Raw genomic sequence first — 56,797 nt, 5'->3', positions numbered from 1 at the left:
AATCCCGAAACCGGCACGCCCTGGGGTCTGGACTTTCCCATGGTCACCGTGCGCGACTGGGTGCAGACCCAGGCCCAACTGGCCGATCACCTGGGCATCGACTGCTGGGCGGCGGTGGTGGGCGGCAGCCTGGGGGGCATGCAGGTCATGCAGTGGGCCATGGACCTGCCCGATCGCTTGCGCCATGCCGTGGTCATCGCGGCGGCGCCGCGCCTCACCGCGCAAAACATCGCCTTCAACGAAGTGGCCCGCCAAGCCATCATGACCGATCCCGACTTTCACGGCGGGCGGTATTATGCCCAGAACACCAAGCCGCGCCGGGGCCTGGCGCTGGCGCGCATGATCGGCCACATCACCTATCTCTCCGACGATGCCATGCGCAAGAAGTTCGGCCGCGATACCCGGGGCGGAAAGGCCTTTTCCTTTGGCTTCGATGTGGATTTCGAGGTGGAAAGCTATTTGCGCCACCAGGGTTCCAGCTTTGTCGAGCGCTTTGACGCCAACAGCTACCTCTATATCACCAAGGCCCTGGACTACTTCGACCCCGCAGCCGCCCATGAGGGGAATCTGGCGGCGGCCTTTGCCCCGGCTACGGCCCAATTCCTGGTGATCTCCTTCACCTCGGACTGGCGCTTTTCGCCGGCGCGCTCCCGGGAGATCGTCCAAGCCCTGTATACCCGAAATCTGCAGGTGACCTATGCGGAGATCGCGTCCCATCAGGGCCACGACTCATTCCTGTTGCCCATCCCCCAATATGTCGAAGTGCTGGGGACCTATCTGGCACGGGTAGCCGACGAGGTCGATGCATGAGCGCGCTACGCCCGGATCTGGCCATCATCGCCGGGTGGATCCGGCCCGGCAGCCGGATTCTCGACCTCGGTTGCGGCGAGGGCGACCTGCTGGCCTACCTGCGCGCCGAACATGGGGTGAGCGGCTACGGGGTGGAGATCGACGAGGCGCGGGTGGTGGCGGCCATTCGCCGCGGGGTGCCGGTCATCCAGCAGGATCTGGACGGCGGGCTGGGCAATTTCGGTGACCAGAGCGTGGATACCGTAGTCCTTTCCCTCACCCTGCAGGCCAGCAAATTCCCCCTGGATCTCCTGCTGGAGATGCTGCGCGTGGGCCGCGAGGTGATCGTGACCTTCCCCAATATGGGCCATTGGCACGCCCGCTGGCAGTTGGCCGTGCAAGGGCGCATGCCGGTCACAGACGCGCTGCCCCATGCGTGGTACAATACGCCCAACATTCATCTGTGCACCATTCGCGATTTTGAATCCTTGTGCCGGGAAAATGGCGTGGCCGTGCATCAGCGGGTGGTGCTCAATGATCAGCGTCGGCAGACCTGGCTCAATCGCCTCCTGCCCAATCTCTTTGGGGAAGTGGCCCTCTACCGCTGCGCCCGCGTCGCGGCCAGCCCCCTACGGGAGGAATGATATGCGCTTGGAACTCATCAGTTTCCCCCTCTGCCCCTTCGTGCAGCGCTCGGTGATTACCCTCCTGCACAAGCAGGTACCCTTCACCCTCACGCACATCGACCTCTACCACAAGCCCGAGTGGTTCGTGGCCATTGCCCCCCTGGGCAAGGTGCCGTGCCTGCGGCTGGATGACGACGTGGTCCTTTTTGAATCCACCGTCATCAACGAATATCTCGACGAAACCTTTCTCCCCACCCTGCACCCCAGCGAAGCGCTCCCCCGCGCGCTGCATCGCGCCTGGATTGCCTTCGGCGCCGACGCCATCCTGGATCAGTACCAGATGATGACGGCCCAGGGCGACGAGCGCTTTGCGGCGGCCAGCCGCCAGCTCTTCGAGAAACTGGAACGCCTGGAACACGCTTTGGGAGGAGCGGCCCTGCAGGAGAAAGCCCAGAGGGACGGCCCCTTCTTTGCCGGCGAAAAATTCAGCCTGGTGGATGCCGCCCTGGCGCCATTGTTCATGCGCATGGAGATCCTCCATGCCCTGCGGCCATTGCCACGCTGGGAGGCCTTGGGCAAACTGCGCCGTTGGGCAGCCCAATTGCTCGAACTCCCCGAGGTGGCGGGATCCGTAATGCCCGATTTTCCAGAGCATCTGCAACGTTATCTGAGCGAGAAAGGGAGCCTGCTCCTGCGCTCCGCCTAAACCGCCCGGATCCGGGCAGAGCCACAGACACAGCGACCGCATCATCGGCACAGCGAGGAAGTTCCATGAACGAAAACCCAACAGAAGAACAGTCAGGCGCCCTGACGCCGACCACCCATTTCGGCTATCAAGAAGTGCCGGAAAACCGGAAGGAAGACCTGGTCAGGGGCGTTTTCAGCAATGTGGCGGCCAAGTACGACCTGATGAACGACATGATGTCCCTAGGCGTGCATCGCCTGTGGAAGCGCTTTACCGTGGACCTGGCGCGGGCCCGGCCGGGGCAGCGGTTGCTGGACCTGGCCGGCGGCACCGGCGATCTGGCCGCCGCCCTCTATCCCAAGATCCGCCCCACCGGTTCCATCGTCGTCTCCGACATCAACCCGGACATGCTGGAGGTGGGGCGCAGGCGCCTGGCCGACAAGGGCATCCTGGACGGCGTGGAGTTCGTCGAGGCCAATGCCGAAGCCCTGCCCTTTGCCGACGGTGAATTCGACCTGGTGACCTTGGCCTTTGGCATCCGCAACATGACCCATCCGGAGCGGGCCCTGCGGGAAATCCACCGGGTGCTCAAGACGGGCGGCCGGGTCCTGATCCTGGAGTTTTCCCACCCGCGCTGGCCCGGCCTGCAGTCCATTTATGACCTCTACTCCTTCAACCTGCTGCCGCGGCTGGGCGAATGGATTGCCAAGGACCGCGAGAGCTATCAGTATCTGGTGGAGTCCATCCGCCGCTTTCCCGACCAGGAAACCTTCAAGGCGATGATGGAGAATGCCGGGCTGGCGCGGGTGGAGGTCTTCAACCTTTCCGGCGGCATCGTCGCCGTCCATCGCGGCTATCGTCTGGATTGATGATCCTGAAACGGCCGTGGGCAGAGGGTTTTTTTGCTCCGGCGGCCCGCGCCTGTTGTTCTACGGCTCATCCCGCTGGCAGGCGAAAACTCGCCCTGCGGGCTCAAACAGTTCGCCTGCCGGGCGCGGGATTTCGCCTAGAACAACGACGGCTTGGGCCGAAGTCGCGGCAAAACCCCCTCTGCCCACGGCCGAAGTTCGGATTGATGAATTCCATTCATCCGGCGATGCAAAAATCCCCCTTGAGCGCCGGGCTGCGACGGGGCATGATCACCCCTATTTTCCTGTAAGGAGCACTATCCATGACGGTTGTCCATAATCTCGGCTTTCCCCGCATCGGCCACAAGCGCGAGTTGAAAAAGGCTTTGGAGAGTTTCTGGTCCAAGGAGATCGACGAGAAGGAACTGCAGTCGCGGGCGGCCCTGCTGCGCGAGCGCCACTGGCGCATCCAGCAGACCTGCGGCGTGGACATCGTCCCCGTAGGCGATTTCAGTCTCTACGACCACATGCTGGATATGAGCTGCACCCTGGGCGCCATCCCCCCTCGCTACGGCTTTTCCGGCGATCGCGTCGATATGGGCACCTTCTTCGCCATGGCCCGCGGCTCCGCCACCCAGCCCGCCATGGAGATGACCAAGTGGTTCGACACCAATTACCACTATATCGTCCCCGAGTTCCACGAGGGCATGGACTTCCGCCTGGCCAGTGACCGGATCTTCAACGAACTGCGCGAAGCCCGCGCCCTCGGTCTGAATGCCAAGCCCGTCCTGGTGGGCCCCATCACCTATCTCTGGCTGGGCAAGGAGAAGGACCCGGCGGCCCAGGCCCATCATGAAATCCAGCATCACCATGACGACAGCGCCTGCCATGGCCACGGCGCGCCGGTCAGCGACGGCTGCTTCGACCGCCTCACGCTGCTGCCCAAGCTCCTGCCGGTCTACGCCGAACTCCTCGCCGGACTGGCGGCCGAAGGGGTGGAATGGGTGCAGCTCGACGAACCCGCCCTCGCCCTCGACCTGCCGGGCAACTGGATCGCCGCCTTCGACGGCGCCTACAAGACACTGAGCCGGGGGAAGGCCCCCAAGATCCTGCTGGCCACCTATTTCGAGTCGGTGGCGGCCCATGCCGGCCTGCTCAAAGCCCTGCCCGTGGCCGGCATCCATCTCGACCTGCGCCGGGCGCCACAGCAGTTGAACGCCTTCCTGCAAGGCTACCCCGCCGACAAGGTCCTTTCCCTGGGCGTGGTGGACGGCCGCAATGTGTGGCGCAGCGACCTGGATGGGGCGCTCGCCCTCCTGCACCCGGCCCACGACCAACTCGGCGATCGCCTGTGGCTGGCTCCTTCCTGCAGCCTGCTGCACAGTCCGGTGGATCTCCAGCAGGAGACGGAGCTGGACGCCGAACTCAAGTCCTGGCTGGCCTTTGCCGTGCAGAAGCTCGACGAGGTGGCCGTGCTGGCCCGCGCCATGGACAAGGGTGCCGATCACGCCGGGCCCGAACTGGCCGCTGCCCGCGCCGCCGTGGCCTCGCGCAAAAGTTCGCCACGCATCCACAACGCCGCCGTGGCCGCCCGTCTGGAGACCCTCGGTCAGGATGACGGCCAGCGCGCCAGCCCCTTCCCGGTGCGGCAGGCCGCCCAGCGCAAGCGTTTCAAGCTGCCGCTCTTTCCCACCACCACCATCGGCAGCTTTCCCCAGACCCCGGAGATCCGTCAGGCCCGCCTCAAGCACCGCAAGGGCGAGTTGAGCGATGCGGACTACCAGAAGGCCATGGAGGCGGAGATCGCCCACGTGGTCAAGGAGCAGGAGCGGCTGGACATCGACGTCCTGGTCCATGGCGAGCCGGAACGCAACGACATGGTGGAATACTTTGGCGAGCAACTGGCGGGCTTCGCCTTCACCCGCCACGGCTGGGTGCAGAGCTACGGCTCCCGCTACGTCAAGCCGCCACTGATCTTCGGCGACGTTTCCCGGCCCACCCCCATGACCGTGGCCTGGAGCAAGTACGCCCAGTCCCTCACCCAGCGGCCCATGAAGGGGATGCTCACCGGCCCCGTCACCATCCTCCAGTGGTCCTTCGTGCGCGACGACCAGCCCCGGGAGCGCACCGCCTTGCAGATCGCCCTGGCCATCCGCGACGAGCTGGCGGACCTCATCCAGGCCGGCATCGGCATCATCCAGATCGACGAGCCCGCCTACCGCGAGGGCCTGCCTCTCAAGCGCGCCGACTGGGACGCCTACCTGAACTGGGCCTCCCGCGCCTTCCGCATCTCCGCCCAGGTGGCGGCCGAGGACGTGCAGATCCACACCCACATGTGCTACTCGGAGTTCAACGACATCCTGCCGGCCATCGCCGCCATGGACGCCGACGTCATCACCATCGAGACCTCGCGCTCGCAAATGGAGTTGCTGGACGCCTTCGCCACCTTCAACTACCCCAACGAGATCGGACCCGGCGTCTATGACATCCATTCGCCCCGGGTACCCAGCGTGGAAGAAATGGTGGACCTCATGGAAAAGGCCGTGAAGGTGGTCCCCGCCGACCGCCTCTGGGTCAACCCCGACTGCGGCCTGAAGACCCGCAAATGGCCCGAGGTCTTGCCCGCGCTGGAGCACATGGTGGAGGCGGCCCGCCGCATCCGCGCCCGCCATGGCGGCTGATCCGGCGACCGGATCAACGGCATAGGCAAGCCAAGGCCTCCCCGCAGGGAGGCCTTTTTTGCATGATCATGGCTGCGGCATGCTGGTCATTAAAATATTCGCGTATCGATTGAACTTCTGTATGTCTACCCGGTCCATATTTTTGGTTTTCAATCCAATAATGAGGGAGCTATGAATCACATCGATGAACTGATTGCCGGATTTTCCCGTTTTCGCAGCCAGTATTACGAGTCCGAACCGCAGCTTTTCCGGGATCTGGTGAGCAAGGGTCAGCGTCCCAAGACCTTGATGATCGCCTGCTCCGACTCGCGGGTCACCCCTGCGTCCACCTTTGACTCCGGTCCCGGGGAGATCTTCATGGTGCGCAACGTCGCCAACCTGGTCCCCCCCAGCGAAATGGACGGGCATCTGCATGGCACCAGCGCGGCCATCGAGTTTGCCGTGGAAAACCTCCAGGTGGAAAACATCATCATCAATGGCCATTCCCACTGCGGCGGCATCAAGTCGCTCATGAGCGGCGATGGCGGCACCTACATCGGCCCGTGGATGGATATCGCCAGGGACGCCCGCGCGGACGTCCTCCGCGAGTACGCCGGGGCCAGCCCCGCGGAGCAGACCCGCGCCCTGGAAAAGGCGGCGATGGTGGTATCCCTGGAAAACCTCCTCACCTTCTCCAGCGTGCGCCACCGCGTGGTGCGCGGCGAGCTGCAACTGCACGCCTGGTATTTCGATCTGGATGAGGGGCGCCTTTACGGCTATCAACTGGACAATCGCCGCTTTGAGCCCCTGGGCTGAGGAAAGATCCATGAGCGCAGCGCAGCATAGTACCGTGGACCTGTCCCCTCTCAAGAACCTCCGCTATGACATCCCCGCCGGCTTGGTGGTGGCGCTGGTGGCCATACCGCTCTGCCTGGGGGTGGCCCTGGCCTCGGGGGCGCCGCTCTTCGCCGGGATCATCTCCGGCATCATCGGCGGCCTCGTCGTCCCCTTCTTCAGCCGTTCCGCACTCTCCGTGAGCGGCCCGGCGGCGGGCCTCACCGCCATCGTCCTGGTGGCCATTACCGAAATGCACTCCTTTTCCATCTTTGTCCTTGCCGTCTTTCTCGCCGGGTTGATACAGATAACCCTGGGCTTTTTGCGGGCCGGGGCCATCGCCTATTTCTTCCCGGCGGCGGTGATCGAGGGCATGCTGGCTGCCATCGGCCTGATCCTCATCCTCAAGCAGTTGCCCTATGCCCTGGGGGTGGATATCGGCCAGTTCGGCTCCCAGGCCTTTGCCAGCGGCGGCGAGAACACCTTCAGCGGGGTGCTCACCGCCCTCTCCGGCGTAGAGTGGGGGGCGCTCCTCATCAGCCTCGTGGCGCTGGCCATTCTCATCGTCTGGGAGCGCACCCCGGCGCTGAAAAGGCAGACCTGGTTTTCCGGCCCCCTCGTGGCGGTGCTGGCCGGAACGCTGGTCAATCTGCTCCTGCTGCGGGTGGCGCCGGGGCTCGCCCTGGGCACCGAACACCTGGTGCAATTGCCCATGATTCACAGCCCCCGGGATCTGCTCGCCAGCCTCACCTTCCCCGACTGGCACGCCATCACCAACCGGGCCGTCTGGGTCACCGCGGCCACCATCGCCATCGTCGCCAGCCTGGAGAGCCTCCTGTCCATCGAGGCAGGAGACAAGCTGGACCCCTTCAAACGCCGCACGCCCCTGGATGGGGAACTGGTATCCCAAGGCGTGGCCAACAGCGTCAGCGGGCTCATCGGCGGCCTGCCGGTGACGGCGGTCATCGTGCGCACCTCCGCCAACGTGGCCGCGGGCGGGCGCACCCAGGCCAGCGCCTTTCTCCACGGCGTCTTCCTGCTGCTGGCGGTGGTGTTCCTGAGCACCCTGCTCAACCAGGTGCCCCTGGCCACCCTGGCGGCCATTTTGCTGATGGTCGGCTACAAACTGGCCAAACCCGGCCTGGTCCACAAGATGTGGCGGCTGGGACGCACGCAGTTCCTCCCCTTCGCGGTAACCGTCCTCACCGTGCTCTTCACCGATCTCCTCATCGGGGTGGGAATCGGTCTGCTGGTGGGCGTCTTCTTCGTCCTCAAGAACAACTTCCATGCGGCCGTCAAAATACGCAAGGAAGGCCCCGCGTATGTGATTGACTTTCACCGTGACGTCACCTTCGTCAACAAGGCCACGGTCTCCCACCTCCTGGAGCATCTGCCGCCCAAGGCGACGGTCATCCTGGACGGCAGCCGGGTGGAGTTCATCGACCACGATATCCTGGAGATCATCCGCGACTTCGAGCAGTCGGCCAAGCTGCGCGACATCGACATCCAGGAGCGCGGCTTTGACCGCCCGATCTTGCAGGTCGCCGTCTAGGCGTCAGCACGGGGCGCAAAAAGCGGCGCAACACCGGGCCCACGGAGGAATTCACCCCTCCGTGGGCAATTTTTGTTCATTTACCCTAACGGACATGCGTTCGGTGTACCCCGTTCATGAAACGGTCCTCACCGCCGGTGGTCGCGGCCATGGGCCGCTCCTATTTGCCGGGTGAATGATCCGACGGCGGCGGGATGCCGTCCTCGTCATCGCCGCCACCGGTGTCCATGCCCAGTTCCTTGAGCTTGCGCGTGAGGGTGTTGCGTCCCCAGCCGAGCTTGTGGGCGGCATCCTGCTTGTGGCCCTGGGTATGCTGCAGGGCCGCTTCGAGGAGGGTGCGCTCAAAAAGAGGGAGCAGATCGTTGAGGATCCCTTCCTCACCGGCCGTCAGGCGCTGGGCGGCCAGCCGCGCGAGGCGCTCGCGCCAGTCGCCGCCCTCGTACTCCGGCGCACTGGGCCGGCGCTCCATGCCCGTCATTTCGGCGGGGAGATCCGTCACCTGCACCTCTGCCGTCGGGGCCATGACCGTGAGCCAGCGGCAGACGTTTTCCAGTTGGCGCACATTGCCGGGCCAGTTCCAGGCGCTAAAGACGGCCTCGGCGGCGGGACTCAGGATCTTGCGCTCCACCTCCAGCTTGATGGCGCTTTCCAGCAAAAAGTGGCGGGCGAGGCGCGGAATGTCCTCGCGGCGCTCGCGCAGGGGCGGCAGGTGCAGGCGGATGACGTTGAGGCGATGAAAGAGGTCTTCGCGAAAGCTGCCCTCCCGCACCTTGGCCTCCAGGTCCTGATGGGTAGCGGCGAGGACGCGCACATCGGCGCGCTGGGGGGCGTGGCCGCCTACCCGGTAGAAGGTGCCGTCGGAGAGCACGCGCAGGAGGCGGGTCTGCAGGGCCGCCGGCATGTCGCCGATCTCGTCGAGGAAGAGCGTCCCCCCGGCCGCCTGTTCAAAACGCCCCAGGCGGCTGCTCACCGCACCGGTGAAAGCGCCCTTTTCATGGCCAAAGAGTTCGGATTCCAGCAATTCCGCAGGGATGGCGGCGGTATTGATGGCAATGAACGGTCCCCCCGCCCGCGGGCTATGGCGGTGCAGGGCCTGGGCGATGAGCTCCTTGCCGGAACCGGACTCGCCGGTGATGAGGACGTTGATCTGCGACCGGGAGAGGCGGCCGATGGCGCGAAACACCTCCTGCATGGCCGGGGCCTCGCCGATGATCTCGGCCTGCTCGCGCTCGGCACCCGGCGCATTCGCCACGGCCTCCCCGCCGCTGGCGAGGGCCCGCCGCACCAGGCCCACCGCTTCGTCCACGTCAAAGGGCTTGGGCAGATACTCGAAGGCACCGCTCTGGAAGGCGGCAACGGCATTATCCAGGTCGGAATGGGCGGTGATGACGATGACCGGCAGGCGCGGCCATTGCGCCTGGACTTCGCGGAGGAAGGCCAAGCCGTCGAGGCCGGGCATGCGCAGATCCGTGATCATGGCGCCGGGCTGCTCCCGAGCGAGGGCATGGAGGGCGGCGTCGGCGTCGGCAAAGCTGCGCGCCGGGATCTGCGCATTGCCCAGGGCCTTTTCCAGCACCCAGCGAATGGAGGGGTCGTCATCGATGATCCATACGGCACTCATGGGTGAATTCCTATCCGTTCGGGTTTGGGGAAAGGGGCAAATAGACCGAGAATACCGTTTCTCCCAGGTGGGATCGGCAATGGATGCTGCCCCCGTGACCGCGCACCAGTCCTTGGGCAATGGCCAGCCCCATGCCCATGCCCTCGGCGCGGCTGGTGACCAGGGGCAGGAAGATGCGGGAGAGCATTTCCGCGGGGATGCCCGGGCCGTCGTCCTCCACATCCACCCGCAGCACCAGGCGGTGGCGCTGATGATGCAGCGTCACATAACGCTCCACCCGGGTGCGCACCAGGATCTGGCCGCTGCGATTGAGGGCCTGCCGCGCATTGCGCAGGAGATTCAGAAAGACCTGGACGAGCTGTTCCTGATCGGCGGGAAAGTCTGGAATGGAAGGATCATAGTCGAAGCGCAGGGTGATGCCCGTAGGCAGTTCCGCAAGCACCAGCCGGCGCACGTATTCCAGCACCTGATGGATATTGGCCATGGCCATTTGCGGCTTGCTGCGCGGTCCCTGCAGACGGTCCACCAAATGATGGAGGCGGTCCACCTCATGCAGAATGATCTGCGTGTATTCACGCAATTCCGGTCGCTCCAGCTCCCGCTCCAAAAGCTGGGTGGCGCCGCGCAGCCCGCCCAGGGGGTTTTTGATCTCATGGGCCAGCCCGCGCAGGATCTCCTGCGCCGCGCTGTAGTTGCGCTCCTGCATTTCTTCCTCGGCGTGGCGGGCCGGCAGCTCCATGGGACGCATCTCCACCACGAGCTGATCGCCAAAAGGCGTAACCACCAGATCGACGACCATGCTTCCCCCTTCGGGCAGAAACAATTCGCTGCTCCGGCGCAGGATGGCCCCCTCCGCCGTGCGCGCCTCTTCAAGGAGGGGCGGCAGGCCGCCTTCCGCCTTGAGCTGACACAATGCCGCCAACGGCTGCCCCAGGGCATGGCGGCTGCTCACCTGCAGCAGGTTTTCCGCCGCCGGGTTGAGATAGCCAATGCTACCCCCGGCATCCAGCAGCATGACGGCGGATTCCAGGGCGTCGATCACCCCCTGCATGCGTGGAGGCTGAATTGCGGTGGCAAGCTGGGCCATGCGCCGTTCTCCATGATTTGCGTTGCAGACACTGCAGCAAAAAGCGGGCCACGCCCTTGCCGCAAAGGTTTTTGGGGAGGGCGACATCCATATGATCGCAGACCAGCCACGATATTTTCCGCTGGATCTCCTCAATGCTTCCCATACTGCACCATTTTAGTGCAAATAAACAGCCATGCCCCAATATCGATCGGGATGAGGAATTGAAAATGCCCATGAAGGGCGCTGGGAAAAAGGCGAGCATCCCCAGCAAGGGGGCCGTCGCGCCATCCGCTCCCGCCGGCTTCCATGCCAATGCGGCATTGATATTGCTTGGCTACCCCTGCATGCACAGGCACGGGATGCGCGGATCGCCCCGCTCCCGGATGGTTTCCTTCGCTGGGATTGGGGGGCTACACTGAGCGTTCATTTGGACAATGTGAAATTGGACTTGCCCCATGACTTATTGCCTCGCCATTCATGTGGACCGTGGTTTGGTTCTGTGTTCGGACTCGCGTACCAATGCGGGCACGGACAATGTGAGCACCTACTCCAAGATGCATAGCTTCCTGTGGCCGGGAAACCGCATGCTCTGCCTCCTGTCGGCGGGGAACCTGGCCACCACCCAGGGCGTGGTCAAGCGCCTGCGCAACGATGTGGGGCAGGGCGCAGGTACCAGCCTCCTCAGCGTGCAGTCCATGCTGGAGGCGGCGGATTATATCGGTATGGTCAACGCCGAAATACAGCGCAATCAGGCGGAGCGTGACATCAGCAGCACCAGTTTCGAGGCGAGTTTCATCCTGGGCGGGCAGATCGGCGCGGAGGTGCCGGCCACGTTCATGATCTATCCCCAGGGCAACTATATTCATGAATCCGCCGAGCATCCCTTTTTGCAGATCGGCGAGATCAAATATGGCAAGCCCATCCTCGACCGGGTGATTCGCCCGGACCTTTCCCTGGAGGCGGCGGGGCGCTGTGCCCTGGTATCGATGAACTCCACCATGCGCAGCAATGTTTCCGTGGGCGCGCCGGTGGAACTGCTCATCTACCGCACCGGCAGCCTCCAGGAAGGACGGCGGCTGTGCCTGAGCGAGGATGACCCCTTTTTCCGTTCCATTGGCGAGCGCTGGAGCGAAGGACTCTTGCAGGCCCTGAACAACCTGCCGCCCTTTCCCTGGGAAGGGCCGGTGGATGAGGGTCAGGTGTACCCCTTTTATCCTTCCCCTTAAGTCAGGCACATGAACACCAGGAGGCATTCCCATGGGTATCCACGTTGCCATTCGTCATCGTACCGAATACCACTTCGACCGTTTGGTAACCATTTATCCCCATATCCTGCGTCTGCGCCCGGCGCCCCATTGCCGCACCCCCATCCTCGCCTATAGCCTCAAGGTCGCGCCCCAGCAACATTTTCTCAATTGGCAACAAGATCCGTTCGCCAATCACCTGGCGCGTCTGGTGTTCCAGGAGCGCGCCCGGTCGCTGCTCGTGGATGTGGAGGTCATTGCCGATCTGACGGTCATTGATCCCTTTGATTTCTTTGTCGAAGAGAGCGCGGAGCGCTGGCCCTTCCGCTACCCGGCGGCCCTCGCCAAGGAACTGGCGCCCTATCTGGAATGCGCAGCGGCGGGGCCCTTGCTGCAGTCCTTTCTCCATGGCATTGAACGGCATGAGCAGAACACCGTGCTCTTTCTGGTGGCCCTCAACCAGCGGTTGCAAAAGGCCATCGACTATAGCGTGCGCATGGAACCCGGCGTACAGAGCTGCGAGGAGACCCTGGCCCGCCATCTGGGGTCCTGCCGCGATACCGGATGGTTGCTGGTGCAGGTCCTCCGCCATCTGGGTCTGGCGGCCCGCTTTGTCTCCGGCTATCTGGTTCAGCTCGTGGCCGACGAGAAGCCCCTGGAAGGGCCGGCGGGCCCCGTACAGGACTTTACCGACCTGCATGCCTGGGCCGAAGTCTATCTGCCCGGTGCCGGGTGGGTCGGGCTGGACCCCACTTCGGGGCTCTTCGCCGGCGAAGGACACATCCCTTTGGCCTGCACCCCGCAACCGAGCACGGCCGCGCCCATCGTCGGGGCCACCGATCCTTGCGAGGTGACCTTCACCTTCAGCAATACGGTGACCCGCATCCGGGAAACTCCACGCGTCACCAAGCCTTACAGCGAGCGCCAGTGGGCGGCCGTCATGGACCTCGGCAACCGGGTGGATGCGCGCCTCGCGGCGGGGGATGTGCGCCTGACCATGGGCGGCGAGCCTACCTTTGTCGCCGTGGATGCCCGCGATACCCCGGAATGGAACAACGCCGCCCTGGGCGAGCAAAAGCGCGAACGGGCGGAAATCCTGGTGCGCAAGCTGCAGCAGCATTTTGCCCCCGGCTCCCTGCTGCACACCGCCGAAGGCAAGTGGTACCCCGGCGAAGCCCTCCCGCGCTGGGCCCTGGGGATCTATTGGCGCAAGGATCAGGTACCGCTGTGGCGCGATGCCGGCCTCCTCGCCGCAGCGGGCAGGGATTACGGCCGGACGCTGGCGGATGCCGAGCGCTTTGCCGGCACCCTCACCCGCTATCTCGGCGTGGCGGAGCACTTTGTCCTGCCGGCCTATGAAGATGCCCTCCATTACCTGCAACAGGAAGCGGAATTGCCGGTCAACCTCGATCTGGCGCAACTGCGGCTCGATGATGCCCGCGAACGGCGTTCCCTGGCCGACAAGCTCTCCCGCGGCCTGGACCAGCCGGCCGGTTTCGTTCTGCCCCTGGCCTGGGATGAAACACGGGAAACCTGGCGCTCGGCGGCATGGACCTTTCGCCGCAGCCGACTCACCCTGATTCCCGGCGATTCGCCCCTGGGCCTGCGCCTACCCCTCGATGCCCTGCCCTGGATCGCCGCAGAAGACCGGGAGATACGTCCCGAAGTAGACCCCTTTGCGCCGCAAATGCCGCTGGCCGATATCCAGGGCGAGGTGGCGGCGCGCTATAGCCGCTTCGTGCCCTCGCCCGCGGATGCCGAAAAGGCCCAAGCCCCCGCCGATGCCGGCGCTTCCCCCCGCCAGATCCCCCACACCGCCCTGGCCATCGAGCCCCGCGGCGGCGGTCTCTACGTCTTTCTGCCACCGCTGGAACGCCTGGAACATGCCCTGGACCTGCTCGCCGCCGTCGAGGCCACGGCAGCGCGCCTGCGCCTGCCGGTGGTGCTGGAGGGTTACCCGCCGCCCAGCGATACGCGCCTGGAAAAGCTCCTGGTCACCCCGGATCCCGGCGTGATCGAGGTCAACATCCACCCCTCCCGGTCCTGGGCGGAGCTGGTGGCAAATACCAACGGCGTTTACGAAGCCGCGCGGCAATCCCGCCTGGGCGCCGAGAAGTTCATGCTGGACGGTCGCCATACGGGCACCGGCGGCGGCAACCATATCACCCTCGGCGGCAACACTCCCGCCGACAGCCCCTTCCTCCGCCGCCCCGACCTGCTGCAGAGCTTCATCACCTACTGGCAGCACCATCCCGCCCTGTCCTACCTCTTCAGCGGCCTGTTCGTCGGCCCTACCAGCCAGGCACCGCGCGTGGACGAAGCCCGCCACGAGGCCCTCTACGAGCTGGAAATCGCCTTTGCCCAGACGGCTCCGGGCGAAGTGCCTCAGCCGTGGCTGGTGGATCGTCTCTTCCGCAACCTGCTGGTGGATGTGACCGGCAACACCCACCGCGCGGAAATCTGCATCGACAAGCTCTACTCCCCCAGCGGCCCTGCCGGCCGCCAGGGCCTGGTGGAACTGCGCGCCTTTGAAATGCCGCCCCATGCGCGCATGAGTCTGGCCCAGCAACTCCTGGTGCGGGCCCTGCTGCTGCGCTTCTGGGAGGACCCCTATCGCCACGCCCTGATGCGCTGGGGCACCGAGTTGCACGACCGCTTTCTGCTCCCGCATTATCTCTGGGAAGACCTGCGCGAGATCCTGCTTGATCTCCAGGCCCACGACCTTCCCTTTGATCCGGCCTGGTTTGCGCCCTTTCTGGAGTTCCGTTTTCCCGTTTACGGGCAGGTTCAGCTCGGCGACATCGGTATCGAACTGCGCGCGGCCATCGAGCCATGGCATGTGCTGGGGGAGGAGGTGACGGGTCATGGCACGGCCCGCTATGTCGATTCCTCGGTGGAGCGCCTGCAGGTCCGGGTCAACGGCCTCAGCGACAAACGCTATGTGCTGGCCTGCAATGGCCGGCGCATCCCCCTGCGCAGGACCGGCACTCCCGACCAGGAGGTGGCGGGGGTGCGCTATCGGGCCTGGCAACCGCCTTCGGCCTTGCACCCCACCATTCCGGTGCATTCCCCGCTGGTCTTCGATCTCATCGATACCTGGAATGGCCGCTCCGTCGGAGGTTGCACCTATCATGTCATGCACCCCGGCGGGCGCAACTCCGAGGAGTATCCGGTCAACGCCTGGGAGGCAGAAGCCCGCCGCCAGAGCCGCTTCGAGCAGATGGGGCATAGCCCGGGACCCTACACGCCAGCGCCGGAGATGCTGGCCAGGGGGCCCGCTGCGGGGCACTTCGTTCCCGAAGGAAGCCAACCCGGCGCCATGGATGCGCCACCCGAAGAGATCAACCCCGATTACCCGGCGGTGCTGGATCTGCGCCTGGGTGGTGCATTGCCACGGTAGCCGCAACTTCCGCATCCGGAAGTTGCACCAACCAGGTGCATTCGGTCGCGGCGGCAGGCGAGGGGCGGCCTTGGCGGATCCGGGCGAGGCCCGCCGCTTCCATGGACTGGCATGGCGATTGCTTCATTGACCGCACAAGGTGTGACGAATCTGCACCCGCCACCCACTGGGGGGAGTATGAACCTGCTTTCTGAGAGTTATGGACAGCAATCGGCCTACGATGAGCTCATCGACGCCCAGCAACAGCCCCGGCCTGCGGCCAAGGCCCTCTTCGCCCACTTGCTCAGTCTCGACCCAAGCGCCCTCGCCGCCCGCCGCCAAGCGGCCGAGGCCGCCATCCTGGCCATGGGCATCACCTTCACGGTCTATACGGAAGCGGGCAACATCGACCGCGCCTGGCCCTTCGACATCATCCCGCGCGTCCTTTCCCGATGCGAATGGGAGCAGATCGAGGCCGGCCTGAAGCAGCGCCTGCGCGCCCTGAATCTCTTCATTGACGACCTCTACAACGCCCAGCGGATCATCAGCGACGGCGTCTTTCCGCGCGAGGTGCTGGAGGGGTCGCATAATTTCCGCCAGGCCTGCGTGGGCATCCACCCGCCCTTTGGCGTCTGGGCCCACATTTGCGGAAGCGACCTGGTGCGCGACCAGGATGGCACCGTCTATGTCCTGGAGGACAATCTGCGGGTGCCCTCTGGGGTATCGTACATGCTCGAAAACCGCCAGATCATGAAACGCCTCTTTCCTGAACTCTTCCAAATCTGCAGAATTTTGCCCGTGGATGACTACACCAGCCGCCTCTACGACACCCTGGCCGCCCTCTCCCCCCGCCAGGGGGAGCGCCCCGTGGTGGTGGTGCTGACCCCCGGCATTTACAACTCCGCCTACTTTGAACATAGCTACCTCGCCCAGCAGATGGGGGCCTACCTGGCCGAAGGCCCGGACCTTTTCGTCGGTCAGGATGACATCGTCTACCTCAAGACCATCGCCGGCCCCGAACGGGTGGATGTGATCTACCGGCGCATTGACGACGAATACCTCGACCCCGAAGTCTTCAACCCGGAATCGGTGCTCGGCGTACCGGGCCTGATGAGCGCCTGGCGCAAGGGCACGGTGGCCATTGCCAACGCGCCCGGCGCGGGCGTCGCCGATGACAAGGTGGTCTATGCCTTCGTGCCGGAGATCATCCGCTATTATCTGGGCGAAGCACCGATCCTGCCCAACGTGCCCACCTACCTGTGCATGCGCGCGGCAGACCGCGACTATGTCCTCGCCCACCTCGACGAACTGGTGGTCAAACCCGCCAATGAATCCGGCGGCTACGGCATGCTCATCGGGCCACGGGCCACTCCCGAGGAGCGCGCCCGCTTTGCCGAACTCATCCGTGCCGATCCGCGCAACTACATCGCCCAGCCCACCCTCGCCCTCTCCACCGCCCCCACCCTGGTGGGAGATCATCTGGAACCCCGCCACCTCGACCTGCGGCCCTTCATCCTGCAGTCGGATCAATTGCATGTCACCACGGGCGGCCTCACCCGGGTAGCCATGCAGCCCGGCTCGCTGGTGGTCAACAGCTCCCAGGGCGGCGGCAGCAAAGACACCTGGATCGTCGACCTGGAGGAGGCCCCATGCTCTCTCGCGTAGCCGAAAACCTGTACTGGATGGCCCGCTATCTGGAGCGGACCGAAGACATGGCGCGCCTCATCAACGCCACCACCCTGCTCCTGCTGGACCTCCCTCCGGGCGCCCAGTTCGGCTGGGACATTCTCCTGCAAGTGGCGGGGGTCAGCGAACTCTATCGGGAACATTACGGCCCCCCGGAAGAAACCCGCATCATGCGTTTTCTCATTGCCGACGAACGCAACCCCAGCGCCGTGCTCTCCTGTATCCACCAAGCGCGGGAAAACAGCCGCACCTTTCGTGACGTGCTGCCCGCGGAATTCTGGGAGCGCATCAATGCCCTCTTTCTCTTCGGGCGCGACCATGCCAGCGCCTCCGCCGCCAACCGCCATGATCGCTACGCCTTTCTGAACGAGGTCATCGCCCGTCGCCACGCCCTGGTCGGGCTCCTGGTGGGCAGCATGAGTCAGGATACGGCCTACCAATTCGTCAAGCTGGGGCGCAACATGGATCGTGCCGACATGACCACCCGCATCGTCGATGTCACTACCGCCGTCATCCTCCCCCAGCGCGACAGCCTGCGCGAGGCCGTGGGCGAAAGCCTCTGGCTCGGCGTCCTGCGCGCCATGAGCGCCTTCGAGATGTACCGCCGCCATGTTTCGGTGCAGGTGCGCGGCAATCAGGTGGTCAACTTCCTCCTCAAAAACGGCAAATTCCCCCGCACCGTCAAACATTGTCTGGGCGAGATGGAAGTCGCCCTGGCCCTGCTCCCCAATTCCGGCGGGCCCCTGGATATGGTGCGGCGGGCGCGCAAGCGGCTCGACGCCCTGCGTTTCGACGACCTCGGCCCGGCCCTCCTCCATGAGTATCTGGACCAGGCGCAAAAGGACTTGGGCACCATTCATCACGCCATCCATCGCGAATACTTCGATCACCTCGCCGGCAGCGGACAAGCCGGGTTTTACGCCGAGCCCAGGCGCCGTCCCCAGCCCGAAGGCCGCCCTGTTTCCACACAGTTTCAGCAAAACTTCCGAGAGACAAGTCCATGACCGCTTCTGCCGAATTCCCCCGCTACGGCGACAAGCAAAACTCCCCCTTTTTTGAGGAATGGCTGGGCCGCCTGCTGGAAGACCGCGACCGGCAGGGGCTCACCGACAATATCGGGCGCATCGACGCCCTGATGATCACCGTCGAACCGGGCCACTCCGCCGCCTATGTGGGCGAACTCTGCCTGATGACCCCCTATCACTACCTGGTCACCCTGGAGTCTGAGCAGCATTTCACCCACCTCCTGCGCATCGACATGAACGCCCCCGACATCCTCGTGCGCGAGGTCAAGGACGCCAATCTCCACGGCATCTTCCGCAGCCTCAACGAGGTCTACCCCATCGGCGCCCAGCGGCCCAACTCCCGCTACATGGGAGAAATCTTCCAGGTGGCCAATCTGCATGAGGTCGTCGAAGCGCAGAAGGCCCGGGAGATCCGCTTCTTCCATCAGGACCAGATCCGCCGTCTGGAGCTGCCGGGCAACATGGCCGTCGTCAAGCCATCGCCCTATACCCACAACATCGTCGGCTACTGGGAACGTCCCGACGCCAACATCCGCGTCTACGCCCTGGGCCTGTCCAGCATCCGCGACGACATCCAGGCCGCCTACGCAACGGCCAAGGAGATGCGCGAGAGGCTGGGCCTCGATGCCCTCCTCCTCCCCATCGATCACCTCGCTACCCGCGTCTACAGCCAGAACCGGGAAGTCGCCCTCCTCGAATATCTCACCCTCTCCAGCTATTACTACTGGGGCTCTTACGACATTCCCGAGCAGAATTCCTCCACCAACGTCACCAAGAGCGTCCACTTCGACAACGCCTTCCAGAGCCCGGTGAAGGTCTTCACCGCCGCCAACCACCCGTATTTTTGCAATCACCTCCTCGGCATTCCCTCCCCCACCGAAGCCTTCGTGCGCAACTTCGGCCCCCGCCTGCACCATCTCGCCGTGGCCGTGCAGGACGGCCATACCGCCGGCATGACCAATATCGACTACGTCGTGCATGCCCTCCAGCACTGCGGCCGGGATTTCCTCCTGGAGGTGATCGGCTCCGAGCAGGAAGGCCTCAAGCAGATCTTCTCCAGCGCCTCGGAGCACTCCTCGCTGATCATCGAATACGTGCAGCGCTTCGGCGATTTTCAGGGCTTCTTCACCAAGGAAAACGTCGCCGGCCTCACCGCCGCCGCAGCGGCGGATGAAACCCTGCGCAGTCTGGAAAATGCCGCGCGCCGGGGGTAAGGGGAAGTCCCTTTCCCGGCAATGTCTCCTTGGCCGTGGCAGGAAACCCCATTGTCAGGCCCGCCCAAGGGGCAGCGACGGACCGGGATTGGCGGCGGGACGCGGCCTTGTTCCGCCGCGCATGCTGCTTGACGCGGTGGCCGAAATTGGCGTAAATGTCCGGCATTATCCCGTGCTGGAGGCAGCGGCTTGGACAGTCACCCCAACAGGCCCCATGGAGGCAAGCCAGGGCCCTGGATACGGGGCGGATTGGACCAGTGATGCTCACGCCACCCACCGAGGCGGATCTCCTGCAGCATCTGCCCGAGGATGAGCGTCAGCGCATCAAGGACCGCTGGCGGATCTATCAACTGCGCCACCATCCCTCCTGGTGGCGGCGCCTGCTCCTGTTCCTGAGCCTGATCGGGCCTGGCATTCTCGTCATGATCGCCGACAACGATGCCGGCGGCGTCATCACCTACGCCCAGACGGGCGCGATGTACGGCATCGGTTTTTTTATCCCCTTCTTGTTGCTCATGATTCCCGTGGCCTACGTCGTGCAGGAGATGACCGTCCGCCTGGGTGCCGTGACCCATCGCGGGCACGCCGAAATGATCTGGGGCCGCTATGGCGCCTTTTGGGGCGTGTTTTCCCTGCTCGACCTCACCGTCGCCAACATCCTGACCCTGGTGACCGAGTTCATCGGCATCCGGGTGGGCATGAGCATCTTTTCCGTACCCCCTTTCCTTGCGGTGCCGGTCGCCTGGATATTCGTCGCTTCCATCATGGTTTTTTTGCATTACAGCACCTGGGAGCGCTTGGCGCTGTGGATCGCCGCCGGCAACATCATTTTCGTACCCCTGGCCATTGCCGCGCACCCGGACTGGAGCCAAGTGATTGCCGCCATCGGCAACTGGCACATCCCCGCCGGCGCCGCCCTGGGCGCCTTTACCTATGTCATCCTGGCCAACCTGGGCACCACCATTGCCCCCTGGATGCTGTTTTTCGAGCAGTCCTCCGTCGTCGACAAGGGGCTTACCGTCCACGACATCCCCAGCGGTCAGGCGGACACGGCCATAGGCAGCCTCTCCATGGGGATCATCGCCATCGCCATCGTCGTGCTTACGGGAACGCTGGTCTATGGACACGCGGGCGCGGCCAACTTTGATATCCAGGCCATCATGCACATCCTGCGGCAAAGCAGCCTGGGCAGCATCGGCACCGCTCTCTTTGCCCTGGGCCTCGTCGAGGCCGGACTGATCGCCGCCATCGCCATTACCGCCAGCACCTCCTGGGCGGTGGGCGAGGCGCTCAAACTGCCGCGCAGCCTGAATCTCCAGCCACAACGCGCATTGCCCTTTTATCTATCCGGCATCCTCAGCGCCGGCATGGCCGCCATGGTGGTCCTGATTCCCCATATCCCCTTGGGTTTCCTGAATCTTACCGTCCAGGTGATCGCCTCCATTTTCATGCCCGCCGCCATGCTGTTCCTGCTCATGCTGCTCAACGACCGGGACATCATGGGCGGCTATGTCAACCGGCCATGGCAGAACTGGTCGGCTTTCGCCATCGTCGGCTTTCTCATCCTGGCCAACGGGCTTTATGGCTATACCGTGGTATTCCCTTCCTCCTGAGGAGTTCCCATGAACCGCAAAGAGGACTTTCATTCTGCACCAACCCAAGACTTCCTGGCGTTCTTGCAGGAGGAAACCCACCAGGAGCCAAAGCCGCTCAGCCGTGCCCCCGTTCAGGGTTGGATACAGGTCGCCTTCTGGAGCCTGCGCATCTATATCGTGGTGATGCTGGTCATGGTGGCCATCGGCTTCGCACGCGGCATCCATTGACCGGGGAGCAATGCCCCGCCATGCTTCCGTGGTTTTCGGTCCTCACCAGGGAAGGACGCTTGGCATCAATGCCGTCCCTCCCAGTGGCCCCGACCCCAGAACCAGCGCCCGTCCCTATGCCACCAGCGGCCCGGCGCCCAGCGGGCGTAGGGGTGGGGTGGATAGGCCCAGCGCCCCGGTCCCCATATCCATCGTCCCTGCCAAGCCCAATCTCCGGGCATCCAGATCATGCCCACCGCCGGCGCCGGCGGGATCACGGTGACCGGCGCCGGCGGCGGCGGCCCGGGCACCACCACCGCCCCGGCGACCGGCCCCTCCACATAGGCGGGTCCGGGTGCCACCACGCAGCCGGTCAGGACTGCGAGCCAACCCACCGTCAATGCCGCCCGCCATCCCGGATGCGCGCTCATTTTTCCAGGTCGCTCCGCCTTTCGAGGTATTCATCCCGTCCGATCTCGCCGCGGGCATAGCGCTCACCCAGGAGCTTGAGGGCGGTACTCCCGTTGTCGCTCACGCCGCTCCTGCACCCATGGGAATGCCGGCAGACAAAAGCCATGCGCGCCAGGAACGCCAGGCCGATCACCACACCCGCGATAATCAGCAGGCACAGCAGGCCCCAAAACAGTCCGAAACCGCCCATCATGTCCGGACCATAGTAACCGGGGCCCCAGGCTCCACCCATCATGCCCGAGCCATAGTAGAATGGTACGGTCGGCCCCAACGCTGCCGTCGGCGCCTGGCCCGACGCGGTGGCGGCGACGGTTTGCGCCAAGGCCCATGCCGGCGCCATCATCAAGCCCATGGCCATGGCCATGGCGGTCATGGGGATTCCCTTTTTTCGCCGTGATGCACCCATGCTGTTCATCAGCAGATCTCCCGTCGCGGAAACGCCTTCCGCCACTGCAAGTATAGTTGCAGCTTTGTCCCCGCGCTTGCGCGAGGGAGCGGGGATTCCTTCCGGCTTTCCCGAAGATCCATTTCAGGCCTCATTGCCTGCTCCGGCCTCCTTCGTCTCCGGCAGCGCCGGTGATAAGTCCTTGCCGAACCATCGATAAAACGCCGGGATGACAAAGAGGGAGACCAGGGAGCCGAAGCCGAGACCGCTGACGATGACCAGGCCCATGGAGAAGCGGGCCTCGGCGCCGCCGCCGGTGGCGAAGAGCAGGGGAATGGCGCCGGCGATCATGGCGGCGACGGTCATCAGGATGGGGCGCAGGCGCAGGGTGGCGGCTTCGACGACGGCATGCTGTTTGTCCAGACCCTTTTCCCGTTGCAGGGTGCGGGCGAACTGGACGATGAGGATGCCCTGCTTGCTGATCAGGCCCATGAGCATGACCATGCCCACTTCCGAGAAGATGTTCACGCTGGAGATCCCGACGCTGATAGGGGCCAGGGCGCCGAAGAGGGCCACCGGTACGGCGCTGAGGACCACCAAGGCGTCCTGAAAACTCTCGAACTGGGCGGCCAGCAGGAGAAAGACCATGAGCAGGGCGAAGCCGAAGGTCATGGCGAAGGCGCCGCCCTGGTGCATGTATTGGCGGGAGACCCCGGCGTAGTGGATCTGGTCCTCGGGCGGCAGGATTTTTTGGGCGTGGGTGCGCAGGAAGTCCAGGGCGGTGCCGAGGGAGACGCCGGGGGCGGGGTTGGCCGCGATGAAGACGGCATTGAGCTGCTGGAACTGGGGGAGGAAGGCCGGCGCCGAGCGTGCGCGGAGCGATACGAAGGTGGACAAGGGAAGTTCGGTGCCATCCTTGGTCTTGAGGTAATAGGATTGCAGGAAGGAGGGGTTGGCGCGCAGGGCCGGCGGTACTTGGGGCACCACGCGATAGCTCAAACCGTCCATGTCGAAGTAATTGGTGTAATTGCCGCCCAGCAGGGTTTCCAGGTTGCTGCCGATGTCGGCCATGGTCAAGCCGAAGGATGCCGCCAGCCTGCGGTGGATGTGGATCTCCGTGATCTGGTTGTCGTATTTGAGATTTTTGCACACGAAGGAAAAGAGGCCGCTGGCCTTGGCCTGGGCGATGAGGGTGGTGCTGACGGCGTCCAGAGCGTGATAACCGCCGCCGGTGCTGGTGATGACGAACTGCACCGGCAGCCCGACGGCGGCCCCGGGCAGGGGCGGCAGGCCGAAGGCGGAGAGCTTGAGGCCGGGCACCTTGCCGACGGCCTGCTGGATCTGGTCCTTGACCCCCTGGGTCGTGATGGCGCTGCTCCGGTTTGGGTTGAGGACCACGCCGGCCATGACGTCATTGTTGAGCAGCATCCCGCCGATGCCGACGCCATTGACGGCGAAGGAATGGGTCCGCGCCGGGATCTGGTCGAAGACGGCCCGGGTGAGATAGCGATCGTAGGCGTTCATGTATTCCAGGGTGGCGGTGGGCTGGGCGACGCCATTGACGTAGACGATGCCTTGGTTGGCCGGCGGCGCCAGCTCGCTTTTGCTGATGGTCATGAGCGGGTAGAGGCCGGCCGTGAGCAGGAGGGCAAAGGCCACCGTCACCGGCCAGAAACGCAGGCTGCCGGTCAGGGTGCGGGCATAGGCGCCGCGCAGGACGTTGAAGACGCGATCCACCAGGTGGGCCATGCGCCCGGCGTGGCCGGCCTGCAGGATGCGCGCCGAGACCATGGGGGCGAGGGTCAGGGCGACGATGAGGGAGAGGGCGACGGTGGCGACGATGGTGAAGGCGAATTCGGCGAAGAGATGGCCGATGAGGCCGCCGATGAAGCCTAGGGGGGCGAAGACGGCGGCCAGGGTGGTGGCCATGACGAGGATGGGGCTGGCCAGCTCTTTGGCGCTGTGCAGGGCGGCGTGGAGGGGGGTGGAGCCGTGTTCGATGTGGCGGTGCACGTTTTCCACGACGATGATGGCGTCGTCCACCACCAGGCCGATGGCCAGGACCATGGCCAGCAGGGTGAGGAGATTGATGGTGTAGCCTAGGGCGTGGAGGATGGTTCCCGCCCCGACCATGGCGATGGGGATGGCCAGGGCGGGTACCAGCAGCGCGCGCCACGAGCCCATGAAGAGATAGATGACGGCAATGACGGCGAGCAGGGCGATGGCGATGTCGACGAGGACCTCATGCAGGGAGCTCTGGATGAACTGGGCACCGTTGTAGAGCACGAAGCCGTGCATGCCCGGGGGCATGCTGTGCTGCAGGCGGGCCATGACCTGCTCCACGCCGTGGGCGACCTGCAGGGCGTTGCTGCCCGGCGCCTGTTGCAGGCCGATGTTGACGGCGGGAGCGCCATCCACCAGCACCGACGAATTGTAGGTCTGGGCGCCCAGTTCGACCTTGGCAATCTGCTTGAGCTGGATGGGCACGCCCTGGACGGTGGCGACGACCAGATCCTGGAAGGACCGCACCGTATGCAAGGCGGTGTCGGCGCTGAGGGAGACGGCAAAGTACCGGCCGCGCAGGCGCCCCACAGCCGCCACGAAGTTGTTTTGCTGCAGGGCGGTGGAGACCTGCGCGGGGGTGATGCCGAGCACCGCCATTTCCTCGGGATCGAGCCAGACGCGCATGGCATAGGTATTGCCGTTGGGACCGGTGCCGGGGGGCAGGATGCCGGTCAGACCAATGCCCGGCACCGATTCGATGGCCGGTTGCACCACCCGGGTCAGGTAGTCGGTGATTTGCTGCTGGTTGTATGCCTTGCCGGTAAAGGTGAGGTACATGAGGTTGGCGCCGGAGCCAGACATCTCCTGGATGACGGGCAGCATGACGCCCTTGGGCAACTGGTTGATGACCGAATTCACCTTGGCCTGGACCTGGGCCAGGGCGGCATTGGGGTCTTCTCCCATGCGCATGTAAAGGGTGATGATGGACAGGCCGTCCTCGCTGGTGGCGGTCATGTAGTTGATCCCCGGCGCCTGGCCCACGGCCTTTTCCAGGGGAGCAGTGATGAAGGCCCCGACGGTCTTGGGGGTGGCGCCGAAGTAGTGGGTGGTCACCGTGATGATGGTATTGCTGGTGGGGGGATACTCGGTGATGGGCATGAGGCCCAGGGAACGCAGGCCAAAGAAGAAAAGGACCAGACTCAGGGAGATGGCCAGTACCGGGCGGCGGATGAAGGGTTCCGTAAAATGCATGGCGGGCCTCAGAGCTGGACGGCGTTGTTGAGGTGGACGATATCGCCGCTGTGGAGCTTGACCTGTCCGGCGGTGACGACGAGATCGCCGGCCTGCACGCCGCTGCGCACGGCCACTTCCCCATCCTGCTGGGTACCCAGGGTCACCGGCTCCTCCTCGGCCACCAGCGCGCCTTGGGAGCCCTGGGGACGCAGCACAAAGACGAAGTCGCCATAGGTATTGAAGGAAACGGCGGTCATGGGAATGGCCAGGACCGCCTGCGCCGCGGCGGTTTTCAGCTCCGCCTTGACGAACATGCCGGGCCGCAGGCCTTGGGGCTGCCGCACTTGGGCGCGTACCGCCACGGCGCGGTTGCGGCGGTCCACATGACTGTCGATGGCGCGTACCGTGGCGGCATAGTGATGGAGGGCGTCTCCCGCATGGATGCTCAAGGTGATGGGCGCGCCGACGGAGATGGCGGCAAGATCGCGTTGGGGAATGGTAAAGTCGGCATAGAGATGGTTGAGGTTTTCGATATGGATGACCGCCTGATCGGTGCGCAGATATTGACCGGGGTTGACCGTGCGCAGACCGAGCACGCCGGAAAATGGCGCCCTGATCTGGGTATCCGCCAGGGATTCCTGCAAGGCCGCCACCTTGGCCTGGGCGGCCTGACTGGTATAACGGGCACGATCCAGCGCCGCCGTGGAGATGCCATGGATGGCGTAAAGTTTTTGGGCGCGCCGGTAATCGACCGCGGCCAGCTCAGCCTGGGCCCGGGCGGCGCGGATCTCGCCAGGGAGAGGGCCGGGATTGATTTGCAGCAGCAGGGTGCCTTTGCTTACGCTCTGACCCGAGCGGAAGAAGACGGACTGCACCACTCCTGCGGTCTGCGGGCTCAGGGCCGCCCCCTGATCGGCGACGATCTCGCCCACGGCGGTCATCCGCGGAGTCCAGGACGCCTTACGCACCTTGGCTGCGGAAACCGTGACGGGGGGATGGGCATGGGCGGCCAGGGCGCTGTGCAGGGCGCGTTGGCGCATCCCGTACCAGGCGAAGATTCCGCCAAAGAGCAGGGCGACGATAATCAACATGGCGACAAAGGCTTTTTTCATTCCGATGATCTCGCAGGGGCGGTGGGGCCGAAGGGCTGGGGGGTGGCGGGGTCTTGCCACCAGCCATCGCCCATGGCCACGAAGAGGGCGGCGCTGTCCAGATAGCGCTGGGCGCGGGCCTGGACGGCGGCGGTTTCATCCTTTTGCGCTTCCAGTTCGGCATTGAGCAGGGTGGCGTAATCCACGGCGCCATCCCGATAACGGGCCACCGCCAGTTGATAGGCCGAGGCTGCCGACCGGGCGGCGGCCTTGCTATGGGTATAGGTGGTGTCGGCCGACCGTACGGCGCGCAGGGCGTCGGCCACTTGGCGAAAGGCGTTGAGCACCGTGGCCCGATAGCGATCCGTAGCGACGCGCCAATGGTCCATGGCCGCGCGTTTTTTCGCGTGCAGGGCGCCCCCCTCATAGATGGGGGCGGCCAGGGAGCTGCCGATGGCCCAGAGGGTGGAGGCGGGGTTGAAGAACATGCCGCCGGTCATGGCCGCTTTGCCTAGGCTGGCGCTGATGTCCATATTAGGATAGAGATTGGCCGTGGCCACCCCTACTTCGGCGGCCGCCGCAGCGGTCTCGGCGCGCGCCGCCTGAATGTCCGGACGGTTTTTCAGCAAAGCGGAAGGCACCAGCGTGGGGATGACGGCGGGCAGCCGCAGTTCCGTCAGGGAGGGTAAGGACAGCGGCGCATCGGGCACGGTGCCGAGCAGGGCCGCCAGTTGGTGGCGGGCGGTGGATGCGGCCGCCCGCAGGGGCGGAATCCGCGCGGCGGCGGCCTCGGCAACGGCTTCCTGCTCATCCACCGTCTGCAGGTTTTGCGCGCCCAGCCGGTACTCGTTCCGGATGAGGGTAAGCAGTCGGGCGTCGTCTTTGGCCATGGCCTGGGCGAGCCGCGCCTGGGCATGGGCCGAGGCGGCGGTAATCACCGCCTGGGCGACGGCGCCACCGAGGAAGACCTGTGCCTGATGGAGCTCCGCCCGGGCGACGGCGCTTTGGGCCCGAGCATCTTTCAGGATATACCCTTGGCGGCCGAAGACATCGGAGTTGTAGCGGATGTCCACGCTGCCCAGCAGCAGGGTATAAGGATTGCCTGGCACCCGCGTGCCAAAACCGCCGTTGGTCCCGGCGCGCAGGGCACGTTGGCGGGCGGCGCCCAGGTTCGCCCCCAGTTGCGGCAGAAAACCGGCATTGGCCACACCTTCCAGGGCCTGCGCCTGGGCCAGGGAGGATTGGGCGGCGGCGAGATCGGGATTATTTCGGGTGGCCCTGGCGATGAGGCCGTTGAGGAGCGGGGAATGGAAGAGCCGCCACCAGGATTGGCTCTGGCCCTCGGTCCATTGCAGATGCTGGGTCTGCTGCGCCCCGGTGACGGCGTGTTGATTGTAACGTGCCGGGAGGGGAGCGGTCGGCGCGGGCAGATGCGGACCAACGGCACAACCCGCCAGGCCGAGGGCCGCGAGCAGGGGCAGGAGGCGGTAGCCGCTCCGGAGCGATGGTAAGTGGGTCGAGGGGTGTGCTTTCATGGGCATCAGGCTAAAGGAACGCGCTGTAACAATCTGCCCGCCAAACGTAAGCAAATGTAACCGCATCCCCTTCCCTTACAATCGCTTACATTTGCCCCTGCCCCTTCCCCGCGCGCTCCATTACACTGCAGGCATGAATCCTTCGCATCCTTGCGCCAACATTCTGGTGGTGGACGACGATCTGCGCCTGCGCAGCCTGCTGGAGTCGCACCTGCGGGCCTTCGGCTTTGCCGTCCATGGCTTGAGCGATGGCCGGCAAGTGGAGGCCGTGCTGGATCGGGAGGCCATCGACCTGATCATCCTCGATCTGGGCCTGCCTTTTGAAGATGGGCTGGAGATCTGCCGGCGGCTGCGCCGGAGCCGGCAGATCCCCATCCTGATGCTCACCGCCCGCGGTGATGAGGTGGACCGCATCCTCGGCCTGGAAATGGGAGCGGACGACTATCTGCCCAAACCATTCAACCCGCGCGAGCTCATCGCCCGCATCCAGGCCGTCTTGCGGCGGGCCAAGCCCCTTGCTCCGGCGCCGGCCGCGCCCGAGGAAGTGGAGCCCTTGCATTTCGGCTCCTTCGTGCTGGATTTCCGTCGGCACCAGATCAGCAAGAACGGCGAAGCCCTGGCCCTCACCAGCGGCGAATTTCAGCTTTTGGCCACCCTCGCCCGTCATGACGGCCAGCCCCTGTCCCGCGACCAGCTCATGCTCCTCACCCGCGGGCGCGCCCAGGGGCCCTATGATCGCAGCATCGACGTGCAGATCTCCCGGCTGCGCCGGCTGATCGAAAGGGACCCCGCCCACCCGCAGTACATCCGCACGGTGTGGGGGCATGGCTATCTCTTCGTGAGCGCTGGCCCATGAGACCGAAAACGGCCGGTGGCGGATCCGCGGGGAGCCGGCGCGAACAATCCCGACCAGACAGCCGGCCGCGCCTCTTCCGCGACAAATGGCCCCGCACTACCCTCTGGCGTACCGTCTTGCTGCTGGCGCTGCTCTTTTTGGTCAGCCAGGGCATGGTCTTCGTACTCTATCACCGCTACGTCCTGGACCCCGCCGCCCGGCGCTTCGCCGAGTTCCTCCTGCAGAGCTATCGCGCCATCCCGGCTCCCGCCACTCCCCCAAAGCCGTCCGCCGCCCCACCTCCCGCCACGCTGCGGTGGCTAGCCAGCGATGCCTCGCCGGGGACGGCGTCCGGGAATTATTTCTTCGCCCAAAGCGCCAGGGCCATCGCTCGGCTGGCTCCCGGCGCGACCCTGCGCATGGGATCCGGTTCACCCGCGGGCACCTGGGTATGGATCCGTGGCGGTGCGGGACGGCCTTGGCTGGGCATGCGTGTCTCGCCGATCAACTTCGGCGGTTCCACATTTCTTCTCATCCGCCTGATGATCATCGCCTTGTTCACCTTCCTCGGGGCGATCCTCATCGTGCGTCAGATCAACCTGCCCCTCCTGCGCCTGGCGGAGCATGCCCGCTCCATCGGCCGTGGCGAAGTGCCCGAAACGCTGCCTTCCATAAGCGGGCCAGCCGAGGTGCAAGAACTGGAACAGGCCATCCAGCGCATGGCCCGGGACCTGCACACCCTTCATGAGGAACGCGCCATCCTCCTTACGGGTATTTCCCACGAATTGCGCACCCCTTTGTCCCGCCTCCTCCTGGCCCTGCATCTGCCCGATGGGCCGCTGCTGGAGCAGAAGGAGGCCATGCAGGTGGATGTCACCGAAATGGATGAGATCCTCGACAAATTCCTCGCCCTGGTGCGCAGCGGCCAGGAAGAAAAAAGCATCGTCAGCTCCCCGGAAGCCCTGCTGGCGCCCATGGCGGAGATCGGCCGGGAACGCTATGGGCTGGAGATCGGCATGGCCACGCCGCCGGCCTTGCCGCGCGTTGCCTACCGGCCCATGGCCATGGAGCGCGTGTTCCGCAACCTCTTCGACAATGCCGCCCGTTATGGGGGGGGACGCCTGGAGATCACTGCGCATCAGGAAGCGGCCGAGATCGTTTTCCGCCTGCGCGACTTCGGCCCCGGCGTGCCGTCGGCCTATCTGTCCCTGCTGGGCAATACTCCCCTACCGAACCAAAGGGGCGTCACCCACGGCTCGGGCATCGGCCTGCGCATCGGCCAACGCATCATCGCCCTTCAGGGCGGCTCGCTACGCTTCGCCAACGCCCAAGGCGGCGGATTGGAGGTGGAAATACGCCTGCCCCTGGGCACCTGGAGATGATCGGGAAGGCCTGCCGCCCGCGTTCATTCCTCCTCGTCCGCCGTAGCCGCTGGAGATCCGCTGGCAATCGCCGCCGCCAAAGGGCGCCACTGCAGGTGGTAAAACATCTCCAGATAGCGGCGCATGGGCGCCCGGTCCATGCCCTGGGCATAGCGCCAGAAACCGTAGATGCGCGCCAGCGTCATGAGGCGTTCGGCATAGCTTTGCCAAGTATAGCGGGCCGCAACACGGGCGATGCCGCCGCGGGAGATGGCTTCCCAGGTTTCGGGCTGCGTTTGCGCCGCTTCCAGGAAAGCGATGATCCGCTCGGCGCTGCCCTGATGATCGGTAGGGTCGATGTGGAATCCGGAAACGCCATCCTCGATGATTTCCAAGGGCCCGCCAAAGCGGGTGGCGAAAACGGGCAAACCGGAACTCATGGCCTCGATGACCGTCAGGCCGAAGGCCTCGAAGAGGGCGGGCTGCACAAAGACACCGCGATGATCGGCCACGCAGCGGTAGAGTTCACCGGCGACATTCTTGTCGAGAAGCGTCCCCAGCCAGCGCATTTCCCCATCCAGGTGGTATTGATCCATGATGGCATGCATGCGCCGGATCTCCTCCTGCTCTTCGCGGTCGCTGGAGCGTCCGGCCTGGACATGGCCACCGATGATGACCAGATTGGCCAGTTGCCGCAGGCGTGGCGAGGCGCCAAAGAGTTCGGCCAGACCGGTGAGGTTCTTGATGTGGTCGAGGCGGGCCATGCTGAACAAAATGGGCTTGTGGGGCTCCCTCAGAACGCCGCGCCGGTCCTCCCCCGGACTTTGGCCAAAAAGGAGTTCGTCAATCTCCGCAGAGAGAAAACGCAGGCGTTTTGCCTCCGCGTCATAAGGGAAATAATAGTGGGCATCGGCGCCGGGGGAGACGATGTTGAACTTGGCATCATAGACATCGATGCCGTTGACCACCCGGTAGAGGCGGGGCAGCGTATAATCCTGATGGCTCTCGTATTGGCCGATTTCGTCATCGGTGCCGGCGATTTCCTGATAGGTGCTGGTGACCACGATGTCGGCGGCGTTCATGCTGATGAGGTCCGCCGTAAACTGACAGGCGAAGTGATGGGTTTCCTCATGATCTTGCCAATAGAGATCGGCAAAGAGATATTTGCTTTTCTCCAGGGCATGGGCGATGTTGCACTGGGTGACGCCGAGGCGGTTGCTGAGCAGGCTGGCGACCAGATTGCCATCGGAATAGTTGCCAATCAGCAAATCAGGTCGGCGGCCAAACTCCGCCAGACTTTCGCGCTCCAGATCCTCCGCATAGCGTTCCAGGTAAGGCCAGACGGCGAAGCGGGAGATCCACTGAGGGACGATCTCGCCATTTTCCTCGCGGAAGGGGACGCGCAGGATCTGCACATTCTCGCTGCCGTTGACGGATTCCAGGCGCTCGTTGCAGGTGGTGCCGTCGGCTGCGGGGATGAGGCGGGTGGCGATGAGGATGCGCGGCTCGATATCCACGCCCTGGGCGATGAAGCGTTGCCGCATCTCCCGCTCCAGGGCGCGCGCCTGATCCAGGATGTAGACCACCTGCCCCCCCGTATCCGGGCGGCCCAGCACCTGGTCCTGGGCAAACCAGCCGTGGATGGAGAGGATCAGCACCTGGGAGATCATGGGGATGCGATCCATGAAGGTCTCCAGGTTTTGGGCGGACGGGGCATCCAGCAGCTCCATCAGCATGCGCATGGTCTCGGCCGTACGCTCGGCGGTATTTCCCCAACCGGGGGCAAAGCCGCGCCGGGCCATCTCCGCCGCGAAGTCCGCCCAGGGCAGGGCTTTGGGCAGGCGGCGCAGGAACTGGACGGCCTCCCGCAAGTCCTCGAAACCCGGCGTCTGATCAAAGGTCATGAGCGGCTGGCCGTTCAGCTTGTGCAGGGTCAAAAAATCGAGAATGCGTTTGCGGCCGCTTTCGATGTCGGCGAAAAGCTGGCCCCCCAACTGGCGGTTCATATAGACCAGACCGTGACCGATGCTTTCCTCATTGCGCAGGCGCAAGCGATTCCGGCGAAAGGGGGCAAAATCCACGGTCAATACCGGCCCTTGCTGCCGCGGCAGGATCTGCAGTTCCTTCAAGCGTAAAAACTCGTCGACCTCCAGGGCTTCCAGACCCAATTGTTCCTGGTGGATGCGCAGATATTCCCAGCGTCCCGGGGCCAGGCGCAGGGCGAAACAAATCCAGGTGGGCGTCACTATCGCTTCCTGGGTGCTGGCAAAAAAGGCCTTGATGGTCTCCAGTTCGGCGATGGCGCTGCAGTCTTCCCGCGCGCAATATTCCTCCAGGCTTTTCTCCAGATCCGTATGCAGAAGAAAGGGACGGCCCAGATCCGCCAAGGGGCGGAGCAGCGCATAGGCCTGTTGGCGATGGGCCGCAAGGAAGGCGCGCAGGCGGTCGATCATGGCTATTTCTCCTTGGCGAAGCCGTAGTGTTCGATGCCTTCCAGAATCCCGAAGGCGTAATCCCCTTGGGCGAAATAGACATGATGACTGCCCTTGAGCTGGGCCAGTTCGGTGCTATGGTTGCCCACCACCACGCCCAGCATTTCACCGCCCAGCATCTCGATGTCATTGCCCGAATCCCCGGCCGCCAGGAACGCCCCCAGGGGCAGGCCCCAGCGGAAGGCGAGGAAGCGAATGGCGTGGCCCTTGGAGGCCCGCGCCGGGAGCACGTCGAGGAAGCGCCCATGAGAGAAGACCAGATTGGCCGCGATATGGTTCCCGCGCAGGCGGCGGCGCAGGTCCGCCGGCGCGGGCGGGCGCCGCGGATCGGTAAAATAGCTCACCTTGAACTCGCTCTGGGTAAATGCCTCCTGCAGGCGCAAACCCGGGCAGTCCCGCAGGGCCTCCAGCACGCCGTCGCGCCACCAGCGGTGGCGCAGGTGCCCCGCCCAGCCCAGGTCATCGCGCAGCTTGGCGCCATAGACGATCCTGGTCCCCACGTCCGTGATCAGGATGTCGGGGCGCGGGATCTCATGCTCCTTCAGGATGCTCAGGGTTTGCTTGAGATTACGTCCCGTGGCGACGCCAAAGGCCACTTGCGGGTGGGCATCCAGCCAGGCCAGCAGCGCCCTGGTTCCGGCCGCATCTCCCACCAGGGTATTGTCGATGTCGGTCATGATCACCTGCCGCGCCAGGGGCAGGATATTGTGGGTTTCATGCAGGGCCACGCGTTGGCGCCGCTGTGATTTGCGCTGGCGGCGCAGGAGTTTTTTCAACTCCATAAGGTAACGACCGGCATGAGCCTCCCAATTGTAGACCCGGCGCACACCGTTCAAACCGTTCCGCGCCCAGCGCCGCCAGGCCGCGCCATCTTCCAGGACATGATGCAAGGCGTTGCCCATGGCCTCGATGTCCAGGGGGTCCACCAACAGGCCGTTGTGGCAATGGCGCAGGATCTCCTGGGGACCGCCATTGGCCGTGGCCACCACCGGCAATCCCGATGCCGCGGCCTCCAGCAGCGTCAGGCCGAAGGGCTCGGTGAGGGCGGGATTGATGAAGACCCCCTTGTGGATGGCCGCGAAACGATAATATTCGGGAATCTCCTCCGCCTCATGGTGCTTGGGAATGGCCACCTTGCCATAGAGATCGTAGCGGTCGATATCCTGCAGAACGCCCTCGATCACCTGCCGCGCATGATGGTCCAGGGCCTTGAGATCTTCGCGCTGGCCCATGATGAGGATGAGATTGGCCCTGGCCTGCAGTGCAGGCGACTCGCCATAGGCCTGGAGCAGGCGGCCGAAATTCTTTTTTTCATCGGGCCGGGCGATGGCGAGAATGGGCGGACGCAGGGGATCATGCAAAAAACGGCGCAAGCTCGCCAGCAAGGCCGTTGCGCCCCGCCGCCTGCCGGGGGCAAAACGGGACAGGTGCACCCCGGGCGGGATCACCGCATAGGGGACACGCTGATGTCCCGCATAGCGGCCATATTGCTCCTCCACTTCCTGCTGCGTGCTGGCAATGACCAGGGCCGCCTCGCTGAGGACTTCCTCTTCGGCGGCGATCCGTTGCGGAAAATGGAATTCGCGATCAATGGTCGTTTCCTTGTGGCCCGCCGCCAGGAGACGTGCGCGCTTGCTGCGCCCCAGGGAGTGGCCCGTATGCACCAGCGGCACCCCCAGCAGTCTGGCCAGGCGCACGCCGACGTAACCCGCATCGGCGTAATGGCTGTGGATGAGGTCGGGGATGCGACCCTGGGCGCGGATGAACTGCAGGCAGCGGTCCACCAGGCAGTCCAGGTGGGTCCAGAGAAGCTCCTTGCGCAGGTAGCGCCGCGGGCCGAAGGGGAGACGCACGATGCGGCTCTTCTTCCCCAAAAGTTCTTCTTCTTGCCCGTAGGCGGCGTCCACATGCGAATCCATGATGCGCCGCGTGAGCAGGTCCACTTGCGCTACCGCAGGATCGCTGTCCAGCGCCTTGATCAGGTCCAGCACATAGCCCACCTGCCCGCCGGTATCCGCATCGACCCCCAGTTCCGGCTCGCCGCGAATCCGCCCATGGAGACTCAGCATCAGGATGTAAAGCCCATCATGGTCCGTCATGGTTGCAGCCCCCAGGCGCGGAGGAAGGGGGAATAAAATGCGGGGTCGCCGGGCAGCGCCCCGCGTATGGCGCAGATGGCCGCGGCCAGCGCCTGGGCGCGGGCGAGGCGCAGATCCAGCGACCAGCCGCGCAGGATGCCCGCCATCCACACCGCCGCAAAGGCGTCACCGGCGCCGACGGTATCCTCGACCTGCACCACCGGGGCCGGGCATTCCTGCCAGCGGCCCGCCTCCCAGGCAGCCGCGCCCGCCGCGCCCCTGGTGAGGAGCACCTCCCCGATGGCAAAGCGTTGCGCCAGGTCGGCCACCCGACCTTGCCTCCCTTCCCCATGCAGGGAAAAAACTTCATCCAGGATATCCAGTTCGTCCGCGTTCAGTTTGAGCACCCGAGTCCCGGGGAGCACGGCCGCCAGCAAATCGGCCGTCCACCAGGGCGCCCGCAGGTTGAGGTCCACAAAACGCCAATCACTCAGCCCCGCCAAGCGCTCCCAGGTGCTCCGCGAACCCGGCTCCCGCAGGGCCAGGGTGCCGTGATAGAGGAAAGCGATCGGCGCCGCGGGGGGCAATCCGGCGGGCCAGGCAATCCGGTCGTAGGCCTGCCGAGGAAGGATGCGGAATTGGTGACCCGGAACGGCATCGGGCGCCACCTCGACCCTGCCCGTAGGGCGTTGGGGGTCTTCCTGGAGGCCGCGCCCATCCATTCCCCAAGCGCCCAGAAGGGCACGGATACGCGCGCCCCGGGCATCCTGCCCGACGCGGCTCACCAGCAACGGCTGCTGCCCCAGTGCCCAGAGGTGACGGGCCACATTGAGGGGAGCACCGCCCACCCGATCGCCATCGGGAAAATGGTCAAAGAGACATTCCCCAAAAACGAGTCCTTCCCGGCGCGCACGCTCGGCCATGCTCGGCGGGCGCGCCATCTGCCCTGCCATGGTCATTCCTTTTTGTCCCCCGGACCATTCTCCGGAGCGCGACGGATGACGCGCTGGAAAAGCAGATTGTTGGGAATGACGATGACATGCCCGTCATCCTGGCGCAATTCGGTAAACATGAGGTTTTCTTCCGTCACCCGGCCGCAGAGATTTTCCGGAAAGATCTCGATGCGCTGGCCCAGGCGCACGGGTTGCCAGAACCAGATGAAAAAGCGCGCAGTGACATTGCTCGCCATGGTCCACGTGGCCAGAAGGCCCACGCCGATGACGGCCAGCATGCCCACAAAGGTCGTCCAGACCACCGACACATCGGCGCCCCAGACCCGCAGAATGAGCACCAGCAGCAACAGTCCAAGGGCCCAACGCATTACCCGTCGGAAGATGGCCGCATAGCTGCTGGATATGGATCTGGATATGGGCCGGTGTTTTTTGAGCAGGCCATTGAGACTGGTGATGGCATTGCCCAGGACACGGTTAATGAGCCAATATCCCAGGATCAGCAAGATGCTGGCAAGCAGCCTTTTCAACCACCAGTCCGGATCACTGATCAGGTGTCGCACGAGTTCCATCAGTTGCTTCCTTTCGTGATATAATGAAAAGAGATAACCCGATTCCGGGCATCTCTTTTAACCATATATTAAATTTTAATTATTTGTCCAGTCGCGGCATGGGTAGAAACCGGCGCCTTTCCCGCCCTGGCGAATGGAAAATATTCATCGCCACATCAATGCCATGGCGGTAGGCTTCGGCATAGGATGGGCCACTGGCAATAACTCCCTTTGTGGCCGCGCTGGACAGCGAACAGCGTATCGATCCCATGGTATGGGCTGCCAGGATAGCGGCCAGCTTGGCATTGTTGAAACACCGGTTGGAGGATATGGTATTGCCTGAAATGAATGAAAAGCGCCCGCCGGATTTTGTGGATCTGCTACGAGTCATCCCGGAGCTGCATTGCGACCTGCGCTATGCCGGGCCGAATAATTTTACCGGCGCTCCGGTGGCTGGTTATACAGACCCCCGGCCCTGGCTCAGCGAGGCGGCGGCCCGGGCCCTGCTTCCGGTGCAGGAGGCCTTGCTGGCCATGGATCTCTCCCTGCTGATCCTGGATGCCTATCGCCCGGCGCGGGCGGTGCGGCATTTCCTGTGCTGGGCCGGGGATGGGGTGGAGGATGCGCGGCTTCGCCAACGCTTTCATCCCAGCCTGGCCAAGGCCGAACTCTTTGCCGCCGGCTATCTGGCGGCGCGTTCCAGCCATAGCCGGGGCAGCACGGTGGATCTCACCCTCTGCGCGCGGAGTGCGGCGGGAGACACCCTCCCCATGGGGACGGAGTTCGACTTCTTTGGCCCCGCATCCTGGCCCCATGCCGTCGCCATCGGCCTCCAGGAAAGGGCCAACCGCCTCCTGCTGCAGCAACTCATGCGCGCCCAGGGCTTTGGGCAAAGCCCGCTGGAGTGGTGGCACTTCACCCTGCGCAATGAGCCCTACCCGGAGCGTTATTTCGATTTTCCCCTGGGAGCGGAACCGGCGCCGTCAGCGTAAGGGCAGGGTCTGGCAACGGGCGTTCACCTGCGCCTTGAGGGATTGCATCCTGGTAACCTGAGGCGCAGCGGCGCAGGATTCGTGATCTTTCCGGCAGGCGCTGATCCAGGATTGGGAGAGAGAAAAAAATGTCGCCGCCTGCCGGCTGGCGGCGTAGAAAGGGGTGTTGCTCAGCACAACGGACAGCCGGGTAAAGGCCGTCCCTTCGTCCGCGCTCCACTGGGACACCGCATCCCAGCAGAAGGGCTGCTCCCTCGCCGGCATCTGCGCACAGCCCATCAGGTTGCGCCTGGCCAGGCGCAGGCCCCGCTGCCAGCGGCTGCAGAACGCTTGCGCCGCCTGGGCCTTTTGCGCCCGGATCGCGGCTTCCTTCTGCCGGGCCTCCCGGGCCGCGCGCAGGGCCAGGGTGGCGGTCCGCGAGGCCTGCGTCGCTGTCATGGCTGTGGGCGGGCTGATCTGCGCCGTAGTGGCACAGCCGGAGAGGAGAAGAGCGGGGAGCAGGATGGCGAAAAGCGCGGCGGACTTGCGGTAACGCATGGATTTCCTTTGCGGGCTGAAACGGCATGGGAGACTGGAGCAATCCAAACATCCCGTGATTTTATGGTAATATAGCGGAAACCTTGCATCCATGGAGCAGCGGACGACCCCCGCCCCCCGTTGCGAGCCGCCCGCAGATCCACGTGGTTTTTTCTCACTCACCTTTCGGAACCAGACCTTGCTCAGCACAGCGAACATCACCATGCAGTTCGGGGCCAAGCCCCTCTTTGAAAACATCTCCGTCAAGTTCGGCGACGGCAACCGCTACGGACTCATCGGGGCCAACGGCAGCGGCAAGACGACGCTGATGAAGATCCTCGGCGGCGATCTGGAACCCAGCTCCGGCACCGTGAGCCTCAGTGCCGGCGAACGCCTGGGCAAGTTGCGCCAGGACCAGTTCGCCTTTGAGCAATGCACGGTGCTGGATACCGTCATCATGGGCCATGCCGAGCTGTGGCGCGTGAAACAGGAGCGGGAACGCCTCTATGCCCTGCCCGAGATGAGCGCGGCCGAAGGCATGCAGGTGGCCGACCTGGAAGTGGAATTCGCCGAACTGGACGGCTATACCGCCGAGTCCCGGGCCGGGGAACTGCTGATCGGCGTGGGCATTCCCATGGAACAGCACAACGGTCTCATGGCGGCCGTGGCCCCTGGCTGGAAACTGCGGGTATTGCTGGCCCAGGCGCTCTTTGCCGACCCCGAGATCCTGCTCCTCGACGAGCCCACCAACAACCTCGACATCAACACCATCCGCTGGCTGGAAGACCTCATCAACGGCCTCAACAGCACGGTCATCATCATTTCCCATGACCGCCATTTCCTCAACAGCGTCTGCACCCACATGGCCGACCTGGACTATGGCGAACTGCGCATCTACCCCGGCAACTATGACGAGTACATGACGGCTTCCACCCTGGTGCGCGACCAGCTCCTGGCCGACAACAGCAAGAAAAAGGAAAAAATCGCCGAACTGCAAAGCTTTGTCAGCCGTTTTTCCGCCAATGCCTCCAAGGCCAAACAAGCCACCTCCCGGGCCCGGCAGATGGAAAAGATCAAGCTCGAAGACGTCAAGCCCTCCAGCCGCCAGAATCCCTATCTGGTCTTCAACCAGGACAAGAAACTCTATCGCAATGCCCTGGAGATCAAGGGCATCAGCAAGGGCTTCGACGGCAACACCCTGTTTCGCAAGCTGCGTTTGCATGTGGAAGCGGGGGAGCATATCGCCCTCATCGGTTCCAACGGCCTCGGCAAGACGACGCTGCTGCGCTGTCTGGTGGGAGAGATGGAACCCGACGAGGGGGAAATCAAATGGTCGGACAACGCCCAGATCGGCTATTTCGCCCAGGATTACGCCAGCGAATTTGCCAAAGATCTCTCCCTCTTCGACTGGATGAACCAGTGGCGCAAGCCGCAGGATGACGAGCAGGCGATCCGCGGCACCCTCGGCCGCCTCCTCTTTTCCCAGGATCAGATCAAAAAGCCGGTGAAGGTGCTCTCGGGCGGGGAAAAGGGGCGGATGCTCTTCGGCAAGCTCATGCTGCAGCAGCCCAATGTCCTCATCCTGGACGAGCCCACCAACCATCTCGACATGGAGTCCATCGAATCCCTCAACCAGGCCCTGGAGAAATACGACGGGACGCTGATCTTTGTCAGCCACGACCGCGAATTCGTCTCCTCCCTGGCCACGCGCATCCTCGAAATCACCCCCCAAGGCCTCACCGATTTCAAGGGCAGTTATGAGGATTACCTGCGCAGCCAGGGCGTGGTCTGAGCCCGATTTTGCAGTGGCGAACTAGGCGCCATATTTATCCCAACACGGCAGGTAGGGGGAGGTGTTTTGCCGCGACTTCGGTCCGCGCCGTCGTTGTTCTTGGCGAAAGCCCGCGCCCGGCAGGCGAACTGTCTGAGCCCGCAAGGCGAGTTTTCGCCTGCCAGCGGGATGAGCCGTAGAACAACAGGCAAGGGTCACTGGAGCAAAAAACACCTCCCCCTACCTGCCGAATCTAGGTTTATGCGCTGGCCAATAATGTCTGCCTCCACACAGCCGGATCAAAACCCAGCAAGACCGGTTCCTGATCGGCCATGACGATGGGCCGGCGGATCAGGCTGGGGTAGGCGCTCAGGAGGGCCAAGGCACGGGCTTCGTCCAGATCCAGGCGCTCTGTTTCGGGGATCTTGCGCCAGGTGGTGCCGGTCTTCTTGAGCAGGGCCTCCCAACCCCAGTGCGCCGCCCATTGCGCCACCAGCGCCGCGGGCACGCCGGCCTTTTTATAGTCGTGAAATTGGTAGGCCAAGCCCTGCTCGTCCAGCCAGGCAAAGGCCTTTTTCATGGTGTCGCAGTTTTTGATGCCGTAGACGGTGATCTGCATGGGGACTCCTTGCTGAGGATGAGGACCTTGAAACTTTCTCCCATTTCCTGGGGCAGGGTGAGGCGTTTGGCTTCGTTGGCCAGTTGCATCCGGGTGAGCGGATCGGCATTGGCGCTGGCCGCGCCGAAGGCTTCGGTCAGGCCGTTGGCGATGAGGAAGCGGGCCAGCGGATCGTAACTGTGCACCTGGAGCCCCGCGGCCACCCCCACCCCTTGCAGGGCGTCAAAGTCCAGGTGCGCCGTAAGATCGCACAGGCCGGGCAGATAAAAAGGGTCTTCCAGCCAATGCTGGCGGTAGTAGGCGCGCAGGGTGCCCATGCTGCGCTGGGGCAGATAATACTCGGCGGCGCGGTGGCCATAATCGATGAGGATGATGGCACCCTTTTCCAGGCGCCCGGCCACGTCGCGCAGCCAGGCCTCGGCGGCGAGGTTCACCTCGCTGCGGTAAGGGCGCGGCCAGTGCGGCAGATAGGGCGCCAGACGTTCCCGCAGGGCATCGCCGGCGGGCAAACGGCGCCAGACAAAACCCTCCGGACCCAGGGCCACACCGAGCTCCCAGAGCACGCCTGCCTCGTCCAACTCGACAAGATGGGGCGGAATGGCGTCCAGCACTTCGTTGGCCAGGACCACGCCACACCAATGCTCCGGCAACGCGCTCGGCCAGCGCACCCCCAGGCCCGCCAGCCGCTGGCGCTGGCGCTCCGCCAGATCCGGGCTGACCTCCAGGATGGTGTAGGGCGTGGGCGGCAGGGCGGCCAGTAGCTGCGCGGCCAGTGCCCCCGAGCCGGCGCCAAACTCCAGCACGCCGTCGGGACCCAGCAGGGGCGCCACGGCCCGCGCCAGGGTGGCGCCGAACAGTCCGCCCATCTCCGGGGCGGTGACGAAATCGCCGCCGGGCCCAAAGCGCTGCTGACCGGCCACATAGTAGCCCAGACCGGGGGCGTAGAGGGCCAATTCCATGTAACGGCGAAAGGGAATGGCACCGCCTTGGGCCTGGATCTCGGCGGCTATGCTTGCGCTCAGCTCCCGGGAGACGGCCAAGGCATCCGGGTCCGGCGGCGCTAGGGCCACCTTGCGTGCGCCGGCGGAATGGGTTACAAAAACGGGACGATCCGGTGACATGGAAGCCTCTTGAAAGCCAATGGAAAAGTGGTGCTCATCACGGGCGCTGCCCGCCGGGTGGGTGCCTGCATCGCCCGCCGCTTGGCGGCGGCGGGTTGCGATCTTCTGCTCCATTATAGGCATTCCGCCGCCGCGGCCGAAGCCCTCGCGACCGAATTGCAGGGAGACCACTCCATCCGGGTGCATCTGCTGGGGGGCGACCTGGCGGACCCCGAGCTGCCCAGCCGACTGATTCACGAAGCAGTAGGCCATTTTGGCCGCCTGGACGGCCTCGTCAATAACGCCTCCCTCTATCAGGCCACGCCGCTGGATGATTTGGACATTGCCGCCTGGGAGCGCATCCAGGCCGTCAACCTGCGCGCACCACTCTTTCTCGCCCGGGCGGCTGCCCCCCATCTGCGCCACAGCCAGGGCGCCATCGTCAATATGGGCGATATCTATGCCGAACGGCCGCTGGCGGGCTACCTGCCCTATTCCGTCAGCAAGGCGGGCCTCATCGCCCTTACCCGTGCGCTGGCCAAGGAACTGGGCCCGGAGGTGCGCGTCAATACCGTCTCGCCGGGAGTAGCGTTGTGGGCCGAAAGCGAGCGGCCCGCCGAGGGCGATCGCCGGAGCATCCTCCAGCGCACCGCCCTGAAGCGCGAGGGCAGTCCCGAGGATATCGCTGGCGCCGTCGCCTATCTCCTCTTCGACGCCCCCTACGTCACCGGCCACAATCTCGTGGTGGACGGCGGGCGTATGGTATATTGACTCCATGAGCGAAAACGCAAGACAACCCATCCGTCTGTACAGCGAGGAAGAACTGGACGAACTGGAGGCCGTCGATCCCCTGGCCGCAGCCAAGATCGCCCACGCCCAGGCCATGGCCGAACGTCAACTCGGGCGCAAGCGCCAGTACGGCCCCGCCGATCCCCTGCCCGAACCCGCCGCCGTGGCGGAGGCGGTGCAAGCCGTGCGCCGCATTCTCAACCGCGACGGCGGCGATATCGAGCTGGTGGAGATCCACGAGCGCGATGTGCGCGTGCGCATGAAGGGCGCCTGCGCCGGTTGCCCCAATGCCGTGCTCGATCTGCAGCAGGTGGTGGAGCGCATCGTCGGTGCCGTCCCCGGCGTGGTCCACGTGAGCAATACCTTCTGATGCGGCCCTGCCCATGAGCGCCCAGCCGCCCAAGGTCGGCTTCGTCAGCCTCGGCTGCCCCAAGGCCACGGTGGACAGCGAACGCATCCTCACCCGGCTGCGCGCCGAGGGCTACGTCGTGGTGGGGAACTATCAGGCCGCCGATGTGGTGGTGGTAAACACCTGCGGCTTCATCGACGCTGCGGTGGAAGAGTCCCTGGAGGCCATCGGCGAGGCCTTGGATGAAAACGGCCGGGTAGTGGTAACGGGCTGCCTGGGCGCGCGGGACGGCGGTGACTTCATCCGCAAAGCCCATCCCAAGGTCCTGGCCGTGACCGGCCCCGACCAGGGCGATGCCGTCATGGCCGCCATTCACCGCGCCCTCCCCCCCGCCCATGACCCCTACGTGGACCTCGTCCCGCCCCAGGGCATCCGCCTCACGCCCCGCCATTACGCCTACCTCAAGATCGCCGAAGGCTGCAACCAGTCCTGCAGCTTCTGCATCATCCCCGGCATGCGCGGCAAGCTGGTCAGCCGCGACCCCGACAGCATCCTGCGCGAGGCCGAGGCCCTGGTGCAGAGCGGCGTCAAGGAGCTGCTGGTCATCTCCCAGGACACCGGCGCCTACGGCGTGGACCGCAAATATCGCACCGCCTTCCACAACGGGCGGCCGCTGGCCACCCGCATCACCGCCCTGTGCGCGGCTTTGGGGGAGCTGGGGGTCTGGGTGCGGCTGCATTACGTCTATCCCTATCCCCACATCGACGAACTCTTGCCCCTCATGGCGGCGGGCAAGATCCTCCCTTACCTTGACGTACCCCTGCAACACGGCAGCCCCGCCATCCTCAAGGCCATGCGCCGTCCCGCCGCCGCCGAAAAGAGCCTGGAGCGCATTGCGCAATGGCGGCGCGAGGTGCCCGAACTCGCCATTCGCAGCACCTTCATCGTCGGTTTCCCCGGGGAAACGGAGGCAGACTTCGAGATGCTGCTGGATTTTGTCGCGGCGGCCGACCTTGACCGCATGGGCTGCTTCAGCTACTCCCCGGTAGCGGGGGCGGCGGCCAACGCCCTGCCCGGCGCCGTACCCGAAGCCGTCAAGGAAGAGCGCCGCGCCCGCCTCATGGCGGCCCAGGAGGTGATCAGCGCCCGTCGTCTGCAAGGCCGGGTGGGGCAGCGCCTGCGGGTTCTGGTGGATGAAGTGCATGGCAGCCGGGCCATCGCCCGCAGCGCCTTCGACGCCCCGGAAATTGACGGCTTGGTCCGCGTCGGCAAAGCCCATGGCCTGAGCGCCGGAGACTGGGCCGAAGTGGAGATCGTCAGCGCCGACGTCCATGATCTGCGGGCCGTGCGCGTCGCGGCGGGATAAACGTCACCCACTCCGCGCGGCATTTCCGAAACAGGCTCAGGCCATTCCAAGCCGCCCTTGCCAAGGACGGAGGGCAAGATTACCGCCAAGCGCCTGCACGGCTCGCCAGCGCTCGGCGAAACTCGCCCCACCCGGCTCCGCTCGCGCCTCCGGCAAGAGTTGCGCCAGGCCCGCCAACCAGTAAGGTTCCAGGCACTGGCGATGGCAACGCACCCCGTCCGCATCGGCAAAATAGAGCAGGTCCACATCCAGCGTCACCACCGCCCCTTTTTGCCGACCGCATGCCTGCTCCAGCGCCTGGAGGCGGCTGCGCAGTCTTTCCTCGGGCCAATCCGTCACGCAAGCACAGACCCAATTCACGTAATCCGCCCCGCCATGGAGCGTGTCCGGCCCCAGCACGGGCGTAGCCAGGCGCAGCGGCGCAAAATCCCGGGCCAGCGCCGCCAAGGCCCAGAGCAGATGGCGCTCCGGGGCAGAATTGCTCCCCAGACCCAGGACCACCAGGGCCGCGTCAGACCGGGCGGACACCGCGCTCGATCTGCACCCCCACATCGCGGGTGCCGCGCACCGCCGCGGGCTTGTGCACCGTCACCCGTACCCAGGGCGCGTGGAATTCACCGAGAATGATGGCGGCCATCTGTTCGGCCAGGGTCTCCACCAGTTCCACTTCGGCATCCTGCACATGGGCCACCAAGCGCTGGCAAATGGTCTGATAATTGACCGTGCTCTCCACCTTGTCGCTCCGGGAGGCAAAGGCGGCATCGGCAGCCACGTCCAGATCGATCAGGATGGTCTGCTTGACCTGGCGTTCCCAGTCGTAAATGCCGATCCGCGTCTCCACCTTCAACTCGCGCACAAAAAGCGTATCCATGGCTTATCCCGAAAAAGCGGCATTGCGCCGCGACTCACCGTATAATAGCGTTTTTCCTGGTACAGCAGACAGCCATGCCGCAGCACAGCCTTTGGGCGATCTCCCTCACGATCCTCCTGCCGATCTTCGGCTATCTACTGGGCTCCATCGCCACCGCCATCGTCGTCGCCCGCCTGTTGCGCCTGCCCGATCCCCGCCAGGCGGGGTCCGGCAATCCCGGCGCCACCAACGTCCTGCGCCTCGGCGGGAAGAGGGCGGCCGCCCTCACCCTGGCCGGCGATCTCATCAAGGGCGTCATCCCCGTTGCCCTCGCCCGCTTCCTGGGCCTGGAGGATTGGGCCCTGGCCGCCGTGGCCCTGGCCACCTTCCTCGGCCATCTGTACCCCGTCTATTTCGACTTTCGCGGCGGCAAGGGCGTGGCCACCGCCCTGGGCATCCTGCTCGCCCTGCAAGCGCCCCTGGGCGGGGCGGTGCTGCTGGTCTGGGTGCTGATTTTCCTGGTCACCCGGCTGTCTTCCCTGGCCGCCCTCGGCGCCGCCCTGGCGGCCCCCATCCTGGGTCTCTTCCTGCTCCGGCAACGCGGCGAGCAAGTCCTTCTGCTGATTCTCGCCCTGCTCGTCCTGTGGCGCCATCGCGGCAACATCGCGCGCCTGCGCAGCGGTGCGGAGCGCCCCTTCCGCCGCTCCTAATCGCGGATGTTCCACTCGGTCATGCGTTCGGCGATCCACTCTGCCAGGTGCCGGGCGGGGCGAAAGCCGGGCGCCAGGCGACCCGCCTGCTCTGCCGCCGCCAGGGCGCGGCGCAGGCTGCCCTGGTAGAGGTAATAGCGGGCGAGGTTCATCTGGGCCAGATGGGGGCTGTCAAAGGACCGGGACTTGAGGGCGCGACGAATGGCGAAGAGTGCCTCGTCCACCCGCCCCGTTTCCATGAGGTATTCGCCCAGGTCATTCCAGGCCTGGCCCCACTCCGGATCCAGCCGGATGGCCTTGCGGCAGGCGGCGATGGCGCCGTGATGGTCGCCGGATTCCGCCAGGGCCCAGCCATAAAAAGTGTAGACCACGGCATTGTCGCCCGCCTTCGCCAGGGAGCGCCGGAAGGCCGCCGCCGCCTCCGGGGGATGATCCGTCTGCTGCCAGTCGAGTCCTTCCTGAAAATCCGCATCGCGGGCAGCAATGGCCTCCACCGCTTCGGTAAAGGAAAAAGGCCGGTTCATCGGCGCGCCTCCAGGCTTTCCATGGGCCAGCGCGCCCGCACGGGAAAATCCGCCGCCGGTACCTGGCCGGCGGCGAGCCGCAAGCCCCCCACCAGGGCAATCATCGCCCCGTTATCCGTACAATGGCTCAGGCGCGGATAATGCACCGCAACGGGCCCCAGGCTCCGGGTCCCTGACGCCAAATCCGCCAGACGGGCGCGCAGGGCCTTATTGGCCCCGACGCCACCGGCCACGATCAGGCGCCGATGGCCCGTTTGCCGCAGGGCGCGACGGCATTTTTCCGCCAGCGTCTCCACCACCGCCGCCTGGAAGCTGGCGGCGAGATCGGCCAATTGCTGATCGCTGGCCGGGCGGATCTTGTCCAGGGCATAGCGGAAGGCCGTTTTCAGCCCGCTGAAGCTGAAATCCAGACCCGGCCGATCCAGCAGGGGCCGGGGCAGGGCAAAGGCCGCAGGATCGCCCCGTTCCGCCCACTGCGCCAGGATGGGCCCTCCTGGATAGGCGAGCCCCATCATCTTGGCCGCCTTGTCGAAGGCCTCACCGGCGGCGTCATCCAGGGTCTCCCCCAATAAGACATAGTCCCCCAGGCCGCGCACCTCCATGAGCAGGGTGTGGCCGCCCGACACCAGCAGGGCCACGGCCGGGAAGGGAGCCTCCCCGTCGAGGAGAGGGGCGAGCAAATGGCCCTCCAGATGATGTACCGGCAAGACCGGCACCCCCCAGGCAAAGCCCAGGGCGCGGGCGAAACTCACCCCCACCAGGAGGGCGCCCATCAACCCCGGCCCGGCCGTGACGGCAATGGCGTCGGGGCGCTCCACGCCGGTCTGCTGCTGCAGCTCGCGCAGCAGCAGAGGGAGGCGGCGCACATGGTCCCGCGAGGCCAGCTCCGGCACTACCCCGCCGTAGGGGGCGTGAATGTCGACCTGGCTGAAGAGCACCTCTCCCAGCAATCCCCCCTGGGTGTCATAGAGGGCCAGACCCGTTTCATCGCAAGAGCTTTCGATACCCAATATGCGCATGGAACCATCCTAAAAACGGCAGTCGGCAGGGGGGTTTTGCCGCGCCTTCAGCCAGGCCATCTCGCCGGGGCTGAAGCCGGCCTGCAGGCGCGCCTCCTCCTGATACGGCCCCTGCAAACGCCCACGAAAATGCGCATTCACCAGGGCGAAGAAGGTTTCTTCCGGATCCAGGCCGCGGCTTGCGCAGAGGTAGCGGAACCAGCGGCTGCCCACGGCGACATGGCCCAGTTCATCGTGATGGATACGTTCCAGGATCTCCACTGCCCGCAGATCCCCGGCCTGGGCCAGCCGGGCCTGGATGCCCGGGGTCACATCCAGTCCCCGCGCCTCCAGCACGCGCGGCACCAGGGCCATGCGCAGGAGGGGATCGTCGGCCGTTGCCACGGCCATCTGCCACAGCCCGTCATGGGCGGGCAGGGCGCCGTAGTCGCTGCCCAGACTGCGCAGGTGCTCGCGCAAGAGCTGGAAATGCAGGGCTTCCTCCCGCGCCACCGCCAGCCAGTCCCGATAAAAGGCCTCCGGCAGCCCCGGGAAGCGGTAGACCGCGTCCAGGGCCAGGTTGATGGCGTTGAACTCGATGTGGGTCAAGGCATGGATGAGCACCGCCCGCCCTGCGGGCGTGCGCAAACTCCGCCGCGCCGGCAGGGCCTTGGGCGCCACCAGGACGGGCCGTGCCGGCCGCCCGGGGACGGGGATGGCCACCGGCGCCATGGCAGGACCACCCCCGCGCAAGGCCGCCACCCGCTGCACCTTGCGGTCGGGGTCCGTCTCCATCAGCGCCGCCCAGACGGGCATGTCCGCATTCTCCATGAATTCATTATCTCCCCGCGGGGCGGGCAAGGCTAGCGCCGCCCCGCGGGGATACCCGGCCTAGGACTTTTCTTCGGAGCTTTCCGGCGCCCCCTGCGATTCCCGCAGGATCGCGATCACCTCATCATCGCTAACCTCGCGGAAATCCGCGTAAAAGGCCCCCACCGCGTAAAAAGGGTCGGGCGTTTCCAGGCACAGGACTTCATCGGCCAGGGTCCTCAACTGCGCCGCAACCTCCGGTGGCGCCACGCCCACGGCGGCCACGAGACGCAGGGGTCGCCGTTCGCGCAGAAAGCGCAAGGCCGCGCTGAGGGTGGCACCGGTGGCCACGCCGTCATCCACGACGATCACCAGCCGGCCGGCCGGATCGAAGGGATGGTGAACCGGCGTGTACTGGGCTCGGCGTTTTTTCATCACCGCCAGTTGCCGCGCCGCCTCCTCCTGGATGTACGCATCGCTGATCCCCATGCGCCGGGCGTAGGGCTCCACCAGGATTCTCCCTCCCTCATCCACGGCCCCCACGGCAAACTCGGGGTTGTTGGGCGCCCCCAGCTTGCGCACCAGGACCACATCGAGATCGCCTTCCAGGGCATCGGCAATGATCCGCCCCATGGGCAACGCACCCCGGGGGATGGCCAGGATGAGCGGTTTTTGCCCCCGGTAGGGGGCCAGGCGCCGCGCCAACTGCAGGGCGGCTTCTTCACGGTTTGCAAAGGACATCGTTCTCCCTCCCTTGATGCGTGCATGATCCCGGATGAACGCGGTCTTAAAACGCCTTTTCCAGAAATTCGATACCGCGACGGCACAGTTCCTTGCCGTAATCGGTCCACAGTCCTTCTCCCCAATAACGAAAGCAGCTCGTTTCGCTGACCAGCAGGAAGAACAGGGCCTGACGGTAGCGCGGATCGCTGCTGGGGATGCCGGGGCGCAGCACCTTCTCGTAAAAGAGGCTGCTCAGACGCTCCATGGGGCCGAGCAGATCGCCGTAGCCGCGCACCCAGGATATGTTGTTGGTCCAGCTCCCGCCATCCATGGAAATACGCTGGTCTTGCCGATGCAGATCGGCGATGACGGCGGCCAGGCGCTCCGGCCCGTCGCCGGGATGGAAGCGCTCCCAGAGGCGCTGCTGGTGGACGGGCTGGATGGCCGGGAATGCTTCCATCGTGGCCCCCTCGCTGGCCAGGTAGGCCAGATACTCGCTGACGTTGACCAGGGGGATGGCGGAACCCGAAGCCGCTTCCACCACTTGCCGATACTTGGGGGGAAACTCGTTCATCATGACCCCGCCATTCTCGCCGTCGGCGATCTGGGTCACCAACGGGGGCACCTGCCGTCCGCCCAGGTCCATGCGGGAGAGGCCCTGCGCCTCGTACCAGGGCTGCATCTGGCCCACCAGCTTGGTGTCGGAGCCCTGGGTCTTGATGATGGCGGTGATGCTGATGCTCTCCCCTTGGGAGTTGGCGCATACCAGCCGCTGGGGCAGATGCTTTTGGACCAGGGGCTGACCGGTGCCTTGCTGCTCCACCGTGTGCTCCTGCACCAGGACCCATTCATACCCGCAGTCCAGCAGGGTCTTGACGAAGGCATAGGCGACATCGGGATGGTTGGGCAAGGCCATTTCCGGCGGCGAAAAGCCGCGCACCCGGGCCAGGGCCGCGTCACCGAAGAGGGCGGCGAAGTGTTCCTGCCAAGCCAGCACATGAAGGCGGAAGTCCTGCACCGGCGTGGAGGGCGCCACGGCATGGCCCCAGGCCGTGCCCAGCCATTCCACCGCGCCCTGATAGCGCTCGTCGGTGGCCAGGGTGCGCAGGGACTGCAGGACATGCTCCAAACCCATCTGCTGCAATCCGTAAAGGAGAGTGCCAGAATAGTCCAGCATCACCCGCGGCCGCTGGCCGGCGGCCAGCAGCTCCGGCACGAACTCCGCCATCCGCTCGTAACACCACTGGAAGACCGATGCGTTGTGATTGTCGCCGATCTCCGGGTGCTCCATCATGTATTGCAGGTTGCCGATGATGGCGGCGCTATGGAGATCGTCCCCACCGGCCGGGATCAGGGGCTGATGCATGTGCAGGGCGATGGCCGCGGCACTCCGGATATGGGGAAAGTCGATGCCGCTTCGGGTAATGTCCTGGGCAGGACGCCCCCGCAGCGCTTGCGCTATCCGGTCCTCATGGCCGCAGAAATCGGGCAAATCATCCAGCAGTCCGGTTGACATCGTCGTTATCCCCTTTCATCGGTCACGAATGAAATCGTAAATTCCCAGATAATACTCTCCCGGCTTGTTCCAGGAGTAGTCGCAAGCCATGCCGTTGGCGGCCAGTTCGTGAAAGCTGTCGGGCTCTTCATGCCAGAGGGCGATGGCCCGCCCCATGGCCGATTCCAGGGCCGGATAGTCGTCCTGATAAAAAACATAGCCGTTGCGCTCGGGAAAAGGCTTATCGCTGTAATCCCGGTCAAACACCGTATCCAGCAAACCGCCCACGCCGCGCACGATGGGAACGGTGCCATAGCGCAAGGCGATCATCTGGGCCAGGCCGCAGGGCTCATAAATGCTGGGCACGATGAGCATGTCGGCGCCGGCATAAATCAGATGGGCCAGTTCCTCGTTGAAACCGATCTCCAGATGGCAATCCGGGCTCTCGTTGAGATAGTTCTTGAGGTGCCAGAAATAATCGTTGATGCCCGATTCGGGGCTGGAGCCCAGCAAGACGAACTGGGCGTTGTTCCACAACGCATAAAAAAGGCCATGGCGGATGAGGTGTACGCCCTTTTGCCAGTCCAGGCGGCCCACATAGGCAATCAGCGGTTTGTGGTCATCCCGCAGCCAGAGGCGGTCGCGCAGGGCGCGTTTGTCCCCTTCCTTGCCGGACCGGTCTTGATGGTCGTAATGGTGCGGTATCAGGGGATCGGTCTGCGGATTCCAGAAATTGTAATCCAGCCCGTTCAGCACCCCGGAAAACTTGTTCTGATGCCGGTAGAGGACATGGCCCAGGCCGTAGCCCTGATCCGTATGCCGCGCCTCCCAGGCGTGCTGCGGCGATACGGTGGTGACGAAGTTGGCATAGACGATGCCCGCCTTCATGAAATTGATGGCCGTGGGATTGTGGTCGTCCTGCAGGCGGTCGGGGTGGAAATAATGCCAGGGGCGGCCGAGGCCCGTGGCGCGCAGGATATTTTCTCCGGCGATGCCCTGGTGTTTGAAGTTGTGGATGGTGTAGCAGACGCGCGGATGTTCCATCCCGTGGTATTTATAGATCTCGAAAAGCATGGTGGGGAGCAGGCCCGTCTGCCAGTCATGGCAATGAATCACTTCCGGCCGCTTGCCGGTTTTCAGCATGAATTCCAGCGCAGCCTTGCTGAAAAAAGCGAAGCGCATGTGGTCGTCGAGATAGCCGTAATAAGTGCCGCGCTCGAAAAAATGATCGGCGGAATGGGGCTCGATGAAAAAACATTTCAGGCCGTGCATAAAACCGAAATAGACCGTGCAATGAATGGCGCCCCCATACCACGGAACCCAAAGATCCCCATAGCTCACCTGCAGGTCCTGGATCTGATCGTAACGCATGTTGGCATATTTGGGCAGGATGATTTCCACCGAGTGACCGCGAACCTCCAATTCCCGGCTCAGGCCGTAGACCACATCCGCCAGCCCACCCACCTTGGCTGCCGGCGCGCATTCCGTAGCCACCTGAATCACATACATAATGTCTCCCTTGAGGATTACCGCAAAATAGCTGTTTCTTACGCCCGGACCAGAAAAAGCACCGCCGGTGGCGGCAAGGCTGACTCCAAGGAATACGGCAGACCCATACCGGGGCGCTCCGGGCCCATTGCCCCGGCCGGAACCCGGGAGGACTCCACGGTTGAGGGACCCTGACAGCAGCGCCCCGCAAGGGTGGACATGGGAACATTCCCGTTGTTTTGAAGCATAGCACAGGATCCACGCTGCGCCGCCCGGCACGGGGGCGCTTGCCGGGCGCAGGCGTTGGGGAAGCGCGGGAACCGCCGGATCGAGGTTAACGCTTTCCCAGTTCCTTGGTGAGAATGATCGCTTCGGCGATCTCCACCAGCTTTTTGCCGCGATCCATGGCTAGGCGGCGCATGCGGTGATGGGCATCGTCTTCGCTCAGACCGAGGTCCTGCATGAGGATGCCCTTGGCCTTTTCGATGCGTTTACGGGCGGATAGCTCGCTTTTGGCGTCCTGCAGTTCGCGCTTGAGCTTGTGGTGTTCGGCGTAGCGCAGGGTGGCCACCTTGAGGATGGGGGCGATGTCGTGGATGGAGATGCCGTGGGCGACGTAGGCCGCCACGCCAGCGCGCATGGCGCGGCGGATGCTGTCTTCGTCACCGGCGGCACCGAGCACCACGACGGGCAGTTCCAGGGTTTCGCTGAGGAGGACGATATGCTCCAGGGCATCGCGCTCCGGACTGCCGGCATCGGCGATGATGACATCCGGGCGCAGGCTATCGAGGCGGTGCAGGGTGGTGGCTTCCCAGGAGAGTATGGCGATCACCGTATGGCCGACGGCTTCGAGCAAGGCCTTGACCCCGACGGCGCGGTCGTGGTCGTCGTCAATGAGCAGGACGCGAAACATGGAGCTCGGGGCTTAGGCCAGTACGTCGAGCACGGCGGCAAGCACGGGCTCACGTTCGCCGAGGGGTTCGTCCACGCTGATCCGGATCGCGGGGAAACGCTGTTCCAGCTCGCCAAGGAGGCGGGGCAGATCTTCCTGGAGATGGCGGCCGCTGCTCCAGAACAGCGGCGATATGCGGAACTCGCGGACCCCTTCGGCGTAGGTCCGGGCAATGGTCTCCTGGAGGTCCGGCGCCCACATCTCCAGGTAGCAGAGGAAGACGCGGCGCTCGGGATGGCGCTCGCCAAAACGGGCGGCGATGCATTCGAAAGGCCGCCGCCAGTCGGCATTGCGGGACCCGTGGGCGAGGAGGATATGGGCTTGGGTCATGGGCGCTTCCCAACCGGATCGGAATAAGACCCTTCTCTCATAAACAGGCGGCCTGTGGCAATGCGCCGGGGCCGCTAGGCCGCCAGGAGAGGCAGGCGGACATCTCGACGACGGCGCCGATGACGAGGATGGCGGGGCTCTTCAGCCCATTGCGGGCGATCTGTGCGGGGAGGTCGACGAGGGTGCTGTGGACCTCGTGCTGCTGGAGGGTGGCCCATTCCACGGCCAGGGCCGGCGTGCTTGGGGAGAGACCGCCGGCCAGGAGGCCGTCGCGGATTTTCTCCACCCGCTCCACGCCCATATAGATGACCAGGGTGTCGGCGGCGCCCGCCATGCGGCGCCAATCCACGGGCGTGGCTTCCGGCGCTTCGTGGCCGGTCACCAGCAATACCGACTGGCTGATGGCGCGATAGGTCAACGGTACGCCGGCATAGGCGGCGGCGGCCATGCCGCTGGTGATGCCGGGGACGATTTCATAGGCGATGCCGGCGGCCCTGAGGGCCATGCACTCCTCTCCGCCCCGGCCGAAGATGAAGGGATCGCCGCCTTTCAGCCGCACGACCTGGAGACCCTGTTGGGCGGCGTGGATCATCTGCGCCTGGATGCTGAGTTGGGGGGTGGAAACGCAACCGCCGCGCTTGCCGACATCGACTCGTTGGGCGTTTGGGCGGGCCAGATCGAGGATGCGCGGATTGGCCAGGGCGTCGTGAAAGAGGATATCGGCGGTCTGGAGCAGACGCGCGGCCTTGAGGGTCAGGAGTTCGGGGTCGCCGGGTCCGGCGCCGATGAGATAAACCTGGGCGGGGCAATTCATGGGAGGGCTCCTTGGGACGTGGGTAAGGGCGGTGGGGATGATGGGTAACGACCGCGCGCGGGCAGGGCGGCCTCAAGTATGGCCCTGGCCGCCTCCAGATTGGGGCTGCGCCCGCTCAGCACGAGCAGGCAGGCGGCCTGATCGCGGAGGGGGTCGGGCAGGGCAAGGCGGCCCTTGAGGACTTCTTCGATGAAGCGGCAGGTGGCAGCGACGCCGCCATCGGCCGGCAGATCGGGCAGGCGGAGCAGCGGTTGCCCGTCTTTCTCCATCAGCGTCGTGCAGGCGCCGTCCTGGCAGGCCAGCAGGGCGGGGCGGCGCTTGGGGTGGGCGAAGGGCTCGCCCTCGGTGCCGCGCAGGCATAGGGCGCGTCGCCGCGTCCGGCCAAAGAATGCCTGGAGGCGTTCCAGGTAGGCCGGATGGGTGACGGCGGCGCAGTGCATGGCGGGGCCGGCGAAGGGGTTGACGAGCTTGACCACGGTATGGACGCTGGAGCGCACGCCGAGCCGCCGGCGCAAGGCGAGGATGCGCGCCAGGCCGGGACTGAGGACGTCGATGGCGGCGTGGGCAAGGTTCCGCCGGCCTAGATCGTCATGGATGGCCTGGGGGCTGCCGGCCGCCGGCAGTCCGAGGGCGGCGAGGAGGGCGGCACTGCTGACGCGCTGGGCCGGACTGTGGTCGGTGAGGGCCAGGTCGGCATCCTCGGCTGCGCCGCCATGGCTCCCGTGCAGCAGGACGGGGACCCCGGCGCGGGCCAGGACCAGGGCCAGGAGGGGGAGCAGGTTGGCCTCGCGGCGGGCGCCGTTGTAGCTGGGCAGGATGATGGGCAGGGGGCCTGCGGGGGCGTTGACCCGGTGCATGGCTTGCTCGCTGGCGCTGACGAAGCCCAGCAGTTCGTCCACGGCTTCGCCCTTGATGCGATAGGCGGTCCACAAGGCACCTTGGCTATAGGCGTCGAGATCGCCGGCGAGCCAGGCCGCAAAGAGGATCCGGGCCTCTTCCTCGGGGAGATCGCGGGCATGCTCCTTGCCGCGCGCCACGTCACCGATGAGTTGCGGCAGCGTTCTCATGAGGCCTCCTGCACCGGGGCACGCAGCAATGCGCTGATCTCGGGACGACAGGAGCCGCATTCGCTGCCCGCGCCGCAAACCTGCGCCACCGCCTCCACGCTCTTCGCCCCTTGGGCGATGGCGGCGCAGATCACCGTTTCACTCACGCCCAGGCAGGTGCACACCGTATGCGACGGGACCCAGGCACTGAGTTGCTGCGGCACCGTGGGTGCGAAGAGGGCGTGACGGTAGGGCTGGATGTCGGTCCCCGCGAGCAGCAGCGCCCGCAGCCAGTCGAGGGTTTCGGTCTCGCCGAAAAGGCGGGCGGCAATCAGGCGGCCCGCGCGAAGGCAGATGCGTTTGCTCACCCCCCGGCGCAGATCCTGGTAATCCAGGGCATCGGCGCCGCTGATTCCTAATGCCATATCCCACTCTTGGACCGCCCAGGCGGGCGGCGCTTCTTCGGCGGCGAGGCGTAGTAAAAAGCCGTTTTGCATAGCACCTCCGATGCGCGCGAGGCTGGCATAGGGAAAGCCCTGGGCCACGGCGCGGGCGGCGAGGAACTGGCCTTCGTCTTCGAGGAGGGCGAGGATGGCGCCGGTCCAGGCAAAGGCCAAGGGCTCCACCCGCACGGCGGTATGCTTGAATTCCGGCTCTCCGGAAACCGGGTCGATGGCGGGCAGGGTCAAGCGGTTGCATTCCCCGGCGGGAGCGAAGCGGGTGCCGAAGTGCATGGGCAGAAAGAGCACGCCGGGGGTGGCGGTGGCCAGGACCTGCGCCCTGACCACCACCTTGCCCCGGCGGCTGCTTACCCGGCACAACTGGCCGTCCTTCAGCCCCAGCCGTTGCGCATCGCGCGGATGAATTTCCAGCAGCGGCTCTTCACTGTGCTGGAAGAGCGCGGTGACCTTGCCGGTGCGGGACATGCTGTGCCACTGGTCGCGCAGGCGGCCCGTGATGAGGCGCAGGGGATAACGGGCGTCGATGTCCTCCGCCACCGGGGCGTAGGCAGGGGCGCGAAAACGGGCGCGGCCGCTGGGGGTGGGGAAGATGCCGTCGCCGTAGAGACGCGCGCGGCCTTTTTCCGCGCCTTCCGGGAAGGGCCATTGCTGCGGGCCGTCGCGGTCGAGGCGGGCGAAGGACAGGCCGGTGATGTCGAGGTCACGGCCCCGGGTGGTCTCGCGGTATTCGTTGAAGACGCTTTCGGCCGTGGGGAAGGCGAAGAGGCGCCGGGCGCGAGCGGTCCAGGAACCATCCATGGCCGCCGGCGCCGGCTGCCCGGATTCATCCAGGGCCGCCCCCAGCGCATGGGCGAAATCGCGGAAGATTTCCCAGTCGGGCAGTGCCGCTCCGGGGGCGGGAATGGCCTGGCCGAGATGGCTGATGCGGCGTTCCGAGTTGGTGACGACGGCCTCGCGCTCCCCCCAGCTCGCCGCCGGCAGGAGCAGGTCGGCGTAGGCCCCCGTTTCGGTCTCCAGATAGGCGTCCTGGAGGATGACCAGTTCAGCCCGGGCCAGGGCACGGATGACCTGAGCCTGGTCCGGCATGGAGAGCACCGGGTTGGTGCAGACGATCCACACCGCCTTGATCTCGCCGCGCTCCATGGCCTGGAAGAGCGGTACGGCGGTGAGGCCGGGCTCGGGGTGGATGCCTTCGACCCCCCAAAACCGGGCGATTTCTTCCCGATGGGCAGGGTTGAGCACATCCCGGTGTCCGGGCAGGAGGGCGGGCATGCCGCCCACCTCGCGGCCGCCCATGGCGTTGGGCTGGCCGGTGAGGCTGAAGGGCCCGGCTCCCGGCTTGCCGATCTGGCCGGTGGCGAGGTGCAGGTTGATCAAGGCCGTATTCTTGTCGGTACCGTGGGCGGACTGGTTGAGCCCCTGACACCAGAGGGACAGGGCGGCCCGGGCGGTGCCGAAGAACTCCGCGGCGCGGCGCAGGTCGGCTACGGCAATGGCGCAGGTTTCGGCGACGGTCTGGGGGTTGTAGTCCTGGACCAGGGCCTTGAGCGCCTCCCAGCCTTCGGTGTGGGCGTCGATGAAGGCGCGGTCGATCCAGCCTTCCCAGATGAGGATGTGCAGGATGCCATGGAGAAGGGCCACGTCGGTGCCGGGCTTGAGGGGCAGGTAAAGGTCGGCAATGCTGGCCGTGGGCGTGCGCCGGGGATCGGCGACGATGATGCGCAGATTGGGGTTGCCGGCCTTCGCGTCCTCGATGCGGCGAAAGACGATGGGGTGGGCATAGGCGGTATTGCTGCCGATGAGGAAGATGCAGTCGGCGAGGTCGATATCCTCGTAGGCGCAGGGGACGCTGTCCATGCCCAGGCTCGATTTGTAGCCGGTGACCGCCGAAGCCATGCACAGGCGCGAATTGGTATCAATATGATTGGTGCCGATGAAGCCCTTGGCGAGCTTGTTGGCGACGTAATAGTCCTCGGTGGGCAATTGGCCGGAGACATAAAAGGCCACCGCCTGCGGCCCGTGGGCGCGGATGATCCCGGCAAAACCATCGGCGGCGCGCTGGAGGGCCTCGCTC

Annotated in this window: 49 protein-coding genes (1 of these 49 cut by a window edge); 22 read left to right on the top strand and 27 right to left on the bottom strand. The window is 65.0% G+C overall.

What is annotated here, in order from left to right; translation table 11 throughout:
* The 7 genes from metX to ACP5MM_RS03390 form a co-directional block, all read left to right on the top strand.
* A protein-coding gene (gene metX / locus ACP5MM_RS03420; protein ID WP_427931192.1) for a homoserine O-succinyltransferase MetX crosses the window boundary here: on the top strand, positions 1–810 show its 3' portion. It extends 342 nt beyond the left edge of the window; only the last 810 of its 1,152 coding nucleotides appear in the window; the start codon falls outside the window, past its left edge; it ends in the stop codon at positions 808–810.
* Complete coding sequence (metW, locus tag ACP5MM_RS03415; protein ID WP_427931190.1) at positions 807–1,433, top strand: methionine biosynthesis protein MetW; 627 nt, start codon at positions 807–809, stop codon at positions 1,431–1,433. The genes metX and metW overlap by 4 nt, the downstream gene beginning before the upstream one ends.
* Before the next feature lies 1 nt (position 1,434).
* Positions 1,435–2,121, top strand: coding sequence for a glutathione S-transferase family protein (locus tag ACP5MM_RS03410; RefSeq protein ID WP_427931188.1), 687 nt, complete (start codon positions 1,435–1,437; stop codon positions 2,119–2,121).
* 65 nt (positions 2,122–2,186) lie between these two features.
* Positions 2,187–2,969, top strand: a complete 783-nt coding sequence (gene ubiE / locus ACP5MM_RS03405) for a bifunctional demethylmenaquinone methyltransferase/2-methoxy-6-polyprenyl-1,4-benzoquinol methylase UbiE (protein WP_427934119.1) — start codon at positions 2,187–2,189, stop codon at positions 2,967–2,969.
* Positions 2,970–3,271: 302 nt separating this feature from the next.
* Positions 3,272–5,629, top strand: a complete 2,358-nt coding sequence (gene metE, locus ACP5MM_RS03400) for a 5-methyltetrahydropteroyltriglutamate--homocysteine S-methyltransferase (RefSeq protein ID WP_427931184.1) — start codon at positions 3,272–3,274, stop codon at positions 5,627–5,629.
* Between the two features lie 171 nt (positions 5,630–5,800).
* The gene (locus ACP5MM_RS03395) at positions 5,801–6,424 is read left to right on the top strand and encodes a carbonic anhydrase (protein ID WP_427931182.1); all 624 of its coding nucleotides are present in this window, start codon (positions 5,801–5,803) and stop codon (positions 6,422–6,424) included.
* A 10-nt stretch (positions 6,425–6,434) separates the two neighbouring features.
* The gene (locus tag ACP5MM_RS03390) at positions 6,435–7,994 is read left to right on the top strand and encodes a SulP family inorganic anion transporter (RefSeq protein WP_427934118.1); all 1,560 of its coding nucleotides are present in this window, start codon (positions 6,435–6,437) and stop codon (positions 7,992–7,994) included.
* Between the two features lie 160 nt (positions 7,995–8,154).
* Here ACP5MM_RS03390 and ntrC read toward each other — a convergent pair whose 3' ends face one another.
* Together ntrC and glnL are read right to left on the bottom strand one after the other, a co-directional pair.
* On the bottom strand, positions 8,155–9,615 hold the full coding sequence (gene ntrC, locus ACP5MM_RS03385; RefSeq protein WP_427931178.1) for a nitrogen regulation protein NR(I): 1,461 nt from the start codon (positions 9,613–9,615) through the stop codon (positions 8,155–8,157).
* Between the two features lie 10 nt (positions 9,616–9,625).
* Complete coding sequence (gene glnL, locus ACP5MM_RS03380) at positions 9,626–10,702, bottom strand: nitrogen regulation protein NR(II) (protein WP_427931176.1); 1,077 nt, start codon at positions 10,700–10,702, stop codon at positions 9,626–9,628.
* Positions 10,703–11,139: 437 nt separating this feature from the next.
* On the opposite strand from glnL, the gene ACP5MM_RS03375 reads away from it, so the two are divergent.
* From ACP5MM_RS03375 to ACP5MM_RS03345, 7 genes are all read left to right on the top strand, one after another.
* The gene (locus ACP5MM_RS03375) at positions 11,140–11,910 is read left to right on the top strand and encodes a peptidase (RefSeq protein ID WP_427931174.1); all 771 of its coding nucleotides are present in this window, start codon (positions 11,140–11,142) and stop codon (positions 11,908–11,910) included.
* Between the two features lie 31 nt (positions 11,911–11,941).
* A complete protein-coding gene (locus tag ACP5MM_RS03370) occupies positions 11,942–15,328 on the top strand; it encodes a DUF2126 domain-containing protein (protein WP_427934117.1) in 3,387 nt (1,128 codons plus the stop codon).
* Between the two features lie 177 nt (positions 15,329–15,505).
* The gene (locus ACP5MM_RS03365; RefSeq protein ID WP_427931170.1) at positions 15,506–16,972 is read left to right on the top strand and encodes a circularly permuted type 2 ATP-grasp protein; all 1,467 of its coding nucleotides are present in this window, start codon (positions 15,506–15,508) and stop codon (positions 16,970–16,972) included.
* Positions 16,957–17,997: an alpha-E domain-containing protein gene (locus ACP5MM_RS03360; protein ID WP_427931168.1), complete on the top strand. Its 1,041-nt coding sequence runs from the start codon at positions 16,957–16,959 to the stop codon at positions 17,995–17,997. Before ACP5MM_RS03365 ends, ACP5MM_RS03360 begins: the two co-directional genes overlap by 16 nt.
* Positions 17,994–19,232, top strand: a complete 1,239-nt coding sequence (locus tag ACP5MM_RS03355) for a hypothetical protein (protein WP_427931166.1) — start codon at positions 17,994–17,996, stop codon at positions 19,230–19,232. Before ACP5MM_RS03360 ends, ACP5MM_RS03355 begins: the two co-directional genes overlap by 4 nt.
* 260 nt (positions 19,233–19,492) lie before the next feature.
* Positions 19,493–20,845 carry an NRAMP family divalent metal transporter gene (locus tag ACP5MM_RS03350; protein WP_427931164.1) on the top strand — a complete coding sequence of 451 codons (1,353 nt, stop codon included), beginning with the start codon at positions 19,493–19,495 and terminating at the stop codon, positions 20,843–20,845.
* A 9-nt stretch (positions 20,846–20,854) separates the two neighbouring features.
* Positions 20,855–21,055: a hypothetical protein gene (locus tag ACP5MM_RS03345; protein WP_427931162.1), complete on the top strand. Its 201-nt coding sequence runs from the start codon at positions 20,855–20,857 to the stop codon at positions 21,053–21,055.
* A gap of 65 nt (positions 21,056–21,120) precedes the next feature.
* Here ACP5MM_RS03345 and ACP5MM_RS03340 read toward each other — a convergent pair whose 3' ends face one another.
* From ACP5MM_RS03340 to ACP5MM_RS03320, 5 genes are all read right to left on the bottom strand, one after another.
* Positions 21,121–21,465, bottom strand: a complete 345-nt coding sequence (locus ACP5MM_RS03340) for a hypothetical protein (RefSeq protein ID WP_427931160.1) — start codon at positions 21,463–21,465, stop codon at positions 21,121–21,123.
* Positions 21,462–21,878 carry an SHOCT domain-containing protein gene (locus tag ACP5MM_RS03335; protein ID WP_427934116.1) on the bottom strand — a complete coding sequence of 139 codons (417 nt, stop codon included), beginning with the start codon at positions 21,876–21,878 and terminating at the stop codon, positions 21,462–21,464. The genes ACP5MM_RS03340 and ACP5MM_RS03335 overlap by 4 nt, the downstream gene beginning before the upstream one ends.
* A 156-nt stretch (positions 21,879–22,034) precedes the next feature.
* Entirely contained in the window at positions 22,035–25,145 is a 3,111-nt protein-coding gene (locus ACP5MM_RS03330; RefSeq protein WP_427934115.1) for an efflux RND transporter permease subunit, read from the bottom strand.
* Positions 25,146–25,153: 8 nt separating this feature from the next.
* A complete protein-coding gene (locus ACP5MM_RS03325) occupies positions 25,154–26,239 on the bottom strand; it encodes an efflux RND transporter periplasmic adaptor subunit (protein ID WP_427931154.1) in 1,086 nt (361 codons plus the stop codon).
* Positions 26,236–27,753: an efflux transporter outer membrane subunit gene (locus tag ACP5MM_RS03320; RefSeq protein WP_427934114.1), complete on the bottom strand. Its 1,518-nt coding sequence runs from the start codon at positions 27,751–27,753 to the stop codon at positions 26,236–26,238. Before ACP5MM_RS03320 ends, ACP5MM_RS03325 begins: the two co-directional genes overlap by 4 nt.
* A gap of 133 nt (positions 27,754–27,886) precedes the next feature.
* Between ACP5MM_RS03320 and ACP5MM_RS03315 the strand changes: the two genes are divergently transcribed.
* Both ACP5MM_RS03315 and ACP5MM_RS03310 read left to right on the top strand, forming a co-directional pair.
* Positions 27,887–28,609: a response regulator gene (locus ACP5MM_RS03315; protein ID WP_427931150.1), complete on the top strand. Its 723-nt coding sequence runs from the start codon at positions 27,887–27,889 to the stop codon at positions 28,607–28,609.
* Entirely contained in the window at positions 28,606–29,970 is a 1,365-nt protein-coding gene (locus ACP5MM_RS03310; RefSeq protein WP_427934113.1) for an ATP-binding protein, read from the top strand. Before ACP5MM_RS03315 ends, ACP5MM_RS03310 begins: the two co-directional genes overlap by 4 nt.
* A gap of 23 nt (positions 29,971–29,993) precedes the next feature.
* Here the strand turns inward: ACP5MM_RS03310 and ACP5MM_RS03305 are convergent, their stop codons facing one another.
* From ACP5MM_RS03305 to ACP5MM_RS03290, 4 genes are read right to left on the bottom strand one after another with little or no spacing between them, the layout of a single operon-like run.
* A complete protein-coding gene (locus ACP5MM_RS03305; protein WP_427934112.1) occupies positions 29,994–32,402 on the bottom strand; it encodes a sucrose synthase in 2,409 nt (802 codons plus the stop codon).
* A 2-nt stretch (positions 32,403–32,404) separates the two neighbouring features.
* Positions 32,405–34,540, bottom strand: a complete 2,136-nt coding sequence (locus tag ACP5MM_RS03300; RefSeq protein ID WP_427934111.1) for an HAD-IIB family hydrolase — start codon at positions 34,538–34,540, stop codon at positions 32,405–32,407.
* On the bottom strand, positions 34,537–35,472 hold the full coding sequence (locus ACP5MM_RS03295) for a PfkB family carbohydrate kinase (RefSeq protein ID WP_427931142.1): 936 nt from the start codon (positions 35,470–35,472) through the stop codon (positions 34,537–34,539). Before ACP5MM_RS03295 ends, ACP5MM_RS03300 begins: the two co-directional genes overlap by 4 nt.
* A 2-nt stretch (positions 35,473–35,474) precedes the next feature.
* Positions 35,475–36,041: a mechanosensitive ion channel domain-containing protein gene (locus ACP5MM_RS03290; protein ID WP_427931140.1), complete on the bottom strand. Its 567-nt coding sequence runs from the start codon at positions 36,039–36,041 to the stop codon at positions 35,475–35,477.
* Positions 36,042–36,364: 323 nt separating this feature from the next.
* On the opposite strand from ACP5MM_RS03290, the gene ACP5MM_RS03285 reads away from it, so the two are divergent.
* Positions 36,365–37,012 (top strand): M15 family metallopeptidase, encoded by a 648-nt coding sequence (locus ACP5MM_RS03285; RefSeq protein WP_427931217.1) that lies wholly within the window; start codon positions 36,365–36,367, stop codon positions 37,010–37,012.
* On the opposite strand, the gene ACP5MM_RS03280 is transcribed toward ACP5MM_RS03285, so the two are convergent.
* Positions 37,004–37,549: a hypothetical protein gene (locus tag ACP5MM_RS03280; RefSeq protein ID WP_427931138.1), complete on the bottom strand. Its 546-nt coding sequence runs from the start codon at positions 37,547–37,549 to the stop codon at positions 37,004–37,006. The two genes, ACP5MM_RS03285 and ACP5MM_RS03280, sit on opposite strands and share 9 nt — an antisense overlap.
* Before the next feature lie 91 nt (positions 37,550–37,640).
* Here ACP5MM_RS03280 and ACP5MM_RS03275 point away from each other — a divergent pair, with 91 nt between their 5' ends.
* Positions 37,641–39,320: an ABC-F family ATPase gene (locus ACP5MM_RS03275; protein WP_427934110.1), complete on the top strand. Its 1,680-nt coding sequence runs from the start codon at positions 37,641–37,643 to the stop codon at positions 39,318–39,320.
* Positions 39,321–39,558: 238 nt separating this feature from the next.
* Here ACP5MM_RS03275 and ACP5MM_RS03270 read toward each other — a convergent pair whose 3' ends face one another.
* The gene (locus ACP5MM_RS03270; RefSeq protein WP_427932518.1) at positions 39,559–39,918 is read right to left on the bottom strand and encodes an ArsC family reductase; all 360 of its coding nucleotides are present in this window, start codon (positions 39,916–39,918) and stop codon (positions 39,559–39,561) included.
* Complete coding sequence (locus ACP5MM_RS03265) at positions 39,876–41,039, bottom strand: class I SAM-dependent methyltransferase (protein WP_427932517.1); 1,164 nt, start codon at positions 41,037–41,039, stop codon at positions 39,876–39,878. Before ACP5MM_RS03265 ends, ACP5MM_RS03270 begins: the two co-directional genes overlap by 43 nt.
* A gap of 9 nt (positions 41,040–41,048) precedes the next feature.
* On the opposite strand from ACP5MM_RS03265, the gene ACP5MM_RS03260 reads away from it, so the two are divergent.
* The 3 genes from ACP5MM_RS03260 to rimO are packed head-to-tail and all read left to right on the top strand — an operon-like array spanning position 41,049 to position 43,522.
* The gene (locus ACP5MM_RS03260; RefSeq protein WP_427932515.1) at positions 41,049–41,789 is read left to right on the top strand and encodes a pteridine reductase; all 741 of its coding nucleotides are present in this window, start codon (positions 41,049–41,051) and stop codon (positions 41,787–41,789) included.
* A gap of 4 nt (positions 41,790–41,793) precedes the next feature.
* On the top strand, positions 41,794–42,177 hold the full coding sequence (locus tag ACP5MM_RS03255; protein ID WP_427932513.1) for a NifU family protein: 384 nt from the start codon (positions 41,794–41,796) through the stop codon (positions 42,175–42,177).
* Between the two features lie 13 nt (positions 42,178–42,190).
* Complete coding sequence (gene rimO, locus ACP5MM_RS03250) at positions 42,191–43,522, top strand: 30S ribosomal protein S12 methylthiotransferase RimO (protein WP_427932512.1); 1,332 nt, start codon at positions 42,191–42,193, stop codon at positions 43,520–43,522.
* Between the two features lie 36 nt (positions 43,523–43,558).
* Here the strand turns inward: rimO and ACP5MM_RS03245 are convergent, their stop codons facing one another.
* The gene (locus ACP5MM_RS03245) at positions 43,559–44,050 is read right to left on the bottom strand and encodes a 2-amino-4-hydroxy-6-hydroxymethyldihydropteridine diphosphokinase (protein WP_427932510.1); all 492 of its coding nucleotides are present in this window, start codon (positions 44,048–44,050) and stop codon (positions 43,559–43,561) included.
* A complete protein-coding gene (folB, locus tag ACP5MM_RS03240) occupies positions 44,034–44,393 on the bottom strand; it encodes a dihydroneopterin aldolase (RefSeq protein ID WP_427932508.1) in 360 nt (119 codons plus the stop codon). The genes ACP5MM_RS03245 and folB overlap by 17 nt, the downstream gene beginning before the upstream one ends.
* 74 nt (positions 44,394–44,467) lie before the next feature.
* On the opposite strand from folB, the gene plsY reads away from it, so the two are divergent.
* Positions 44,468–45,082, top strand: a complete 615-nt coding sequence (gene plsY, locus ACP5MM_RS03235) for a glycerol-3-phosphate 1-O-acyltransferase PlsY (RefSeq protein ID WP_427932506.1) — start codon at positions 44,468–44,470, stop codon at positions 45,080–45,082.
* On the opposite strand, the gene ACP5MM_RS03230 is transcribed toward plsY, so the two are convergent.
* The 11 genes from ACP5MM_RS03230 to ACP5MM_RS03180 all read right to left on the bottom strand — a co-directional run.
* Positions 45,079–45,606: a tetratricopeptide repeat protein gene (locus ACP5MM_RS03230; RefSeq protein WP_427932505.1), complete on the bottom strand. Its 528-nt coding sequence runs from the start codon at positions 45,604–45,606 to the stop codon at positions 45,079–45,081. The two genes, plsY and ACP5MM_RS03230, sit on opposite strands and share 4 nt — an antisense overlap.
* Entirely contained in the window at positions 45,603–46,625 is a 1,023-nt protein-coding gene (gene tsaD / locus ACP5MM_RS03225) for a tRNA (adenosine(37)-N6)-threonylcarbamoyltransferase complex transferase subunit TsaD (RefSeq protein ID WP_427934109.1), read from the bottom strand. The genes ACP5MM_RS03230 and tsaD overlap by 4 nt, the downstream gene beginning before the upstream one ends.
* Positions 46,626–46,634: 9 nt before the next feature.
* Positions 46,635–47,435: a ferritin-like domain-containing protein gene (locus tag ACP5MM_RS03220; protein ID WP_427934108.1), complete on the bottom strand. Its 801-nt coding sequence runs from the start codon at positions 47,433–47,435 to the stop codon at positions 46,635–46,637.
* Positions 47,436–47,495: 60 nt separating this feature from the next.
* On the bottom strand, positions 47,496–48,155 hold the full coding sequence (locus tag ACP5MM_RS03215) for a phosphoribosyltransferase (protein ID WP_427932500.1): 660 nt from the start codon (positions 48,153–48,155) through the stop codon (positions 47,496–47,498).
* Positions 48,156–48,201: 46 nt separating this feature from the next.
* Positions 48,202–49,653 carry a hypothetical protein gene (locus ACP5MM_RS03210; protein WP_427934107.1) on the bottom strand — a complete coding sequence of 484 codons (1,452 nt, stop codon included), beginning with the start codon at positions 49,651–49,653 and terminating at the stop codon, positions 48,202–48,204.
* Between the two features lie 15 nt (positions 49,654–49,668).
* A complete protein-coding gene (glgA, locus tag ACP5MM_RS03205) occupies positions 49,669–51,141 on the bottom strand; it encodes a glycogen synthase GlgA (protein ID WP_427932496.1) in 1,473 nt (490 codons plus the stop codon).
* Positions 51,142–51,454: 313 nt separating this feature from the next.
* The gene (locus ACP5MM_RS03200) at positions 51,455–52,033 is read right to left on the bottom strand and encodes an ANTAR domain-containing response regulator (RefSeq protein ID WP_427932495.1); all 579 of its coding nucleotides are present in this window, start codon (positions 52,031–52,033) and stop codon (positions 51,455–51,457) included.
* A 12-nt stretch (positions 52,034–52,045) separates the two neighbouring features.
* The gene (locus ACP5MM_RS03195) at positions 52,046–52,402 is read right to left on the bottom strand and encodes a sirohydrochlorin chelatase (protein WP_427932493.1); all 357 of its coding nucleotides are present in this window, start codon (positions 52,400–52,402) and stop codon (positions 52,046–52,048) included.
* 37 nt (positions 52,403–52,439) lie between these two features.
* Positions 52,440–53,216, bottom strand: a complete 777-nt coding sequence (gene cobA, locus ACP5MM_RS03190; protein ID WP_427932491.1) for a uroporphyrinogen-III C-methyltransferase — start codon at positions 53,214–53,216, stop codon at positions 52,440–52,442.
* Positions 53,213–54,283 (bottom strand): DNA-binding protein YbiB, encoded by a 1,071-nt coding sequence (ybiB, locus tag ACP5MM_RS03185; protein ID WP_427932489.1) that lies wholly within the window; start codon positions 54,281–54,283, stop codon positions 53,213–53,215. The genes cobA and ybiB overlap by 4 nt, the downstream gene beginning before the upstream one ends.
* A partial coding sequence (locus ACP5MM_RS03180; protein WP_427934106.1) for a molybdopterin-dependent oxidoreductase occupies positions 54,280–56,797 on the bottom strand: 2,518 nt, incomplete at its 5' end. The genes ybiB and ACP5MM_RS03180, both read right to left, overlap by 4 nt.

Origin of the sequence: Acidithiobacillus sp. (genome assembly GCF_049965315.1) — a bacterium.
Classification (GTDB): domain Bacteria; phylum Pseudomonadota; class Gammaproteobacteria; order Acidithiobacillales; family Acidithiobacillaceae; genus Acidithiobacillus_B.
Note: the sequence above shows the minus strand (reverse complement) of the source record. Positions and strands in the feature narration are given on the sequence as shown.

Excerpts from the sequence above, each read along its gene's own strand:
- metW (WP_427931190.1), top strand. The coding sequence starts at position 807 with ATGAGCGCGCTACGCCCGGATCTGGCCATCATCGCCGGGTGGATCCGG.
- ACP5MM_RS03410 (WP_427931188.1), top strand. The coding sequence starts at position 1,435 with ATGCGCTTGGAACTCATCAGTTTCCCCCTCTGCCCCTTCGTGCAGCGC.
- ubiE (WP_427934119.1), top strand. The coding sequence starts at position 2,187 with ATGAACGAAAACCCAACAGAAGAACAGTCAGGCGCCCTGACGCCGACC.
- metE (WP_427931184.1), top strand. The coding sequence starts at position 3,272 with ATGACGGTTGTCCATAATCTCGGCTTTCCCCGCATCGGCCACAAGCGC.
- ACP5MM_RS03395 (WP_427931182.1), top strand. The coding sequence starts at position 5,801 with ATGAATCACATCGATGAACTGATTGCCGGATTTTCCCGTTTTCGCAGC.
- ACP5MM_RS03390 (WP_427934118.1), top strand. The coding sequence starts at position 6,435 with ATGAGCGCAGCGCAGCATAGTACCGTGGACCTGTCCCCTCTCAAGAAC.
- ntrC (WP_427931178.1), bottom strand. The coding sequence starts at position 9,615 with ATGAGTGCCGTATGGATCATCGATGACGACCCCTCCATTCGCTGGGTG.
- glnL (WP_427931176.1), bottom strand. The coding sequence starts at position 10,702 with ATGGCCCAGCTTGCCACCGCAATTCAGCCTCCACGCATGCAGGGGGTG.
- ACP5MM_RS03375 (WP_427931174.1), top strand. The coding sequence starts at position 11,140 with ATGACTTATTGCCTCGCCATTCATGTGGACCGTGGTTTGGTTCTGTGT.
- ACP5MM_RS03370 (WP_427934117.1), top strand. The coding sequence starts at position 11,942 with ATGGGTATCCACGTTGCCATTCGTCATCGTACCGAATACCACTTCGAC.
- ACP5MM_RS03365 (WP_427931170.1), top strand. The coding sequence starts at position 15,506 with ATGAACCTGCTTTCTGAGAGTTATGGACAGCAATCGGCCTACGATGAG.
- ACP5MM_RS03360 (WP_427931168.1), top strand. The coding sequence starts at position 16,957 with ATGCTCTCTCGCGTAGCCGAAAACCTGTACTGGATGGCCCGCTATCTG.
- ACP5MM_RS03355 (WP_427931166.1), top strand. The coding sequence starts at position 17,994 with ATGACCGCTTCTGCCGAATTCCCCCGCTACGGCGACAAGCAAAACTCC.
- ACP5MM_RS03350 (WP_427931164.1), top strand. The coding sequence starts at position 19,493 with ATGCTCACGCCACCCACCGAGGCGGATCTCCTGCAGCATCTGCCCGAG.
- ACP5MM_RS03345 (WP_427931162.1), top strand. The coding sequence starts at position 20,855 with ATGAACCGCAAAGAGGACTTTCATTCTGCACCAACCCAAGACTTCCTG.
- ACP5MM_RS03340 (WP_427931160.1), bottom strand. The coding sequence starts at position 21,465 with ATGAGCGCGCATCCGGGATGGCGGGCGGCATTGACGGTGGGTTGGCTC.
- ACP5MM_RS03335 (WP_427934116.1), bottom strand. The coding sequence starts at position 21,878 with ATGACCGCCATGGCCATGGCCATGGGCTTGATGATGGCGCCGGCATGG.
- ACP5MM_RS03330 (WP_427934115.1), bottom strand. The coding sequence starts at position 25,145 with ATGCATTTTACGGAACCCTTCATCCGCCGCCCGGTACTGGCCATCTCC.
- ACP5MM_RS03325 (WP_427931154.1), bottom strand. The coding sequence starts at position 26,239 with ATGAAAAAAGCCTTTGTCGCCATGTTGATTATCGTCGCCCTGCTCTTT.
- ACP5MM_RS03320 (WP_427934114.1), bottom strand. The coding sequence starts at position 27,753 with ATGAAAGCACACCCCTCGACCCACTTACCATCGCTCCGGAGCGGCTAC.
- ACP5MM_RS03315 (WP_427931150.1), top strand. The coding sequence starts at position 27,887 with ATGAATCCTTCGCATCCTTGCGCCAACATTCTGGTGGTGGACGACGAT.
- ACP5MM_RS03310 (WP_427934113.1), top strand. The coding sequence starts at position 28,606 with ATGAGACCGAAAACGGCCGGTGGCGGATCCGCGGGGAGCCGGCGCGAA.
- ACP5MM_RS03305 (WP_427934112.1), bottom strand. The coding sequence starts at position 32,402 with ATGATCGACCGCCTGCGCGCCTTCCTTGCGGCCCATCGCCAACAGGCC.
- ACP5MM_RS03300 (WP_427934111.1), bottom strand. The coding sequence starts at position 34,540 with ATGACGGACCATGATGGGCTTTACATCCTGATGCTGAGTCTCCATGGG.
- ACP5MM_RS03295 (WP_427931142.1), bottom strand. The coding sequence starts at position 35,472 with ATGGCAGGGCAGATGGCGCGCCCGCCGAGCATGGCCGAGCGTGCGCGC.
- ACP5MM_RS03290 (WP_427931140.1), bottom strand. The coding sequence starts at position 36,041 with ATGGAACTCGTGCGACACCTGATCAGTGATCCGGACTGGTGGTTGAAA.
- ACP5MM_RS03285 (WP_427931217.1), top strand. The coding sequence starts at position 36,365 with ATGAATGAAAAGCGCCCGCCGGATTTTGTGGATCTGCTACGAGTCATC.
- ACP5MM_RS03280 (WP_427931138.1), bottom strand. The coding sequence starts at position 37,549 with ATGCGTTACCGCAAGTCCGCCGCGCTTTTCGCCATCCTGCTCCCCGCT.
- ACP5MM_RS03275 (WP_427934110.1), top strand. The coding sequence starts at position 37,641 with ATGGAGCAGCGGACGACCCCCGCCCCCCGTTGCGAGCCGCCCGCAGAT.
- ACP5MM_RS03270 (WP_427932518.1), bottom strand. The coding sequence starts at position 39,918 with ATGCAGATCACCGTCTACGGCATCAAAAACTGCGACACCATGAAAAAG.
- ACP5MM_RS03265 (WP_427932517.1), bottom strand. The coding sequence starts at position 41,039 with ATGTCACCGGATCGTCCCGTTTTTGTAACCCATTCCGCCGGCGCACGC.
- ACP5MM_RS03255 (WP_427932513.1), top strand. The coding sequence starts at position 41,794 with ATGAGCGAAAACGCAAGACAACCCATCCGTCTGTACAGCGAGGAAGAA.
- rimO (WP_427932512.1), top strand. The coding sequence starts at position 42,191 with ATGAGCGCCCAGCCGCCCAAGGTCGGCTTCGTCAGCCTCGGCTGCCCC.
- folB (WP_427932508.1), bottom strand. The coding sequence starts at position 44,393 with ATGGATACGCTTTTTGTGCGCGAGTTGAAGGTGGAGACGCGGATCGGC.
- plsY (WP_427932506.1), top strand. The coding sequence starts at position 44,468 with ATGCCGCAGCACAGCCTTTGGGCGATCTCCCTCACGATCCTCCTGCCG.
- ACP5MM_RS03230 (WP_427932505.1), bottom strand. The coding sequence starts at position 45,606 with ATGAACCGGCCTTTTTCCTTTACCGAAGCGGTGGAGGCCATTGCTGCC.
- tsaD (WP_427934109.1), bottom strand. The coding sequence starts at position 46,625 with ATGCGCATATTGGGTATCGAAAGCTCTTGCGATGAAACGGGTCTGGCC.
- ACP5MM_RS03220 (WP_427934108.1), bottom strand. The coding sequence starts at position 47,435 with ATGGAGAATGCGGACATGCCCGTCTGGGCGGCGCTGATGGAGACGGAC.
- ACP5MM_RS03215 (WP_427932500.1), bottom strand. The coding sequence starts at position 48,155 with ATGTCCTTTGCAAACCGTGAAGAAGCCGCCCTGCAGTTGGCGCGGCGC.
- ACP5MM_RS03210 (WP_427934107.1), bottom strand. The coding sequence starts at position 49,653 with ATGTCAACCGGACTGCTGGATGATTTGCCCGATTTCTGCGGCCATGAG.
- glgA (WP_427932496.1), bottom strand. The coding sequence starts at position 51,141 with ATGTATGTGATTCAGGTGGCTACGGAATGCGCGCCGGCAGCCAAGGTG.
- ACP5MM_RS03200 (WP_427932495.1), bottom strand. The coding sequence starts at position 52,033 with ATGTTTCGCGTCCTGCTCATTGACGACGACCACGACCGCGCCGTCGGG.
- ACP5MM_RS03195 (WP_427932493.1), bottom strand. The coding sequence starts at position 52,402 with ATGACCCAAGCCCATATCCTCCTCGCCCACGGGTCCCGCAATGCCGAC.
- cobA (WP_427932491.1), bottom strand. The coding sequence starts at position 53,216 with ATGAATTGCCCCGCCCAGGTTTATCTCATCGGCGCCGGACCCGGCGAC.
- ybiB (WP_427932489.1), bottom strand. The coding sequence starts at position 54,283 with ATGAGAACGCTGCCGCAACTCATCGGTGACGTGGCGCGCGGCAAGGAG.